General features: G+C 70.3%; 54 protein-coding genes and 1 pseudogene (1 of these 55 only partly in view). 23 read left to right on the top strand and 32 right to left on the bottom strand.

Annotated elements, in window-relative coordinates; genetic code table 11:
- Positions 1–857: the 5' portion of a 5-dehydro-4-deoxyglucarate dehydratase gene (locus ACIREI_RS42465; RefSeq protein WP_403345250.1), read on the bottom strand. 97 nt of this gene lie to the left of the window's left edge; only the first 857 of its 954 coding nucleotides appear in the window; its start codon is at positions 855–857; the stop codon falls past the left edge of the window.
- Between the two features lie 176 nt (positions 858–1033).
- Here ACIREI_RS42465 and ACIREI_RS42460 point away from each other — a divergent pair, with 176 nt between their 5' ends.
- The 9 genes from ACIREI_RS42460 to ACIREI_RS42420 all read left to right on the top strand — a co-directional run bounded on the left by ACIREI_RS42460 (position 1034) and on the right by ACIREI_RS42420 (position 10578).
- Positions 1034–1843, top strand: coding sequence for an NAD-dependent epimerase/dehydratase family protein (locus ACIREI_RS42460; RefSeq protein ID WP_403345248.1), 810 nt, complete (start codon positions 1034–1036; stop codon positions 1841–1843).
- A gap of 479 nt (positions 1844–2322) precedes the next feature.
- On the top strand, positions 2323–3105 hold the full coding sequence (locus ACIREI_RS42455; RefSeq protein WP_403345246.1) for a DeoR/GlpR family DNA-binding transcription regulator: 783 nt from the start codon (positions 2323–2325) through the stop codon (positions 3103–3105).
- Between the two features lie 127 nt (positions 3106–3232).
- A complete protein-coding gene (locus tag ACIREI_RS42450; protein WP_403345245.1) occupies positions 3233–4594 on the top strand; it encodes an ABC transporter substrate-binding protein in 1362 nt (453 codons plus the stop codon).
- Complete coding sequence (locus ACIREI_RS42445; RefSeq protein WP_403345243.1) at positions 4594–5541, top strand: carbohydrate ABC transporter permease; 948 nt, start codon at positions 4594–4596, stop codon at positions 5539–5541. Before ACIREI_RS42450 ends, ACIREI_RS42445 begins: the two co-directional genes overlap by 1 nt.
- Positions 5541–6401, top strand: coding sequence for a carbohydrate ABC transporter permease (locus ACIREI_RS42440; protein WP_403345241.1), 861 nt, complete (start codon positions 5541–5543; stop codon positions 6399–6401). The genes ACIREI_RS42445 and ACIREI_RS42440 overlap by 1 nt, the downstream gene beginning before the upstream one ends.
- Positions 6398–7387 carry a zinc-dependent alcohol dehydrogenase family protein gene (locus ACIREI_RS42435; RefSeq protein ID WP_403345239.1) on the top strand — a complete coding sequence of 330 codons (990 nt, stop codon included), beginning with the start codon at positions 6398–6400 and terminating at the stop codon, positions 7385–7387. Before ACIREI_RS42440 ends, ACIREI_RS42435 begins: the two co-directional genes overlap by 4 nt.
- 1070 nt (positions 7388–8457) lie before the next feature.
- On the top strand, positions 8458–8670 hold the full coding sequence (locus ACIREI_RS42430) for a hypothetical protein (RefSeq protein WP_403345238.1): 213 nt from the start codon (positions 8458–8460) through the stop codon (positions 8668–8670).
- Between the two features lie 63 nt (positions 8671–8733).
- Positions 8734–9951 carry a TerD family protein gene (locus ACIREI_RS42425; protein ID WP_403345336.1) on the top strand — a complete coding sequence of 406 codons (1218 nt, stop codon included), beginning with the start codon at positions 8734–8736 and terminating at the stop codon, positions 9949–9951.
- Positions 9952–10167: 216 nt separating this feature from the next.
- Positions 10168–10578 carry a hypothetical protein gene (locus ACIREI_RS42420; protein ID WP_403345236.1) on the top strand — a complete coding sequence of 137 codons (411 nt, stop codon included), beginning with the start codon at positions 10168–10170 and terminating at the stop codon, positions 10576–10578.
- A gap of 40 nt (positions 10579–10618) precedes the next feature.
- Here the strand turns inward: ACIREI_RS42420 and ACIREI_RS42415 are convergent, their stop codons facing one another.
- The 7 genes from ACIREI_RS42415 to ACIREI_RS42385 all read right to left on the bottom strand — a co-directional run bounded on the left by ACIREI_RS42415 (position 10619) and on the right by ACIREI_RS42385 (position 20536).
- Positions 10619–11491, bottom strand: a complete 873-nt coding sequence (locus ACIREI_RS42415) for a carbohydrate ABC transporter permease (RefSeq protein WP_403345234.1) — start codon at positions 11489–11491, stop codon at positions 10619–10621.
- The gene (locus tag ACIREI_RS42410; RefSeq protein ID WP_403345232.1) at positions 11481–12506 is read right to left on the bottom strand and encodes a carbohydrate ABC transporter permease; all 1026 of its coding nucleotides are present in this window, start codon (positions 12504–12506) and stop codon (positions 11481–11483) included. Before ACIREI_RS42410 ends, ACIREI_RS42415 begins: the two co-directional genes overlap by 11 nt.
- Position 12507: 1 nt before the next feature.
- Entirely contained in the window at positions 12508–13800 is a 1293-nt protein-coding gene (locus tag ACIREI_RS42405) for an ABC transporter substrate-binding protein (RefSeq protein ID WP_403345231.1), read from the bottom strand.
- 290 nt (positions 13801–14090) lie between these two features.
- The gene (locus ACIREI_RS42400; protein ID WP_403345229.1) at positions 14091–15128 is read right to left on the bottom strand and encodes a LacI family DNA-binding transcriptional regulator; all 1038 of its coding nucleotides are present in this window, start codon (positions 15126–15128) and stop codon (positions 14091–14093) included.
- Positions 15129–15330: 202 nt separating this feature from the next.
- A complete protein-coding gene (locus ACIREI_RS42395; protein ID WP_403345227.1) occupies positions 15331–16914 on the bottom strand; it encodes a TROVE domain-containing protein in 1584 nt (527 codons plus the stop codon).
- Positions 16915–17407: 493 nt separating this feature from the next.
- Positions 17408–18868: an alkaline phosphatase PhoX gene (locus ACIREI_RS42390; protein WP_403345225.1), complete on the bottom strand. Its 1461-nt coding sequence runs from the start codon at positions 18866–18868 to the stop codon at positions 17408–17410.
- A 231-nt stretch (positions 18869–19099) separates the two neighbouring features.
- On the bottom strand, positions 19100–20536 hold the full coding sequence (locus ACIREI_RS42385) for a hypothetical protein (RefSeq protein WP_403345223.1): 1437 nt from the start codon (positions 20534–20536) through the stop codon (positions 19100–19102).
- Positions 20537–20854: 318 nt separating this feature from the next.
- Here ACIREI_RS42385 and ACIREI_RS42380 point away from each other — a divergent pair, with 318 nt between their 5' ends.
- On the top strand, positions 20855–22684 hold the full coding sequence (locus tag ACIREI_RS42380; protein ID WP_403345221.1) for an endonuclease/exonuclease/phosphatase family protein: 1830 nt from the start codon (positions 20855–20857) through the stop codon (positions 22682–22684).
- Between the two features lie 13 nt (positions 22685–22697).
- Here the strand turns inward: ACIREI_RS42380 and ACIREI_RS42375 are convergent, their stop codons facing one another.
- The 7 genes from ACIREI_RS42375 to ACIREI_RS42345 form a co-directional block, all read right to left on the bottom strand.
- A complete protein-coding gene (locus tag ACIREI_RS42375) occupies positions 22698–23432 on the bottom strand; it encodes an SRPBCC domain-containing protein (protein WP_403345220.1) in 735 nt (244 codons plus the stop codon).
- Between the two features lie 16 nt (positions 23433–23448).
- Positions 23449–24105: an ArsR/SmtB family transcription factor gene (locus ACIREI_RS42370; RefSeq protein WP_403345218.1), complete on the bottom strand. Its 657-nt coding sequence runs from the start codon at positions 24103–24105 to the stop codon at positions 23449–23451.
- Positions 24106–24237: 132 nt separating this feature from the next.
- A complete protein-coding gene (locus ACIREI_RS42365) occupies positions 24238–24939 on the bottom strand; it encodes an antibiotic biosynthesis monooxygenase (RefSeq protein WP_403345216.1) in 702 nt (233 codons plus the stop codon).
- 248 nt (positions 24940–25187) lie between these two features.
- Positions 25188–25760: a DUF3618 domain-containing protein gene (locus ACIREI_RS42360; protein ID WP_403345214.1), complete on the bottom strand. Its 573-nt coding sequence runs from the start codon at positions 25758–25760 to the stop codon at positions 25188–25190.
- A complete protein-coding gene (locus ACIREI_RS42355; protein ID WP_403345212.1) occupies positions 25757–26176 on the bottom strand; it encodes a phage holin family protein in 420 nt (139 codons plus the stop codon). Before ACIREI_RS42355 ends, ACIREI_RS42360 begins: the two co-directional genes overlap by 4 nt.
- Before the next feature lie 54 nt (positions 26177–26230).
- Positions 26231–26926 carry a hypothetical protein gene (locus ACIREI_RS42350; protein ID WP_403345210.1) on the bottom strand — a complete coding sequence of 232 codons (696 nt, stop codon included), beginning with the start codon at positions 26924–26926 and terminating at the stop codon, positions 26231–26233.
- A complete protein-coding gene (locus ACIREI_RS42345) occupies positions 26923–27057 on the bottom strand; it encodes a hypothetical protein (protein WP_403345208.1) in 135 nt (44 codons plus the stop codon). The genes ACIREI_RS42350 and ACIREI_RS42345 overlap by 4 nt, the downstream gene beginning before the upstream one ends.
- 175 nt (positions 27058–27232) lie before the next feature.
- On the opposite strand from ACIREI_RS42345, the gene dapA reads away from it, so the two are divergent.
- Positions 27233–28147 carry a 4-hydroxy-tetrahydrodipicolinate synthase gene (dapA, locus tag ACIREI_RS42340; RefSeq protein ID WP_403345206.1) on the top strand — a complete coding sequence of 305 codons (915 nt, stop codon included), beginning with the start codon at positions 27233–27235 and terminating at the stop codon, positions 28145–28147.
- A gap of 76 nt (positions 28148–28223) precedes the next feature.
- Here dapA and ACIREI_RS42335 read toward each other — a convergent pair whose 3' ends face one another.
- The 5 genes and pseudogenes from ACIREI_RS42335 to ACIREI_RS42315 all read right to left on the bottom strand — a co-directional run bounded on the left by ACIREI_RS42335 (position 28224) and on the right by ACIREI_RS42315 (position 30780).
- Positions 28224–28463 (bottom strand): hypothetical protein, encoded by a 240-nt coding sequence (locus ACIREI_RS42335; RefSeq protein ID WP_403345204.1) that lies wholly within the window; start codon positions 28461–28463, stop codon positions 28224–28226.
- A gap of 125 nt (positions 28464–28588) precedes the next feature.
- Entirely contained in the window at positions 28589–29578 is a 990-nt protein-coding gene (gene dapD, locus ACIREI_RS42330; RefSeq protein WP_302001580.1) for a 2,3,4,5-tetrahydropyridine-2,6-dicarboxylate N-succinyltransferase, read from the bottom strand.
- 168 nt (positions 29579–29746) lie between these two features.
- A pseudogene (locus ACIREI_RS42325) lies at positions 29747–29919 on the bottom strand (cobyrinic acid a,c-diamide synthase); the annotation flags it as partial.
- A 4-nt stretch (positions 29920–29923) separates the two neighbouring features.
- Positions 29924–30460, bottom strand: coding sequence for a TetR/AcrR family transcriptional regulator (locus tag ACIREI_RS42320; protein ID WP_403345202.1), 537 nt, complete (start codon positions 30458–30460; stop codon positions 29924–29926).
- On the bottom strand, positions 30460–30780 hold the full coding sequence (locus ACIREI_RS42315; protein ID WP_403345200.1) for a DMT family transporter: 321 nt from the start codon (positions 30778–30780) through the stop codon (positions 30460–30462). Before ACIREI_RS42315 ends, ACIREI_RS42320 begins: the two co-directional genes overlap by 1 nt.
- A 213-nt stretch (positions 30781–30993) precedes the next feature.
- On the opposite strand from ACIREI_RS42315, the gene ACIREI_RS42310 reads away from it, so the two are divergent.
- Entirely contained in the window at positions 30994–31827 is an 834-nt protein-coding gene (locus ACIREI_RS42310; protein WP_403345198.1) for an AbfB domain-containing protein, read from the top strand.
- 101 nt (positions 31828–31928) lie between these two features.
- Here the strand turns inward: ACIREI_RS42310 and ACIREI_RS42305 are convergent, their stop codons facing one another.
- The 8 genes from ACIREI_RS42305 to ACIREI_RS42270 form a co-directional block, all read right to left on the bottom strand.
- Positions 31929–32261 carry a metal-sulfur cluster assembly factor gene (locus ACIREI_RS42305; protein ID WP_004989638.1) on the bottom strand — a complete coding sequence of 111 codons (333 nt, stop codon included), beginning with the start codon at positions 32259–32261 and terminating at the stop codon, positions 31929–31931.
- Positions 32258–32725, bottom strand: coding sequence for a Fe-S cluster assembly sulfur transfer protein SufU (gene sufU / locus ACIREI_RS42300; protein WP_302001576.1), 468 nt, complete (start codon positions 32723–32725; stop codon positions 32258–32260). Before sufU ends, ACIREI_RS42305 begins: the two co-directional genes overlap by 4 nt.
- Before the next feature lie 16 nt (positions 32726–32741).
- The gene (locus ACIREI_RS42295; RefSeq protein ID WP_403345195.1) at positions 32742–33998 is read right to left on the bottom strand and encodes a cysteine desulfurase; all 1257 of its coding nucleotides are present in this window, start codon (positions 33996–33998) and stop codon (positions 32742–32744) included.
- Entirely contained in the window at positions 33995–34759 is a 765-nt protein-coding gene (gene sufC, locus ACIREI_RS42290) for a Fe-S cluster assembly ATPase SufC (protein WP_403345193.1), read from the bottom strand. Before sufC ends, ACIREI_RS42295 begins: the two co-directional genes overlap by 4 nt.
- Positions 34760–34766: 7 nt before the next feature.
- Positions 34767–35087: a non-heme iron oxygenase ferredoxin subunit gene (locus ACIREI_RS42285; protein ID WP_403345191.1), complete on the bottom strand. Its 321-nt coding sequence runs from the start codon at positions 35085–35087 to the stop codon at positions 34767–34769.
- On the bottom strand, positions 35087–36268 hold the full coding sequence (gene sufD / locus ACIREI_RS42280) for a Fe-S cluster assembly protein SufD (RefSeq protein ID WP_403345189.1): 1182 nt from the start codon (positions 36266–36268) through the stop codon (positions 35087–35089). Before sufD ends, ACIREI_RS42285 begins: the two co-directional genes overlap by 1 nt.
- Before the next feature lie 62 nt (positions 36269–36330).
- On the bottom strand, positions 36331–37752 hold the full coding sequence (sufB, locus tag ACIREI_RS42275; RefSeq protein WP_403345187.1) for a Fe-S cluster assembly protein SufB: 1422 nt from the start codon (positions 37750–37752) through the stop codon (positions 36331–36333).
- Positions 37749–38501 (bottom strand): helix-turn-helix transcriptional regulator, encoded by a 753-nt coding sequence (locus ACIREI_RS42270; protein WP_403345185.1) that lies wholly within the window; start codon positions 38499–38501, stop codon positions 37749–37751. The genes sufB and ACIREI_RS42270 overlap by 4 nt, the downstream gene beginning before the upstream one ends.
- A gap of 161 nt (positions 38502–38662) precedes the next feature.
- Between ACIREI_RS42270 and ACIREI_RS42265 the strand changes: the two genes are divergently transcribed.
- The 6 genes from ACIREI_RS42265 (at position 38663) to ACIREI_RS42240 (ending at position 46001) form a co-directional block, all read left to right on the top strand.
- A complete protein-coding gene (locus ACIREI_RS42265; protein WP_403345183.1) occupies positions 38663–39460 on the top strand; it encodes an aminoglycoside N(3)-acetyltransferase in 798 nt (265 codons plus the stop codon).
- A gap of 91 nt (positions 39461–39551) precedes the next feature.
- Entirely contained in the window at positions 39552–40475 is a 924-nt protein-coding gene (locus ACIREI_RS42260) for an ABC transporter ATP-binding protein (RefSeq protein WP_403345181.1), read from the top strand.
- Positions 40476–40641: 166 nt separating this feature from the next.
- Complete coding sequence (locus ACIREI_RS42255; RefSeq protein WP_403345334.1) at positions 40642–41358, top strand: ABC transporter permease; 717 nt, start codon at positions 40642–40644, stop codon at positions 41356–41358.
- 65 nt (positions 41359–41423) lie between these two features.
- Positions 41424–41951, top strand: a complete 528-nt coding sequence (locus ACIREI_RS42250) for a hypothetical protein (RefSeq protein WP_403345179.1) — start codon at positions 41424–41426, stop codon at positions 41949–41951.
- A gap of 67 nt (positions 41952–42018) precedes the next feature.
- On the top strand, positions 42019–44907 hold the full coding sequence (gene fxsT, locus ACIREI_RS42245) for an FxSxx-COOH system tetratricopeptide repeat protein (RefSeq protein ID WP_403345177.1): 2889 nt from the start codon (positions 42019–42021) through the stop codon (positions 44905–44907).
- 80 nt (positions 44908–44987) lie between these two features.
- Positions 44988–46001, top strand: coding sequence for a heme A synthase (locus ACIREI_RS42240; RefSeq protein ID WP_403345175.1), 1014 nt, complete (start codon positions 44988–44990; stop codon positions 45999–46001).
- On the opposite strand, the gene ACIREI_RS42235 is transcribed toward ACIREI_RS42240, so the two are convergent.
- From ACIREI_RS42235 to ACIREI_RS42220, 4 genes are all read right to left on the bottom strand, one after another.
- Positions 45956–46696, bottom strand: a complete 741-nt coding sequence (locus tag ACIREI_RS42235; protein WP_403345173.1) for a nucleotidyltransferase — start codon at positions 46694–46696, stop codon at positions 45956–45958. The two genes, ACIREI_RS42240 and ACIREI_RS42235, sit on opposite strands and share 46 nt — an antisense overlap.
- Positions 46697–46736: 40 nt before the next feature.
- On the bottom strand, positions 46737–47843 hold the full coding sequence (locus ACIREI_RS42230; protein ID WP_403345171.1) for an amidohydrolase family protein: 1107 nt from the start codon (positions 47841–47843) through the stop codon (positions 46737–46739).
- Between the two features lie 105 nt (positions 47844–47948).
- Positions 47949–48251, bottom strand: a complete 303-nt coding sequence (locus tag ACIREI_RS42225; protein ID WP_403345169.1) for a hypothetical protein — start codon at positions 48249–48251, stop codon at positions 47949–47951.
- 93 nt (positions 48252–48344) lie between these two features.
- The gene (locus tag ACIREI_RS42220) at positions 48345–49313 is read right to left on the bottom strand and encodes a heme o synthase (protein WP_403345167.1); all 969 of its coding nucleotides are present in this window, start codon (positions 49311–49313) and stop codon (positions 48345–48347) included.
- 339 nt (positions 49314–49652) lie between these two features.
- On the opposite strand from ACIREI_RS42220, the gene tkt reads away from it, so the two are divergent.
- From tkt to pgl, 5 genes are read left to right on the top strand one after another with little or no spacing between them, the layout of a single operon-like run.
- Positions 49653–51740 (top strand): transketolase, encoded by a 2088-nt coding sequence (gene tkt / locus ACIREI_RS42215; protein WP_403345165.1) that lies wholly within the window; start codon positions 49653–49655, stop codon positions 51738–51740.
- 33 nt (positions 51741–51773) lie between these two features.
- On the top strand, positions 51774–52892 hold the full coding sequence (gene tal / locus ACIREI_RS42210; RefSeq protein WP_403345163.1) for a transaldolase: 1119 nt from the start codon (positions 51774–51776) through the stop codon (positions 52890–52892).
- Between the two features lie 4 nt (positions 52893–52896).
- On the top strand, positions 52897–54435 hold the full coding sequence (zwf, locus tag ACIREI_RS42205; RefSeq protein ID WP_403345161.1) for a glucose-6-phosphate dehydrogenase: 1539 nt from the start codon (positions 52897–52899) through the stop codon (positions 54433–54435).
- A complete protein-coding gene (gene opcA, locus ACIREI_RS42200; protein ID WP_403345159.1) occupies positions 54432–55592 on the top strand; it encodes a glucose-6-phosphate dehydrogenase assembly protein OpcA in 1161 nt (386 codons plus the stop codon). Before zwf ends, opcA begins: the two co-directional genes overlap by 4 nt.
- Positions 55589–56371, top strand: a complete 783-nt coding sequence (pgl, locus tag ACIREI_RS42195) for a 6-phosphogluconolactonase (RefSeq protein WP_403345157.1) — start codon at positions 55589–55591, stop codon at positions 56369–56371. Before opcA ends, pgl begins: the two co-directional genes overlap by 4 nt.
- Positions 56372–56400: the final 29 nt, after the last annotated feature.

Below are 56400 nucleotides of genomic sequence, written 5' to 3'. Positions count from 1 at the left end.
GGGGGCCGGACCTCCCCCACGGCCGGCCCGCGCAGCCGTACGCCCGCCTTGACGAGGGCGACGGCGTATCCGCGGCCCTTGGCGCGCAGCTCGACGAACGGGCGGTAGAAGCCGTCCAGGAGGCGGTTCACCGTGGCGTCGTCGCTCGCCTCCAGCGCCCGGTAGAAGGCGAGGGCGATCTCGGGGGCGAAGCAGAACACGGCGGAGGAGTAGAGCGGGACGCCGATGGCCCGGTAGGCGAGCTGGGTCTGTTCGGCGGTGGGCAGGCCGTTGAAGTAGAGGAAGTCTCCGGGGACCTCGGTGCGTACGGCGCTGACGATCCGCTGCATGAGGTCCAGGTCGCCGAGGCCGTCCTTGAGGCCGATGATCCCGTCGGTGCGGGCGAGTTCGACGACGGTCGCCGGGGTGAACACGGCGTTGTCGCGCTGGTAGACGACGACGGGGAGCGCGGTCGCCGCGGCGATCTCCTTGTAGTGCCGCAGCAGGCCCTCCTGCCCGGCGACGACGAGATACGGCGGCATGGCGAGCAGTCCGTCCGCCCCGGCCGCCTCGGCGAGCCGCGCGTACCGCACGGCGAGGGCGGTGCCGTACCCGGCGCCCGCGACGACCGGCACCCGTCCCGCCGCCTCCTCGACGGCCGCCCGCACGCACGCCTCGAACTCCTCGGGCGTGAGCGCGTGGAACTCCCCGGTGCCGCAAGCCGCGAACACGGCGGCGGCTCCCGCCTCGACTCCTCGGCGCACGTGGGTGCGGTAGATGTCGAGGTCGACCGAGCCGTCGGGGCCGTAGGCGGTGACGGGGAAGAACAGCGGCCCGCCGGGGATGCTGAGGCGTGCGGCGAGGGGGGCTGGCGTCACGGGCTCTCCCTAGAACGAGAACGGGTGAGTAAAAGAGGGTGCAGGATTGTGATCAGAGTTTACATTTATGAACACCAGCTGCACCACCCTTGACGAGAAGGGGTGGTGATCCTTAACTAGTCCACGAATGTGAATATCGTGCAGGCATGCGGCCGCCGATCGAAGGAGAACCGAGGATGCCAGCCCCCCGGACCGTTCTGCTCACCGGCGCCGCCGGCGGCCTCGGCACCCTGATGCGGGACCTGCTCCCGGCGTACGGCTACGAGCTGCGGCTGCTCGATCTTCTCCCTGTCGAGGGCGAGCCGGACGCGATCGTCGCCGATCTCGCCGACAAGGAGGCGGTCCGTGCGGCCGTCCGGGGCGTCGACGCGATCATCCATCTCGCGGGCATCTCCCTGGAAGCCCCGTTCGAGAAGATCCTCCGCGCCAACATCGAGGGCACCTACAACCTGTACGAGGCCGCCCGCGAGGAGGGTGTGGGACGGATCGTCTTCGCCTCCTCCAACCACGCGGTGGGCTTCACGCCCCGCCCGCAGGGCGACGACTCCCTCATCCCCATCGACACCCCGCGCCGCCCGGACACCTTCTACGGCCTGTCCAAGTCCTTCGGCGAGGATCTCGCGCAGTTCTACTGGGACAAGTACGGCCTGGAGACGGTGTCCGTCCGCATCGGCTCCTGCTTCCCCGAGCCGACCAGCGTCCGCATGCTCTCGCTGTGGATGAGCCCGGCCGACGGCGCCCGCCTCTTCCACGCGGCCCTGACCGCCGAGAACGTCGAGCACACCGTCGTCTACGGCTCCTCCGCGAACACCCGCCTGTGGTGGGACCTCGGCACCGCACGCGCCCTCGGCTACGAGCCGCAGGACGACTCGGAGCCGTACGCCGAGAAGCTCATCGCCGAGCAGGGCGACCTCGAACCGGACAACATCGCGCACGCCTACCTGGGCGGCCACTTCGTGAGCGACCCGCCGATCTGGCCGTACTGACCCGGCCGGCACGGCGGGAAAACGAGCGTCCGGGGAGCGGGCGGGCACGGAACGGGCCCGCCCGCTTCCGCATTCGGGCATCCGCGCTGCCCGATCTCACGTCGCGATCCAGGGGGTGTTGTGAGGGTCCTGTGCGGTGCCCGCGGTGTCCGGTGCGTGCCCTCGGCGTGCCGGACGAAGGCCCTCGTAGCGGAGCTACTTGGGTCTTTGGCCGGTGCGGCGAGGGTGCGTGCCGGACACCGCGGGTGCTGTGCGGGACCCTCACAACACCCCCTGGGGCCGCCCAGGTCCGGGACGGTCACGCGCCGAGCCAAACGGGCGCAAGCGGGCACCATCAGTCCCGCAACAGAGCTGTTCAGACCCGCAGCACCGCTGTAGAACTTCCCCCATGGGCCCCACCGGGCCCGAACGGGCAAGAAGATCCGACCGCCCCGGGAGGCGATCGAATCCGCAGCACAGCACGGAAGCGGGTGTCGACGATGACGACGGCCAACACGGCGAAGACCGCCGAGGAGCGCCAGCGCGAGATCGTTCGCCTCGCGCGCACCACCGGCTCGGTCGACGTCACCGCGCTCGCCACCGACCTGGGCGTGGCCAAGGAGACCGTACGGCGGGACCTGCGCGTCCTGGAGGACCACGGCCTGCTCCGCCGGACCCACGGCGGCGCCTACCCCGTGGAGAGCGCCGGCTTCGAGACAACGCTCGCCTTCCGCGCCACCAGCCATGTGCCCGAGAAGCGCCGGATCGCGGCCGCGGCGGCCGGGCTGCTCGGGGACGCCGAGACGGTCTTCGTCGACGAGGGCTTCACCCCGCAGCTCGTCGCCGAGGCCCTGCCCAGGGACCGGCAGCTGACCGTGGTCACCGCGTCCCTGCCGGTCGCGGGCTCGCTCGCCGAGGCCGAGAACATCTCGGTCCTGCTGCTCGGCGGCCGGGTGCGCTCCGGCACGCTGGCGACCGTCGACCACTGGACGACGAAGATGCTCGCCGGCTTCGTCATCGACCTGGCGTTCATCGGCGCCAACGGCATCTCCCGCGATCACGGCCTCACCACCCCCGACCCGGCGGTCAGCGAGGTCAAGTCACAGGCGATCCGGTCCGCGCGGCGCACGGTGTTCGCCGGTGTGCACACCAAGTTCGGAGCGGTCAGCTTCTGCCGGTTCGCCGAGGTCGGCGCGCTGGAGGCGATCGTGACGAGCACGTTGCTCCCCGCGTCCGAGGCGCACCGCTACTCGCTCCTCGGGCCGCAGGTCATCCGCGTCTGAGGCTGGCGCCGCCTCCGGCGCCCACGTCCACCCAACCGAAGATCCAGAAATCCAACCGACCCACCCCGCAGGGCACCTCCATACCCACAACCGTCCCCTTTGTTGCCAAATGTCCAGGAGCACCTCCATGCGAACCCAGAGCCGACGCGCGCCACGCCACCTCCTCCTCGTGGCCGCCGTAGGGACGCTGATCACTCCGCTCGCCGCCTGCGCGGGCGCCGGCGGGTCCGGATCCTCCGGCGGCGACTCCATCAACGTCCTGATGGTGAACAACCCGCAGATGGTGGAGCTGCAGAAGCTCACCGCCGACAACTTCACCAAGGACACCGGCATCAAGGTGAACTTCACCGTCCTGCCGGAGAACGACGTCCGGGACAAGATCAGCCAGGACTTCGCCAACCAGGCGGGCCAGTACGACGTCGCCACCCTCAGCAACTACGAGATCCCGATCTACGCCAAGAACGGCTGGCTCCACTCCCTGGACTCGTACGTCAAGAGCGACACCGCCTTCGACCAGGACGACGTCCTCAAGCCGATGACGCAGGCCCTGACCGCGGAGGACGGCAAGCTCTACGGCGAGCCCTTCTACGGCGAGTCCTCCTTCCTGATGTACCGCAAGGACGTCCTCGAGAAGGCCGGCCTGACCATGCCCGCCAAGCCCACCTGGAAGCAGGTCGCCGACCTGGCCGCGAAGGTGGACGCGGCCGAGGCCGACATGAAGGGCATCTGCCTGCGCGGCCTGCCCGGCTGGGGCGAGGTCATGGCCCCGCTGACCACGGTCGTCAACACCTTCGGCGGCACCTGGTTCGACAAGGACTGGAACGCGCGGCTGGACTCCAAGGAGTTCAAGGAGGCCACGCAGTTCTACGTCGACCTGGTCCGCAAGCACGGTGAGGCGGGCGCCGCCCAGTCCGGCTACGCCGAGTGCCTGAACAACATGACCCAGGGCAAGACGGCCATGTGGTACGACGCCACCGCCGGCGCCGGTTCGCTGGAGGCCTCCGGCTCCCCGGTCAAGGGCAAGATCGGCTACGTACCCGCGCCGGTCGAGAAGACCGACAGCTCCGGCTGGCTCTACACCTGGGCCTGGGGGATCCAGAAGGCGTCCAAGAACGCCGAGAACGCCTGGAAGTTCATCTCCTGGGCCTCCGGCAAGGACTACGAGAAGCTCGTCGGCGAGAAGATCGGCTGGGCCAACGTGCCGGGCGGCAAGCGCGCGTCGACGTACGACATCCCGCAGTACCGCAAGGACGCGGCCGCCTTCGCGGACGTCACTCGGGACGCCATCGCGAACGCCGAGCCAGAGGACCCGGGAGTGCAGCCCCGGCCCGCGCCCGGCATCCAGTTCGTCGGCATCCCCGAGTTCACCGACCTGGGCACCAAGGTCTCCCAGGAGATCAGCGCCGCGATCGCCGGGCGGCAGTCCGTGGACAGCGCGCTGAGCAAGTCGCAGAAGCTCGCCGAGGCCGTCGGAAAGAAGTACCAGTGATGACCGTGACGACTCCCCCCACCCGGGTCGCCGCCGCCGCCCCGCGGCCGGCGGCCCGGCGGCCGAACCGTATGCGCGCCTGGGCCACCCGGGCGCCCCTGCTGCCCGCACTGATCTTCATGGTCGTCGTGACGCAGCTGCCCTTCGTGGCCACGCTGGTGATCTCGTTCTTCGACTGGAACGCCCTGTACCCGGACGACCGCCACTTCGCCGGCTTCGCCAACTACTCGGAAGTGCTGAGCACGCCCGATCTGCGCAAGTCGGTGGGGACCACGGTCCTGCTGACCGCCACGGTCGTGCTCGTCAGCCTGGTGCTGGGCCTGCTGCTGGCGCTCCTGCTGGACCGCAGGTTCCGCGGCCGGGCCGCCGTGCGCACGATGCTCATCGCCCCGTTCCTGCTGGTGCCGATCGCGGCCGCCCTGCTCTGGAAGCACGTGCTGTTCAACCCCGAATACGGCCTGTTCAACGGCATCCTGCACTGGATCGGAGGGGACGGGGCGGCCCAGCCGGACTGGATCTCGGAGATGCCGCTGATGGCGGTGGAGGCCTCGCTGATCTGGCAGTGGACCCCGTTCATGACACTGATCCTGCTCGCCGGACTGCAGAGCCGTGACCCGCAGCTGATCGAGGCGGCCCGGGTGGACGGCGCGAGCGACTGGCAGGTGTTCGTCCACATGACGCTGCCGCACATCCGCCGCTACATCGAACTGAGCGTGCTGCTCGGCTCGATCTACATCGTGCAGAACTTCGACGCGGTGTACACCATCACCTCCGGCGGGCTGGGCACCGCGAACCTGCCGTACACCATCTACCAGACCTTCTACCAGGCGCACGAGAACGGCCTCGCCTCGGCGGCCGGCGTCATCGTCGTCATCGGCTCGATCATCCTCGCGACCTTCGCCCTGCGCGTCGTGTCGTCCCTGTTCCGCGCGGAGGTGTCCCGCTGATGACCACCCTCACCACCGCCGCCCCGCAACGGTCCCGGGCCCGGATCCAGGGTGCCGCCCTGGGCGTCGTCGCATGGCTGGCCGGCATCCTGTTCGTCCTGCCCATCCTCTGGATGGTCCTGACGTCCTTCCACTCCGAGGCGGACGCGGCTACCAACCCGCCCTCCGTCGCCGCCTCGCTCACTCTGGACAGCTACCGCGCCTTCTTCGGCGCGGGCGACGGCGCCGGCCCCTGGCCCTCCCTGATCAACTCGGCGACGGCCTCGATCGCCTCCACCCTGCTGACGCTGCTCCTCGCGCTGCCCGCCGCCTACGCGCTGTCGATCCGGCCGGTGAAGAAGTGGACCGACGTCCTGTTCTTCTTCCTGTCGACGAAGATGCTGCCGCTGGTGGCGGGCCTGCTGCCGATCTACCTCTTCGCGAAGAACACCGGTCTGCTCGACAACATCTGGGCGCTGGTCATCCTCTACACGGCCATGAACCTGCCGATCGCGGTGTGGATGATGCAGTCCTTCCTCGCCGAGGTGCCGGTCGCGATCATCGAGGCGGCGCAGATCGACGGCGCGAGACTGCCGACGATCCTGTGGCGCGTGGTCGCCCCCATCGCCCTGCCGGGCATCGCGGCGACATCCCTGATCTGCTTCATCTTCAGCTGGAACGAGCTGCTGTTCGCCCGGGTCCTCACGGGCGTGGTCGCCGGGACCGCCCCCGTCTTCCTGACCGGCTTCATCACCAGCCAGGGCCTGTTCCTGGCGAAGGTGTGCGCCGCGTCGCTCGTCATCTCCCTGCCGGTGCTCGCCGCGGGGTTCGCCGCCCAGGACAAGCTGGTCCAGGGCCTGTCGTTGGGAGCCGTGAAATGAAGGCCGCCGTCATCGAGTCCGTGGGCAAGGCCGTCGTCGCCGAGGTCCCGGACCCGACACCAGGACCGCGCGACGTCGTGGTCGAGGTCGCGGCGTGCGGTCTGTGCGGAACGGACCTGCACATCCTCCAGGGCGAGTTCGCGCCGAAGCTGCCGATCGTGCCCGGTCACGAGTTCGCGGGCGAGGTGGTCGGGGTCGGCACCCGGGTCACGGAGCTGTCGGTGGGCGACCGGGTCGCCGTCGACCCGTCGTTGTACTGCTACGAGTGCCGGTACTGCCGTACCGGCCACAACAACCTCTGCGAACGCTGGGCGGCGATCGGCGTGACGACGGCGGGGGGCGCGGCGCGGTACGCGGTGGCCCCGGTGGCGAACTGCGTGAAGCTGCCGGAACACGTGCGCACACAGGACGCGGCACTCGTGGAGCCGCTGTCGTGCGCGGTACGTGGCTACGACGTCCTCAAGTCCCGCCTGGGCGCGCACGTCCTGATCTACGGCTCCGGCACGATGGGCCTGATGATGCTGGAGCTGGCCAAGCGGACGGGTGCGGCGAGCGTGGACGTGGTCGACGTGAACCCGGCCCGGCTGGAGACGGCACGGCGCCTCGGTGTCTCGGCGTCCGCCGCGAACCCGGACGAGCTGGACCGCCCCCAGGGCTGGGACCTCGTGGTCGACGCCACGGGCAACGCGGCGGCGATCCAGGACGGCCTCGACCGGGTCGCGAAGGCGGGCACGTTCCTGCAGTTCGGGGTGGCGGACTATGCGACGCGGGTGACGATCGACCCGTACCGCATCTACAACCAGGAGATCACTATCACGGGCTCGATGGCGGTCCTGCACAGCTTCGAGCGAGCGGCGGAACTGTTCGCGAACGGCGTCCTGGACCCGGACGTCTTCATCAGCGACCGCATCCCGCTGGAGCGGTACCCGGAGGCGCTGGAGCAGTTCGCGTCCGGGGTGGGCCGCAAGATCGTGGTGGTGCCGTAGGGGGCGGTCCGCCTCCGTTCGAGCACGCCGACCGTCCCGGCGCCATCGGCACCGGAGTCCTGGTCAGGGCTTCCGTGACCGGACCACCCCGAATCGCCGTCCAGGCCGAGGGGGTGGTCCGGTCTTCCGTTGTACCGACGGAGCGACGAACACAGGGTGCGGGCACCGGTATTTGTCGATCAACCTTCGACAAGACACGACACCAATGGACGTCGTGCGGATGCGGCGCCCGCGGACAGGAGGTTTCGCCAGCATTCGCCACCCTGGAATCGCCGATGTGGAGGACAGACCGCCTGTACCGTCCGGAGGGTTCGATGCCGTCTCTCCCTGTGCGCCTGCCTGGATCAGGTGGGCCCCAACTGTGTTGGGAACGTCGAGAGATGGGAGGTCGAATCGGATGGTGCGATCGACTAGGAGCAAGAGGTGCCGCCGACGGAGCCAGTTACCCGACTGGTTGCAGGTGGCAACATTGATCCTCACAGCGATCACTGCCATCGCGGGTTGCGTCGAACACTTCGTGTGACGTGTGAGCGGTGGGTCGGACGGCAGGTCGGGCAATGAATGAGCCCGGCCGACGCGTGCTCGGCCGGACCCATCCGTAGACCCGCGCGCGGGCCTGGCTCAGGGGTGCCTCCCGGGGCCAGGCCCTCTGCGTTCTGCGGGAAGGGCCGAACCTCGATGACTCCTGTCGGCCCACAGGACGAGAGAACCGTAAGTCGCCGCCCGCATCAAGCGTCCGAGTCGGGCGCCCCGATTTGTCCCGTGGCGAAACACCATGGCTAATCGGTGGCGATGAGGGTGGCGGGCGCCCATCTTGTGGCAGGCGAGAAGAGACCTGCAGGTAGGCGAGGTGAAGGGGGTGGCGAATCCTGGCGAATCGCGTGGGCAGACGGTGTCCGGTCTCGTGCCGCGCGTCACGGTGGTCCCGTGGGCTGGAAGACGGCCGCGACCTCGCCCCGGACCAGTCCGAGTGGCCCCCGCGTGGACCACGGACCCCGCGCAACACCTCAGGCCGGTACGCTGCGCCCGCTCCATCCCTGGTGAGCCGGGGCGCGAGGCGGATTGCCCGAGTGGCTCGAGGGACCGGGCTTGAACAGGCGAACGGCACCGTACACATCGCCCACCACGGCCGGCCCGCCACCACCCTCAACGGCCCCCGCACCGCCCAGTTCCTCGCCGAGGTCGAGACGTCCGACCCTCAACTGGTCATGGCCCGCTGGACCGGAAACTACAAGCACGGCAACGAGCGCACGGCCCGCAATCACCCCCGCAACCGCCGCTGACCCGAACGGTCGCGGGTAAGGGAACGGCAAAGCGCCCCCACTCGTTCACCCGGCATGACAGCTATGACCCCCGGCTCGAACATCCCTCTCTCCGCCGCGCGCGTGACGGTGGACGTCGCCGCCCCGGTGCGGCTCGACGTATCGGGCCTGCTGCTCACCGCCGACGGCAAGGTGCGCTCCGACGACGACTTCATCTTCTACAACCAGCCCTCAGGCCCCGGCGTGACGTACCGCTCGGGCGGCGGCACCGCCCCCGACGCGATCGTCGTCGACACCACCGCCGTCCCGCCCGGCATCGAGAAGATCGTCGTCACCGCCAGCCCGGACGCCGCCGGCCAGACCTTCCAGGGCATCGAACCGACGGCCACCATCCGCAACGCGGACGACAACAGCGTCCTGGCCACCTTCACGCCCCCACAGCTCGGCACCGAGACGGCACTGGTGATCGTCGAGGTGTACCTCCGCAACGGCGCCTGGAAGGCCCGCGCGGTCGGCCAGGGCTACGCCAACGGCCTGGCCGGCATCGCCACCGACTTCGGCGTCACGGTCGAGGAACCGGCCCCGGCCCCCGCCCCGGTCGCCCCGCCGCAGCCCACCATGCAGCCCCCGGTCGCCCCGCCGGCCCCGCCGATGTCCACTCCCCCGGCACCCCAGGCCCCCGCCGCTCCCCCGGCACCGCCCGCGCCTCCCGCCCCCGGCGCCGGAAAGATCAACCTCGACAAGGGCCGGGTCAGCCTCCAGAAGAACCAGACCGTCTCCCTGGTCAAGGGCGGCCGCCCCCTGCTCTCCCAGGTCAAGATGGGCCTCGGCTGGGAGCCGGCGTACCGCGGCAAGGACATCGACCTGGACGCCTCGGTCATCGCGTACGGCCCGCAGCGCAACCACATCGACAGCTGCTACTTCGGCAAGCTCCAGATCGTGCAGGGCGCGATCCGCCACTCCGGCGACAACCTCACGGGTGAGGGGGGAGGCGACGACGAGGTCATCACCGTCGACCTCGGCCGCCTCCCGCAGGAGGTCACCGGACTCGTCTTCACGGTCAACTCCTTCTCCGGCCAGAAGTTCACCGAGGTCGCCAAGGCGTACTGCCGGCTGATCGACGCCTCCTCCGGCGAGGAACTCGTCCGCTTCGACCTCACCAGCGCCGAGGCGCAGACGGGCGTGATGATGGCGAAGCTGATCAAGCAGTTCTCCGGCGAGTGGGAGATGACGGCCATGGGCGACTTCGTGAAGTCCCGCACGGTGAGGGGGATGGTGAAGCCGGCGGCGCAGGCGCTGTAGGAGGCCATCGGCCGGTCTCTGCGGGTCTCACCGGGCGGATCCGGGCGTGCCGACGCCTTGGACCCGCCCGGCCGGCCATCGCCGTCCGTGACAACTCCGAAAGCTCCTCGTCGGACGGAAGACGCACAGTAGCCTTGCGCCCAGGCTGTGAACGGGGGGCGGGCACATGGCCGTTGGCGACGGAGGGAACTCGCTCTCGCCCCCGAAGGCGGCATCATGCTGTACGGCATCCCCGACTGGCATTCCAAGCGGGAGATCCTCCTCAAGGCCGTCACCGCCGCCGTTCGCACACCTGCCGCAGCCCACCGGACCGCACCCGCCTACCCGGGGAGCTCCGTCACCAAGTTCGAACGTGCCCTGACCGACAAACTCTCCCTGGCGTCGCCTCTGTTGGACGAAAGCATGCGGCGCGACTGGTTCGAGGCGACCGGACTCGACGCCGCCGCGGAACCCGACTCCCGATATCCCCTGCGCACTTGGCTCATGTCGGTCCTGGCACTCGCCAGGAAGGAGCCCGACGGCTATCGGCGCCTCGCCCTCGCCCTGCAGGCCGTCGCCCCCGAGAGCCCGGAGAGCACCGAGGTACGTAAGCTCGTCGACGGCCACGAGTCCGGTTCGGAGTCGTGAGGGGGGAGGGGAGTGCGCCGGGGCGCCCTGGCCGCCCCGCTCACATCTTCGTAGCCCCCGCCGCCAGATCCCGCAGGAAGTGCCGCGCCCCGATCAGGAACACGATGATCAGCGGGATGACGCTCATCAACGCCCCGGCCATCACCAGCGCATAGTCGGTGTTGTACAGGACGTTGAGGTTCGCCAGGGCGACCTGGAGGGTGACCTTGTCCGGGTTGATCATGACGACCAGCGGCCAGATGTAGTCGTTCCAGATGCCGATGAAGGTGAAGATGCCGAGGAACGCGAGAGCCGGTCGGAACAGCGGCAGCGCCACCTGCCAGTACAGCCGGAAGAAGCCGGCGCCGTCGATCCGTCCCGCGTCCAACAGCTCGTCCGGCAGCGAGTTCTGGGCATACTGGCGCATCCAGAAGATGCCGAAGGCGTTGGCCGCGCCCGGGATGATCAGCGCCTTCAGTGAACCGGCCCAGCCGAACTCGGCCATGGTGACGAACTGCGGCACCAGTGACAGCTGCGCGGGGATCATGTAGGTGACCAGGAGCATGCCGAAGAGGAACCGCTTCCCCGGGAACTCGTACTTGGCGAAGGCGAACGCGGCCAGCGAGTCGAAGAACAGCACCAGCGCGGTCCCGACCACGGCCGCGACGATCGTGTTGTACAGGGAGCCGAAGAAATCGATGGTGTCGAGCACCCTGCCCATGTTGTCCAGGAGATGCGGGCCGGGCACGAGCTTGGGCGGGTAGCTGTAGATGTCCTGGGTGGTGCCGGAGGCCATCACCACCAGCCAGTAGAAGGGAAACAGGGAGATCAGCACCCCGAGCAGCAGCGCCACCCGGACGCCGATACGGGTGAGTCTGCTGCCGGAGCCGATGGCGAGGCCCGCGCTGCCGGTCGTCCTCTCGTCAGCGGCCATCGCGAGCCCCCTTGCGGCGCAGCAGCCCGGTGATGCCGGGTCGGTGGTCGTCGCGGTCGGAACCGGAGACCAGCCGCCAGTTGATGATCGTGAAGACCGCGATGATCGCGAAGAGGAGCCAGCCCATGGCGGCGCCGTAGCCGAACTGGTGCTCCTTGAAGGCCTTCTGCCAGAGGTAGAGCACGATGGTCATCCCTTCCTGGCCCGGTCCGCCCGTGGTGCCGACGTCGGTCGACTGGAAGAGCACCTGGGACTCGGTGAAGATCTGCAGGCCGTTGATGGTGGAGGTGACGGCGGCGAAGAGGACCACCGGCCGCAGCTGCGGCAGTACGACCCGGAAGAGCGTCTGCCGGCTGTTCGCGCCGTCGACTCGGGCGGCCTCGAAGTGCTCGGTGGGGATGGCCTGGAGGCCCGCCAGGAAGATCAGGGCGTTGTAGCCGACCCACCGCCAGATGATCATGAGGGAGACGGACGACTTGATGCCCCACTCGGAGGACAGCCAGCCGATCCCGTCCACGCCGATCGCGCGCAGCACCGAGTTGGCCAGGCCCGCCTGGGCGAAGACCGAGCCGAAGACGACGGTCATGGCGACCATCGACGTCACGTTGGGGATGAAGTACGCCACCCGCAACGCGCCGGTGAAGCGGACCTGCGAGTGCAGCAGGAAGGCCAGCACCAGAGCGAGGAACAGCATCGGCACCGTCGACAGGAACCAGATCTCGAAGGTGTTGAGCACCGAGTGCCAGAACACCGAGTCCTGAAGCAGCCAGCCGTACTGCTGCAGCCCGACGAAGCGCATGTCGCCGATGCCGTCCCAGTCCTGGAAGGACAGATAGAGGGAGTAGAGCACCGGGAAGGTGCCGAAGACGGCGAACAGCACGTAGAACGGGGAGATGGCGAGGAGGGGCGGGAGGTGACGTCTGCGTCCGCCCGGGGGTGAGGGCTTGGTACGGCGGCTGAAGGGCCGCCGTTCGTCGGCCGCCGCCGCTCCCGCCGGGTCGAGAACCGTGGCCATGTCAGCTCACCCCCAGCCGGGACAGCGTGGTCTCGGCGGTGTTCACCGCGTCCCGCCAGGCACGGTCGGGGTTCTTGCCGAGCATTTCCACGTTGGTCAGCTCCTGGAAGAACGGGGTGTTGGCGGTCTCCTCGTAGGGGCTGAAGTAGTTGACCGGGGCCTTCTCGGCGGCCGGGCCGAAGACGTCGATGGGCTGCTGGCCGCCGAAGAAGGGGTCGGGCCGGTGCATCGCGGGGTCGGCGTAGGCGGCCGGAGTGGTGGGGAACAGGGATATCTCCTGGTAGCTCTTGAGCTGGTTCTCCGGACTGAGCAGCCACGTCAGGAAGGCGAAGGCCGCCTCCGGGTCCCGGCAGTAGCGGGTCAGGGTCATGTACGAGCCGCCGTAGTTGGCCGGGCCGTCGGGCATGGTGGTCAGCCGCCAGGTCCCGGAGGTCTTCGGCGCGGAGTCCTTCAGGCCGTTGGCGGCCCACACCGCCGTGGTCATCGTGGCGACCCGGCCCCCGCTCATGGCCGCGTTAAAGTCGGGCGTCCCGTCCACGATCCTGGCGCTGAGCCCCTGGCGGAGGATCTCCACGGAGAGGTCCCAGGCGCGTCGGACGTGCTCCTGGTCGCCGATGAAACGGTTCTCGGGGTCCACGAACTGCTTGGGGCTCTGGAGCAGGACCTGCTGGAAGACGTTGCCGATGTTGCTCACCAGGTAGGGCTTGCCGGGGCCCTCCGCCCGCAGCGTGCGGCCGGCGGCGATGAACTTCTCCCAGGTGGGGAGCGCCTCGGCGACGTCCTCCGGTTCGTGGGCCAGGCCGGCCTTCCGGAAGAGGTCCCTGCGGTAGTAGAGCGCGGTGGGACCCGCGTCGAGGGGGAAGCCGATCATCCGGCCCGACGGGGTGAAGCAGCTCTTCCACTTCCAGTCGAGGTACCGGTCGCGGACGGACTCCGCGCCGAGCGTCCTGAGGTCGAGGAACTCGTTCTCATCGGGGAAGAACGTGGCGAGGTTGTCGGAGTTCGCGACCGTGATGTCCGGTACGTAGGCGCGGGCGGCGAGGCTGGTGCGGACCTTGGAGTCGATGTCGCCGTCGGGGATCTGCGAGCCCTGCACCTTCAGCCCCGGCATGCCGGGGACGCCACGCCTGGCGGTGGCGAGCAGCTTGTCGCTCAGCGCGCCCTTCCAGTACCACAGGCTGAGGTGGTCGGTGCCCACGGAGGCCGATCCGCCGGCGGCTCCACACCCCGACAGCCCCAGCAGGGCGGCGCCCGAGCCGCCCAGCGAGGCCCCCAGAAAACGTCTGCGGGACATCGTTCGGTGTTCCATGGGGGCGCACTCGCTTTCCGGACGCGCGGAAGACAACGATGTCGGCCGCTCGTCCCGCGGCTCGGCATCGCGCTGTGGGGAGATTGCTGTGAGGGGACGCTGTGGGGGGACTCGGGGGTCCGTGAGCGTTCACGTGAACGTTGCCGTCGAGTATCGAGGCGGCCGAAAAGCAGTGTCAAGGGACGTGCAGGGCCCATGTGTTGAGGCATGTGAGGGCGAGAGGGCGTGGAGGTGTCACCACCCACCCACTGAGGAGTTCGCGACGCGGCGGGGCCTCAGACCGAAGCCCGCACCACCAACTCGGGGACCACCCACGCCTCGGCGCCCCGCAGTGGTTCCTCCCCCGCTCGCAACCGGGCCACCTGCTCCACGGCCAGCCGCCCCAGCCGCCGTTTGTCGATGTGCAGGGTGGTCAGGGCGGGCTCGATCAGCTCGCCCAGCGACAGCCCGTCGAAGCCCAGGACGGCCAGATCCTCCGGCACCCGCCGGCCGCGGCGCCGGGCGGCACGCATGGCGCCGACCGCCATCAGGTCGTTGAATCCGAAGACGGCGCTGATGTCCGGCCGGGCGTCCAGCAGTTGCTCCATCCCGATTTCGCCCCCGGCCACGCTGTGCTCGGGACACAGCGCGATCCAGCTGTCGTCGACCGGCAGACCGTGGCGCCGGGCCTGCTCCAGGAAGGCCTGCCGGCGGGGGCCCGGCCCGTGCACACCGTCGAGCATGCCGATCCTGCGGTGACCGGCGCTCACCAGATGTGCCATGCCCTGTTCGAGACCGGCGGCGGCGTCGATGCCCACGGCCGCGAAACGGGTCTGCTGCGGGCCGCGCTCCAGCAGCACCAGGGGTACGCCGCCGAGGTGCCGGGCGAGCACGTCGTCCGGGCTCTTGAAGTAGCCCACGACCGCGTCCGCCTGATGGGACAGCACATCGAGCGCCTCCCGCTCCCGGGCCTCGTCGATACGGGAGTCCCATACGACGACCTGCCAGCCGCGCTGCTCGGCCGCCTCCAGCACGCCGGCGGCCACCTCGGGGAAGAAGGGGTTCATCAGGTCCGGGATCACCAGCCCCGCCGTCACGGTCCCCTTCTGCACCAGGCCGCGCGCGAACCGGCTGGGCCGGTAGTCCAGCAGCCGTGCCGCCTCCAGCACGCGTTCCTTCGTGGCCGGGTCGATCTCGCCCTTGTCGTTGACCGCGCGGGAGACCGTCTGGCGGGACACTCCGGCCAGTCGTGCGACGTCGTGGATCGTGGCCCGGCGGCTGGTGCCGTCAGGCCGCTCGACACTCGGCTCCGGGTGCTGATCGTCCGCCCACACGCGTGCACTGTATCCGGCCAGGTGTGCGCGGCGGCAGGGCCCGGTACCGCGAGGACGGCCCGAGTCCCGCAGGTCGAAGCGGGTCGAAGCGCCGGGCACCCCGGAACAACGCGCTGTGTGCGTTCAGCGCGGGTTGCCTGTCGAGGCGGGCACGGAGCACGCGGGGCCCGCACTGGGAGTGCGGGCCCCGCGTCCCGGACCGTCAGGCAGCCCACGGCCAGTCGGAGTGCCGGGCGGACTCGAGCAACGGCACCATCCGGAAGGCCGCGTCCGACAGGCCTCCGAAGGTGTGCCGGTTGCCCTTCCCGGACGGGCCGTGCCCAGCCCGGTACCCGGCGAGGTTCCAGGTGTACACCGGCACGTCGGCCGGGACCTGCTCGGTCGGGTCGCCGTGGTGGCTGGGTGCGTACTGCTCGTCGGTGACGATCAGTACGCGGTCGTGCCTCCGGTAGTGCCGGCGCACCGCCTCGGTGGTGTTGGTGCCGCCGAGGTCATTGAACCGCTCCAGCACCTTCAGTACCGACTCGCCGCGACGGAAGGAGATCCGACGGCTGTCGGTGCCGAACTGGACCAGGTCCGCGTCCGTCGCGCGCAGGGCGAGCGCCGTGCCGAAGATCGCCGCCGTGTCGGCCCGGTTGAGCTGGGAGCGGTCGGACAGCCGCGACCAGAACATCGAGCCGGAACGGTCGACGAGGACCAGCGTCCGTCCGGGCAGCGCGGGCACGTTGGCCAGCGAGTGGCCGAGCGCCTGCTCCAGCGGGTACGCCCAGCGCAGGGACGGCGCGTGCTGGTACGCGGCGAGGTACCGGAAGGGGAACTGCCGCGAGCGCGCGACCTCCGCCGGGTCGCTGATCCGGGCGGCGACCTGAGCGGCCACCTCGTCCGAGACCCCGGCCTCGTCGAAGTTGCGCAGGTTGCGGACCAGGGCCATGGGGCCCATGGACGGAATGACGGCCTCCCAGGCCCCCTTGTCCATCGGCCCCTGCAGCCAGCCCGCCAGCGCCTCCCAGGTCATCCCGGCCGCCGCGAGCCGCTCGGCACCGCCCTCGGACGTGACCACCGCACGCCGCTCCTCGACGGGCAGCGCCATCAGCTCGCGGTGCGCGGTCAGCGTCCGGTCGGACGCGGGCGGCACCGCGGTGTCCGGGTTGTGCCGGCGGTCGAGGGCGTACCGGAACAGCTCGCCCTGCCACGGCTTGTCCGGGTCCGGGGCCGCGTGCACCAGGTTGAGGATGTCGCCGAAGCGGTAGCCCTTGGACGCGGTGTCGTACTTCAGCAGCGACTTGCCGCTGTACAGACGCCGTACGGCGTCGGCGACGCCGCGCTTGACGGGCTTGGGCACATTACGGCCGTACGTCGCGGTCCAGTACGCGAGCAGCTCGCCGGGCTCGTCCGGGCGCCGCAGCACGGAGGCGACGACCTGCCGGTTGGAGGGACCGTCGGTGGCGTCGGCCTCCAGACGTGCGCTCACGTACTCGGCGGCGCCCACGATGGAGGCCGTGCGGAGGTTGCCCTCGCCTCGCAGCCAGCCGAGCAGGCCGGCCGTCCAGGACGGGTCGGTGACGGCGAGCCGGCGCACGAGCCGCGCGAACCGGGTGTCGCGGTCGGTGCCGGTCTCGTAGAAGGTCTGCTGCGAGACGAAGTTGGCGATCGACAGAAGGAAGAGCTCGGAACGCTCGTCCCGCTCGTGACCGCGGCCGCCCTGGTAGGTACGGAGCACTCGGCCCGTGGACGTCACGCGAGAGGTGGGCTGTGCCTTCGCGGCTCGCTTGTTGAATCGCGCCATGATGAATTCCCCCGAATTCACTGTCGTTTTCGGAGGGAGGCACAGCAAAAGGAGGGTGCCCGAGTTCGAATTCGGCTGCGGTGACTATAAACTGGCGCGTCTGCCGTTCCGCCACACCGACCCGGGGTCGATGACGGGATTCGAACCCGCATGAGGGGCATGCCCCCACCAGTTCCCGAAGTATCCGCTGCCTGCGCACCGGGCACCCACCATGAGCTGCGCCTCCCGAGATCAAGTCGGCGGCGGCATCGGATTCTTTTGGAGAGAAGTAGCCGCAGCCTGCGCACCGGGAGGTGCATGAAGTTGTGGTGTCCAGAGTTCAGGCCGGCGGAACCGACATTAGGTGCTCTGCCTCTGAGCTACACCGGCACGTGGTACCGGTGGCGGGATTCGAACCCGCGGCCTCCCCATTAAGAGTGGAAGTAGGTCCTGCCTTCGCACCTGGACGTTCATCACTCTAAGAGGGAGGCCGTGGGACGAGCGAGCGAATTAATTACCCGCGCTTCTGGCGCTTCCAGGGGCCGGTGATGGCGAGCAGGATGCCCGGCGTCTGGATGTTGGCGTAGAGGGTCCTGCCGTCGGGCGAGAAGGTGACGCCGGCGAACTCGCTGTACTCGGGCTCCTCTTCGGTGCCGACGTTCAGGTCGTTGCGGGCGATGGGGTACGTACGGCCGCTGTCGGTGGCACCGAACAGGTGCGAGACGCCCTCGCCGTCCTCGGCGAGGATGATGCCGCCGTACGGGGAGACGGTGATGTTGTCGGGGCCGTCGAAGGCGCCGTCCTGGGACGGGTCGAGGTTGACGCCGAGGAGGACCTTGAGGGTGAGGGTGCGGCGCTTGGGGTCGTAGAACCAGACCTGGCCGTCGTGCGCGGCGCCGGGGCTCTCCTCACGGGCGTACGAGGACACGATGTAGGCGCCGCCGTCGCCCCACCACATGCCCTCCAGCTTGCGGGCGCGGGTGATCTCGCCGGCCGCGAACTGCTTGCGCACGGCGACGGTCCTGGCGTCGCGGTCGGGGACGTCCACCCAGTCGACGCCGTAGACCGTGCCGGTCTTCGTGGCGCGGGAGAGGTCGTCGACGAACTTGCCGCCGGAGTCGAAGCACTTGGGCGCCTGGAGGACACCGGCGTCGTCGGCGAGGGTGCGGAACTTGCCGCGGCCGTACGCGAAGCCCTTCGGCGGGGTCCAGCGGAAGAACAGGCCGTTGGGCGAGGCGGCGTCCTCGGTGAGGTAGGCGTGGCCGCGCCTGGGGTCGATGACGACGGCCTCGTGGTCGTAACGGCCGAAGAACTTCAGGGGCTTGGGGTTCTTGTTGGCGCGGCGGTCGCTGGGGTCGACCTCGAAGACGTAGCCGTGGTCCTTGGTCATGCCGTTGACGCCGGCCTTGTCGGAGTTCTCCTCGCAGGTGAGCCAGGTGCCCCAAGGGGTGCTGCCACCGGCGCAGTTGGTGGAGGTGCCGGCGATGCCGACCCATTCGGCGACCTGGCCGTCGGGGCGGACCTCGACGACGGTGCAGCCGCCGGATGCGGCGGGGTCGTAGACGAGGCCGTCGGTGAGCGGGACCGGGTACTTCCAGTTGGCGCGCGGGCCCTTCAGCTCGTGGTTGTTGACGAGGAGGGTGGTGCCGCGCGGGCCGTCGAAGGTGGCCGTTCCGTCGTGGTTGGAGGGGGTGAACTCGCCCGACTCCAGCTTGGTCCTGCCGCTGTAGGTGATGACGCGGTACGTGAACCCGGCGGGCAGCGCGAGGATGCCCTCGGGGTCGGGGATCAGCGGTCCGTACCCGACACCGCCACCGTGGGCGTCCGCGGACTCCTCGCTCGCGGTCTCGGCCTCCGTCTCCGTGGACGCGAGGGCGTTCGGTGCGGTGGCCAGCACGCCGGCGCTGCCCGCCAGCGCGACACCGGCACCGGTGATCGCGGAGTTTCTGGCGAAGTCCCTGCGGGTGAGCGACATGGTGTCTCCTGTTGACAGTGGGTGCCGTGGGAGGTGGCGGACTTCGAGACGGCGCAACGGTCCCGCCCATGTCTGAATGCCGGTTGAACGCCGGGAGGATTCAGTGGAGCTACCTGAGTGAATCCGCACCGGCCCGGGGCATCGCCCCGCAGGGGCACGGGCCTGTATCGCTATGCGGCTCCGCCGCGCGGGCGCGGCCGGCCACACTCGACCGGCACTCGCGAACCGGCATCAACCACCCTGCTGCGATCGCGCCTTGAACGCGGCCTTGCGCGCTTCCTTGGCGATCTTCTTGTCGGGATGCAGCCGCCCCATCGCCTCCAGCACATCCGCCGTGGCCGGATGATCGACCCGCCAAGCCGCCGCGAAGAACGAGCTGTGCTGCGCGGCCAGCCCCTCCACCAGCGCCGTCAGCTCCTCGGAGTTCCCCTCGGCCGCCAGCTGGGCGGCAAGGGTGTCGACGGTCAGCCAGAACACCAGCTCCTGGGAGGGCGCGGGTACGTCGGGGAACCCGGCCTCGGTCAGCCAGACCCGGGCCAGCCCGCCCAGCTCGGGATCGTCGAGGACCTCCCGCAGCGCGGGCTCGGCCTCCGGGCCCACCAGGGACAGCGCCTGCTGGCAGCGCAGCCGCCGCAGCGGCGCCCCGGCGTCCAGTCCGCGTGCCGCTGCCAGCAACTCCCGTGCCGCGGCGAGGGATTCGCGCCGGGTCAGCCACTGCTCGGTCTCGGCCTGCGCCGCCCGCGGCGGGAACGTGGCCGTCCCGTCGAGCAGCGCGTCGGCGCCCTTGTCCGCGAGGTCCCCGACCGCGGGAGCCTCGAACCCGGCTTCCAGCAGCCGGGCCCGCAGCCCGTACAGCCCGAGCGGGGTCAGCCGGACCATGCCGTAGCGCGAGACGTCGGTGTCGTCGACGGCGGCCGACGGATCCTCGCCGGCGCCTTCGGCGTCCGCCATCAGGGTCTCGTCCACCGGCTGGTACTCCACCAGGCCGACCGGCTCCAGCAGCCGGAACTGGTCGTCCAGGCGCATCATCGCGTCGGACACCTGCTCCAGCACGTCGTTCGTGGGCTCGCTCATGTCGCTGGGCACGATCATCGAGGCGGCCAGGGCGGGCAGCGGCACGGGCCCGTCGGCCGGCCCGTCCTCGCTGACCGTCAGCAGGTACAGGTTGCCGAGCACCCCGTCGAGGAACTCCGCCTCGGCGTCCGGGTCCCAGTCCAGCGAGGAGAGGTCGACCTCGCCGCCCGCGTCCATGGCGTCGACCAGGTCGTCGAGGTCGGGCACGCTCGCGTCCGCGAGCACCGTCTCCAGCGCCCCGGTCCACACGCCGAGTACGTCCTGCGGCGAGCCGCCGGTCAGCAGGGCCAGTTCCGCGCCGGGCGCGACGGTGCCCTCCTCCTCGTCGACGACCTCGATCAGTCCGGTGTCGACGGCCACCCGCCAGGCCTCGCTCGCGTAGGCGGCGGCGTCGTCCCCGCTCAGCCCGAGCAGCTCGGCGGCGGCCGGGAGTTGCTCGTCGACGAGCCCGCCCCCGGCGTCGACCCGGGTGTCGGGCCCGGCCCAGCGGGCCAGCCGCGCGGCCCGGGAGAGCAACGGCGTGGACAGGGCGTCACGCGCCAGCTCCGCTTCGGGGTGCAGCCGCACCGGCGGCAGGGGGGAGCTGTCTGACATCGGCTGGTTCTCCTAGGGCGTTCCGCAGGGCCGTACGCATCACGGCTCGGCAGCTGTTACATCACGGCTCAACCGCTCAGCCTAGACGGGTTTCCACCCATGCCGCCCGGTTCATCTCCCCGTCAGGCTGCGTACATGGCCGAAACCTTGACAAGTGGCCTGAGCAGGCAGGAGATTGACGCGCGTAGAAATCGGGCGGACATCTGTTCACTGTATTTTCTACGCGCGTCGCCACCGCCCCACCGGTCGCGCCTGCACCGACCGTTCCACGCACCACCCTCGTCCCGGCGCCCAAGTACGTCCCCGGAGGGATTTCCGTTGCCGAGCAAGAAGTCCGCGCGTCTCGCCGCGCTCACCGTCGCCGCCGTCTGTTCCGCGGCCTCCACCGTTGTCCTCACCGCGCCCGCGCACGCGGACTCCGTGCGCATCCGTGACGTCCAGGGCAGCACCCGAATATCGCCGTACGCCGGCAAGCAGGTCACGGACGTGGCCGGAATCGTCACCGGCGTGCGCACCTACGGCTCGTCCAGAGGCTTCTGGATCCAGGACCCGCAGGCCGACGACAACCCCGCCACCAGCGAGGCCATATTCGTCTACACCAACTCCACGCCGAAGGGCGTCGCCGTCGGCGACGCGGTCACGGTGTCGGGCACCATCCAGGAGTACGTCCCGGGCGGCGCCGCCACCGGCAACCAGTCGATCACCGAGATCACCAAGCCGACGTTCACCGTCGTCTCCAGCGGCAACGCCGTCCCGGCAGCCGTGGTCATCTCCGCCAGGTCCGTGCCGGACGCGTACGCCCCCGCCGGCGACACCGCCGCGAACGGCTCGGTCAACGGCCTGACGCTCAGGCCCTCGGCCTACGCCCTGGACTACTACGAGTCCCTGGAGCACATGAACGTCCGGGTCGCCGACGCGCGAGTGGTGACCGGCACCGACGCCTTCAACGAACTGTGGGTCACGGTGAAGCCGCACGAGAACGCCAACCGGCGGGGCGGTACGGTCTACGGCTCCTACGACTCCCAGAACACCGGACGCCTGCAGATCCAGTCCCTCGGCGCGGCCACCGACTTCCCGAAGGCGAACGTCGGCGACACCCTCGCCGGCACCACCACCGGCCCGCTGGACTACACCCAGTTCGGCGGCTACACCCTCGTCGCGAGCGAGCTCGGCACGCTCAAGAGCGGTGGCATCAAGCGGGAGACGACCCAGAAGCAGGGGCGCGGCGAGCTGGCGGTCGCGACCTACAACGTCGAGAACCTGGACCCGTCCGACGCCACCTTCGCCGAGCACGCCTCCGCGATCGTGAACAACCTCCAGTCGCCCGACATCGTGTCCCTGGAGGAGATCCAGGACAACAACGGCAAGACGAACGACGGTACGGTCGCCGCCGACCAGACGATGAAGAAGCTGATCGACGCGATCGCCGCCGCGGGCGGCCCGGCGTACGACTGGCGCTCCATCGACCCGGTCGACAAGGCCGACGGCGGTGAGCCGGGCGGCAACATCCGCCAGGTGTTCCTGTTCAACCCGGAGCGGGTCTCCTTCGTCGACCGTGCGGGCGGCGACGCCGCGACGGCCGTCGGTGTGACCAAGGTGAACGGCAAGGCGGCGCTGACGGCGTCCCCCGGCCGTATCGACCCGGCGGACGCCGCCTGGACGAACAGCCGCAAGCCGCTGGCCGGCGAGTTCGTCTTCCGCGGCAAGACGGTCTTCGTGATCGCCAACCACTTCGCCTCCAAGGGCGGCGACCAGTCGCTGCACGCGCAGTACCAGCCGCCGGCCCGCAGCTCGGAGACCCAGCGCCACCTCCAGGCGACCGCGGTCAACGCGTTCGTGAAGGACATCCTGGCCGTCCAGAAGAACGCGGACGTCGTCACGCTCGGCGACATCAACGACTTCGAGTTCTCCGGCACCACCCAGCGGCTGGAGGACGGCGGCGCACTGTGGTCGGCGATCAAGTCGCTGCCCAAGAGCGAGCGTTACTCGTACGTCTACCAGGGCAACGCCCAGACGCTGGACCAGATCCTGATCAGCCCGTCGATCCGGCGCTCCTGCGACTTCGAGTACGACAGCGTGCACATCAACTCGGAGTTCAACGACCAGATCAGCGACCACGACCCGCAGGTGCTGCGGTTCCGCCCGTAACCGCCGGCGGTGCTCAGGACTGGCTGAACACGCCGTTCAGCCAGTCCTGCCAGGCGGTTTCACACTCCTTGATGTCGGCGCCCGGCGTGAAGTCGTGCAGGGAGATGCCGACGGGGTGGCCCCAGTGGTTGCGTCCGAAGACGCGGGTGAGGCCCCGGTCCGTGCGCAGCCCGATGAAGTACGGGTCGCGGTAGTCGACCACCGCCTCGAACACGTCGGGCCCGTGGACCGTCACCCGCGTCCCGGCGGCCACGTCCTCCCCGACGCCGAGCGCGCGCCCGACGGCGGCGAGGGCGTCGGCGGCCTTCGACGCCTCGGGGCCGTCGAACGTCGCGAAGGCGGCCGGCCGGGGCGCGAAGTGGACCAGGTACTCGCGCAGGGTGTGCAGATAGAAGTCGGTGTGCTTGGCGGCACCGTCGTACTGGTTGTCCCAGTCGTCGACGAAGATCCCGCTGTGCACGTACCGCACCCAGGCGCGCCGGCCCTCGTCGCGCGGTTCGACGGTGTAGTCGAGCTGGTTGGCGCTCTGCTCGGCGATGCCCTCGACGTCCTCGACGCGGTTGCTGTAGCGGTGCGGCGGATCCCAGGCGGTGACGGTGGACCCGAAGGGCCCCTTGCCGCCGACCTTGGGCTCCGGCGGCTCCATCGGCCACAGATAGCCGCCGGTTCCGGTGGTGATCGCCTCCCAGACCTCCTGGGGAGTGGCGTCGACCTCGAACTCGCGGGCGATCTCGAATTCCTTGGACATGGTGGGCTCCTGAGTCCTACTGCTCGATTTCCTGGGCGGACCGGTCCTCGACCGCGGGATCCGCCGTGTGACCGGCCGTGTGACCGGCCGTGGGTTTGACCGTCGGGTGTACGGCGACCACGATCCGGTGATCCCGGCCGCCCTGGGCGTCGGGCGCGTCGTACTTGCGGATCAGCGCGCTCACGCCCGCCGTCAACTCCTCGATGAACGCGGCCCGTTCGGCGGCCGACGCGAACCGGACCTCGCCGTCCAGGGCGTACGTCGCCAGCCGTTTGCGGGCCTTCGCGGCGCCGGTGATCAGCGAACCCACGTCCCGCACGAGCCGGGCGCCGAGGGCGAGCAGCCAGCGGGCGGAGAGCTGGTCCCGGAAGCGGTCCGGGTCCGGCTGCACGGAGGCGAGCGCGAGCGGGGAGATCACATACGACGCGGCGGTCGCCCGCATCAGCCGTTCGGTGACGTTGCCCTTGCGCCGCTCTCCGGCCAGCTCGACCAGACCGTGCCGCTCCAGCGCCTTGAGGTGGTAGTTCACCTTCTGCCGGGGCAGCCCGACCTTCCCGGCCAGCATGGCGGCCGACGCGGGCCCGGCCGCGAGTTCGGCGAGCAGCCGGGCCCTTATGGGGTCCAGGGAGACGGCTGCGGCCTCGGGGTCCTCGATCACGGTGACGTCCAGCATGGGTCCACCGTCTCACCGAAAACTTTTTTTGTCCAGACGGAATCATTCTTCGGTGGAGGGATCAGTGGAGGACGACCGTTCCGTCAGGGACGAGTGCTCAGTCGGGACAAGTGACCAGTCGGGGACGAGGGCTCAGTCGGGGACGAGTCCGAGGGCGTAGTCGTACCGGCTGACCGTGCTGCTCCTGAGCCCCGGCCAGGTCTGTACGCGGTGCCACAGCTCGGTCGACGAGCCGATGCCGTCGCCCGGGGCGGCGAGGGCCTCGATGTGGGCCTGAGTGCTCTCCCACTCGGCGTAGTTGAGGACGCGGGCCCCGTCGGTGCTGAGGTGGAAGTGGCCGGAGATGCCGCCGGGACGGGGGTTCGGCTCGCTCTCCAGGGCCTCGAAGACCGCGTCGACCCAGGCGCGCTGCCGGTCGGGGTCAGGGCCCTCGAACTCGACGTCGACGATCACGATGCAGCCGGGGACGCGCCGGTCGCCCTCGCGGCGGGCGCTGCGGTAGGGCCGGTACCGGCCGAGCCCCAGCCGCTCGATGTCCGGTACGGCGGTGTCGATCTCGTCGTTGCGCTCTTGCCGGTGCGTCTTCACGAAGGCCTCGTACGCCTGCTCGCTCGCCCACTGCGAGTAGTGGAGCAGGGTGGAGCCGTCCTGGCCGGTGTAGACGTAGTAGCCGAGCAGGCCGTCCGCGGGCCAGGGGCGGCGCTCCCAGGTGTCGGCGATCGCCTCGACGCTCTGCTTCTGCCGAAGGGGCGTGCCCACGCGCCAGGTGCTGAAGAAGGGGGCGCCGATCTCGGGGCGGGTGAGGTCGGGGTGGGTGTCGGTGCGGCGGGTCATGGAGACCTCCGGAACGGGTGGCCGATGCGTGCACCGATCACCATTCGCCCTCAACCGAACTTGAGGTCAAGGGCGAAGAGCCGCGGGCGGTCGCGCCGGTGGGCGGCCCGGAGGGGAGGCTGGCCCGGAGGGGCACAGCCCGGTCCGGATGAGCGCGCGGCCCGGCACCCGTAGGCGCCGGGCCGCGTGACCCGTACCCGGTCGGCCGCAGCCGACGGCGCCGCCTGACTCCGCCGTACCGTGGGGCCTCAGCGGTGCCCGTTGCGCCGGTGCCGCATCACCCGTGCCGCGAGCACCGCCCCCACCGCCGCCCCGGCGATCAGCACCGGGCGCGGATGCCGCAGGCCGGCCTGGACGACGGTGCGCACGGGGCGCGGCACGCTGTGCTCGACCACGTGGCCCGCGTGTGTCGCCTTGCCCTGGACGGTGTGCCCGGCCTGGGTCGCCCGGTCCTGCACGGTGTGACCGGCCTGTGCGGCCCGGTCCTGCACCAGATGACCGGCCTGCGCCGCCTTGTCCTGCACCGCGTGGCCCGCCTGGGCCGCGCTGCTGCGCAGTTGCACGGTCATCGCGCCCGCCTTGTCCCTGAGGTCGGCGGCGCGGGCCATGGCGCGCCCCTTGACGTCCGCCTTCCCGGCCAACTCCGACACGGTGTCGCCGAGTTCGCCGCGCGTGTGCTCGATCTGGCGGCGCAGCTCCTCGGGACCCTTGGCCCCGCCGCTCGCCTTCCCGGCCGCGGCCTTCCCCGCGGCGGCGGCCTTCGCGGAGCCCTTCTTCGCGGCCCCCTTGCCGCTTGCCGCCCCCGCCTTCCTGTCCGTCATCGGTGTGCCCTTCCCTTGATCTCCTCGACATCGGCCCTGACGCTGCCGAGTGCTCGCTCCGGTGTGGGAGGCGCGGCGCGCCGCAGCTGGGCGCGGCCGGTCGCGGCGAGCAGACCCGCGACGGCGAACAGCACCGCCGTCACGATCAGCGCCGCCGCCCACAGGGGCAGCGTCAACGAGAGCGCGGCGGTGGCCGTCGCGGCGAGGAACAGCAGGCCGGCGTACGCGACCGCGCCCGCCGCACCCAGCAGCCCACCACCACGTCCGGCGCGCCGGCCCTTCTCGGCCAGCTCCTCCTTGGCGAGGGCGACTTCCTGCCGTACGAGACGGGAGAGCTGTTCGCCGGCCTGTCCGGCGAGTTCGCCCACCGAGTGGTGCTCGTCCCGCACCCGCTCGGGGGCCTTGGTCCCGGTCACCGTGTTCCGCCTCCTCTCGGTTCGGAACACCCCGGGTACCCGGACCGGCCCCCGCTATCCCTTCCGTCCGCCGCCCGGCCCGCGCTCGCCCAGCCGGGCCAGCTGGGTCTGGAACCAGTCGAGGCGGGCCTGCAACAGCGCGGCCTCGGCGGCGAGTTCGGGCACACCGAGGTCCTCGGCGCCCTCGAGCCCGGCCACCGCCCCGGACGCCACACCCTTCCCGGCCACCACCCGCAGCCCCTCCTCGCCCAGCCGGGCGAATTCCGCGAGCGAGACGGAGGTACGGCCGCGCAGGCAGCCCGCGCAGGAAGGGGCGAGGGCCGTCCAGCCGGGGCGGCCCCAGCCGGCGTCGGCCAGGGCGGCGGCGACCGTACCGCAGGCGCACGGGCCGACCGTGGCGGTGCGCACCCGCTGACGGGCGTAACGGAAGCCGCGTTCGAAGCGGATGTACCGGCCCAGCACGGTGACCTCGAGCAGGACGGCCGCCCGGTGCTCGGCCGTGCACAGCAGCGCCTCGGCCGTCGTACGGTCGTGCACACAGTGGAAGCCGCAGTCGCAGCGGCGGTTCGGCGCCCGGTGCCGCAGGCCGTAGACGCAGGACGCGTCGGCCAGGACTCCGTACGGCAGCGCGCCGCCCAGCGACACACCGGTGAACCCGGCCCGCGTGCCGTCCTGGGCCAGCACCGGGTGGGCGATCTTGTATCCGGTCGGCGGCTCCGTCGGGCGTTCCTCCGGAAGCCGCAGCCTCATCGGGCGACCGGGACCTCTTCGGGCGCCTTCAGTTCCTCGATCTCCTCGGGAAGCTGGAGTTCGGGTTCTTCCTCGCGGGTCCGCGGCCGCTCTTCCGCGACTCCGGTGGCGAGTGCCTTGCCGAGCTTCATGACGCCTCCCATGGCCAAGGGACGATGACCGTCCTGGCCATGGTGACCCATGACGCCCGAGTTGGACATAGGGCCTGCGTAGAGCCCGATGCCCCCTCTCCTCACAGCAATCCTTACCAATACCTGGTAGAGGAATTAAGTGGAGCTTCACAGTCGGCACGCCGAGACTACCCCCATGACGACGACGCCCTCCGCCACTCCGCCTTCCGCCACCCCGCCCTTCGGCCGCGCCCTCTGCGCCATGATCACGCCCTTCACCGAGGCGGGATCGCTCGACCTGGACGGCGCTCAGCGGCTCGCCGAGCGGCTGGTGTCCGAGGGGTGCGACGGGCTCGTGCTCTCCGGTACGACGGGCGAGTCGCCGACCACGTCCGACACCGAGAAGTCGGATCTGATCAGAGCCGTCCGGGAGGCGGTGGGCGAACGGGCGTCGGTCGTCGCCGGCGTGGGCACCTTCGACACCCGGCACACCGTCGAGCTGGCCCTGGCGGCCGAAAAGGCGGGCGCCGACGGCCTGTTGGTGGTCGCGCCGTACTACAGCAAGCCCCCGCAGGACGCCGTCGAGGCTCACTTCCACGAGGTCGCCGACGCCGCCGGACTGCCCCTCGCGCTGTACGACATCCCGGGCCGCACCGGCACCCGCATCGAGCCGGAGACGCTGATCCGGCTCGCCGAGCACCCCCGGGTCGTGGCGGTGAAGGACTGCTCCTACGACTTCCTCGGTGCCCAGAAGGTGCTGTCCCGGACCGGGTTGGCGTACTACGCGGGGTGCGACGAGCACAACCTCGCGCTGTACGCGGTGGGTGGGGCGGGCTATGTCAGCACGGTCGCCAATGTGGTTCCCCGCCATCTCCGTTCGGTACTGGACGCGTTCGACGCCGGAGACACGGCGGGCGCGGCCCGGCTCCAGCAACGGGCCACGCCCCTCATCGAGTCGATGATGTCGGCGGGTCTGCCCGGTTCGGTGACCGCCAAGGCCGTACTCAACGAGCTCGGCCTGCCCGCGGGCCCGGTCCGGGCACCGCTGCGGCCCGCCGGCCGGGAGGCGGTCGACGGGCTGCTGGCGGAGTACGAGCGGCTGGTGGCCTAGGCCGGAAAAAGGGCCGGGGCCCGTACCGCATCCTGTGCGGTACGGGCCCCGGCCCCACGCTGTGCCCGGTGCGCGATCAGCCCCACTTGTACCCGTCGCCGAAGAGCAGGAAGTGCTCCAGCACATCCTCCATCGGGTCGTCCACCTGCCCGACGTTGACCAGGCCGATGCGGGGGCCGTTGTGCGAGCCCGTGTTGGTCTCGTCGGCGTACGCGGTCCCGGCCGGCAGCCAGCACACCGCCCCCGCGGCCAGCGCGCCGACCACCAGGCGGAGTACGGTCCTGGCCCACGCGTTCGTCTTCACTCGACCGGTCATCGGCCCTCATTTCGTCGGTTCGGCATGTGATCGGAAACTTCGTCCACCCGTTCATCTGCCTGGACCGCGATGAGGTCACGTGGAGTAACCCGTACGTGATCGCGCCGTGTTGCCGCCGGGCGGCGTCAGTTGTGGCTGTGCAGGATCTCGTTCAGACCGCCCCACACCGCGTTGTTCGGGCGGGCCTCGACGGTGCCGGTGACCGAGTTGCGGCGGAAGAGGATGTTGGAGGCGCCGGACAGCTCGCGGGCCTTGACGATCTGACCGTCGGGCATGGTCACGCGCGTCCCCGCGGTGACGTACAGGCCGGCCTCCACCACGCACTCGTCGCCGAGCGCGATACCGACGCCCGCCTCGGCGCCGATCAGGCAGCGCTCGCCGATGGAGATGATCACGTTGCCGCCGCCGGACAGCGTGCCCATCGTGGAGGCACCGCCACCGATGTCGGAGCCGTCGCCGACGATGACGCCGGCGGAGATACGGCCCTCGACCATCGACGTACCGAGGGTGCCCGCGTTGAAGTTGACGAAGCCCTCGTGCATCACGGTGGTGCCCTCGGCGAGGTGGGCACCGAGCCGCACCCGGTCGGCGTCGGCGATCCGCACGCCCTTCGGGGCCACGTAGTCCGTCATGCGCGGGAACTTGTCGATCGAGGTCACCTGGAGGTGCAGGCCCTCGGCGCGGGCGTTCAGCCGGACCTTCTCGACGTCGTCGACGGCGACCGGACCGAGGGAGGTCCAGGCGACGTTGGCGAGGAAGCCGAACTGGCCCTCCAGGCTCAGGCCGTGCGGCTTGACCAGGCGGTGGGAGAGCAGGTGCAGGCGCAGGTAGACGTCGTGCGCGTCGATCGGCTTCTCGTCGAGCGAGGCGATGACCGTGCGGACCGCGACGACCTCGACGCCCCGGCGCGCATCCGGCCCGATCGCCGCGGTGGCACCGCCACCGAGCAGCTCCGCGGCACGCTCGGCGGACAGCCGCTCACTGCCGGAGGGGCCCGGCTCGGCAACGAGCTCAGGCGCGGGGAACCAAGTGTCGAGAACAGTGCCGTCAGCAGCGATCGTGGCGAGGCCGGCGGCCACGGCGCCGGTGGTGCGAGGAGCAGTCGTGTCGGTCATAAGGGCAACCTAACGTGACGCCCACCGCGGGAGCGAACCGGCGGGGGCACGTCTCACGTGCCGGGCGGTACGGCTCCGTCGGACGAGACGGTGCCGCCATGCGTCTCAGCCCGTCCGGCATCCGAGGGCGAGCCAGGCCGTCCCCTGACATCTCGACGCCGGCCCGCATCTCAGCCCGTCCGGCGTTTGAGGACGAGGCCCGTTCAGGGCCGAAGCGGGGGTCTGGGGGCCGCAGGCCCCCAGGGACGCGGGGTCGAAGGGGCAGCGCCCCTGGAGGATGGGACGGGTAGGGGCGGCGGGGGCGACCAACCGAGGGCCCCTCCGAGGCCGCCGCCCCCACACCGGTCACGGAATGACCCGGACCAGCACCTCGCGCGCGTACCCCTCGTCATACGGCACCTCGGTGAGCAGCACCTGCAGACAGATCCCGTCCATCAGCGCCACCAGCGCCCGCGCGGTGACCGCGTCCGTTCGACGGGACAACCGGTCGGCGAGGTCCTGCGCCCACTCCGCGGCGACCGGACGCAGGGCGGGCCGACGCAGGGCGGCGAGGTAGAGCTCGTACTCCAGCTCGACGCCGGTACGGTCGCCCGCCAGCCACTCCCCCATCAAGGCGGCGAGCTCGGTGGCGAGGTCGCGCTCCGGGTCCTCCAGCCCCCCACGGGAGGCGATCACCTTGGCGAACCCCTCGCTCGCCTGGCGCAGGGCGGCGACCATCAGGTCGTCGAGGGTCTTGAAGTGGTACGTCGTGGAGCCGAGCGGCACATCCGCCTCGGCGGCGACGGCGCGGTGGCTGAGCCCCGCGATGCCCTTCTCCCCGACGACCCGGATCGCCGCGTCGATGATCCGCTGCCGTCGCTCGGGGTCGTAGCGCCGCGGCATCAGTGCGCACCCCCCAGATTCAGCACGACCACACCCACAATGATCAGCGCGATCCCGGCGGCCTTGACGACGGTCATCCCCTCCCCCATGAAGACGATCCCTATCGTGGCGATGGCCGCGGTGCCGACACCGGCCCAGATCGCGTACGCCGTGCCCACGGAGACGGTCTTCAGGGTCTGGGCGAGCAACGTGAAGGACACGACGTATCCGAGCGCGGTCACCAGTGACGGCCCCAGCCTGCTGAAGCCGTCGCTGTACTTCATGGCCGTCGTGGCGGCCACCTCGGCCGCGATGGCCCCGGCGAGCAGCAGGTATCCCATGTGTACGATCGTACACAACGTTGCGTACGGCTGTACACAAAGGCCCCTCTGGCCGGTCGCCGTCGCCGTCGCGGGCGCCGAAGAGATCGATGTGGATACGGCTCGTTCCAAACGGCTGCCCCAACACCCCTGCGGCCACTACTGTTTCACCGTTCACATACCGGGCCTCGCAGCCGCGGCTGTCGTGACGTGACGCCGCTGGAGGATCAGCGCATGCCAGAAAACAAGTCCCGGCCACCTCAGGAGCAACCTTGGGAGAACGGCTGGGCCCCGGACACCTCCCGGGCACCGGGGACACGCCGCCTGTGGTTGGCGGGCGGGATGGCGGTGGCGACGATCGTCGCCTGTTTCACGGCGATCGCCGTGACGGACAGGGCGCCTGACGTGCGGGCACGCTCGGCGCCGGCCGACGACACCGCGTCGGTCCCCGGCCTGATCTCCTTCGCCACCCCGTCGGGAACCCTTCCCCCGGAGGGCAAGAGCGGCCTGTCGACCACCGAGGAGACGACGAGGGCGCCCGGCGGTCAGGACGCCGGCGCGCCCAAGCCCGAACCGGAGCAGAAGCCGAAGCCGTCCAAGTCGCCTTCCCCCACCGGCGGTTCAGCTCCCGCCCCGAAGCCCCCGGCCACCACCTGGCGGTCCGTCCGCTCGGTCAACTACCCCGACCGCTACTGGCACGCGAGCAGCGGCTACGTGAAGCTGGACGCGGTGGGTGGCTCGGAGAGCCGTGAGGACTCCACCTTCAAGCTGGTCAAGGGCCTGGCCAACGCGTCCTGCTACTCCTTCGCCACGGCCGACGGCGGCTACCTCCGCCACCGCAGCTTCGTCCTGCGCTCCGAACGCAACGACGGCTCCGCCGTGTTCGAGCAGGACGCCACCTTCTGCGCCCGCTCAGCGGGGTACTCGGGCGCGGTCATGCTGGAGTCGGTCAACTACCCGGGCCGTTTCCTGCGCCACCAGAACTTCCAGCTGAAGCTGGACCCTTACCAGCACAGCTCCCTCTACCTGGCGGACTCCGCGTTCCGGCTGGTGGCAGGGCTGGCCTGAGCGAACAGAACCTGAACGACAAGAGCGGCGAGGTCCTAGGACCTCGCCGCTCTTGCATGTCGCTTTCGTGCTCGCACGTCGCTTTTCGTGGCTGGTGGGCCTCAGACGTTGAAGCCCAGCGCCCGAAGCTGCTCACGGCCGTCGTCCGTGATCTTGTCCGGGCCCCACGGCGGCATCCACACCCAGTTGATGCGCAGCTCGCTGACGAGACCGTCCGTGGCGGACTTGGCCTGGTCCTCGATGACGTCCGTCAGCGGGCAGGCCGCCGATGTGAGGGTCATGTCGACCGTGGCCACGTTCGAGTCGTCGACGTGGATGCCGTAGATCAGGCCGAGGTTGACGACGTCGATGCCCAGCTCGGGGTCGACCACGTCCATCAGGGCCTCGCGGAGCTCCTCCTCCGAGGCCGGCTTCATCTCCACGGTTTCACTCATGCCGTCTTCCTTTCGGCGTCGGCTCCGCCCAGTACCTGGGCCGTCGCGTCCTTCCACGCCATCCAGCTCAGGAGGGCGCACTTGACCCGGGCCGGGTACTTGGAGACACCGGCGAACGCGACCGCGTCCTCCAGCACCTCCTCCATCGCGTCGTCCGGTTCGATCCTGCCCTTGGACTGCATCAGCTCCAGGAAGGTCTCCTGGATCTTCTGCGCGTCGGACAGCTCCTTGCCGACGAGGAGTTCGTTGAGGACCGACGCCGACGCCTGGCTGATCGAGCAGCCCTGGCCCTCGTACGAGACGTCCTCGATCTTCGTGCCGTCGTACTTCACACGGAGGGTGATCTCGTCACCGCACGTCGGGTTCACATGGTGCACCTCGGCGTCGCCATCCCTCAGACCACGCCCGTGCGGGTTCTTGTAGTGGTCCAGGATGACTTCCTGGTACATCGAATCCAGCTTCACCGTCTCAGCACGCCCCTCAGCCGAAGAAGTTCCGTACGTGCTCCAGGCCGTCCACCAGAGCGTCGATCTCGGCCGGCGTGGAGTACAGATAGAACGACGCTCGCGTGGTCGCAGGAATTCCGTACCGCAGGCAGACCGGCCGCGCGCAGTGGTGGCCGACCCGGACCGCGATGCCCTGCTCGTCGAGGACCTGGCCCACGTCGTGCGGGTGGATGTCACCGAGCGTGAAGGAGATCGCGGCGCCGCGGTCCTCGGCCGTCGTCGGGCCGATGATCCTGAGGTCCGGGACCTCCGCCAGCCGCTTCACCGCGTACTCGGTGAGCGCGTGCTCATGGGCGAGGATCTTGTCCATGCCGATCGCGTTGAGGTAGTCGATCGCCGCGCCCAGGCCGATCGCCTGCGAGACCGGGGGCGTACCCGCCTCGAACTTGTGCGGGGCGGGAGCGTACGTCGACGAGTGCATCGACACCGTCTCGATCATCTCGCCGCCGCCGAGGAACGGAGGCAGGTCCTCCAGCAGCTCCTGGCGGCCCCACAGGACGCCGATGCCGGTCGGGCCGCACATCTTGTGGCCGGTGAAGGCCACGAAGTCGGCCTGGAGCGCCTGCACGTCCAACGGCATGTGAGGAGCCGCCTGAGAGGCGTCGATGCAGACCAGCGCACCGACCTCCTGCGCGCGGCGCACTATCGCCTCGACCGGGTTGACCGTGCCCAGGATGTTGGAGACCAGCACGAAGGAGACGATCTTCGTCTTCTCCGTGATGATCTCGTCGATGTTGGACAGGTCGAGGCGGCCGTCGTCGGTCAGGCCGAACCACTTCAGCTTCGCGCCCGTGCGCTGCGCGAGCAGCTGCCACGGCACGATGTTGGAGTGGTGCTCCATCTCCGTGATGACGATCTCGGTCTCGTGGTCCACCCGGTAGGGCTCGTCGGCCCAGCCGAGCATGTTCGCCACGAGGTTGAGCGACTCGGAGGCGTTCTTGGTGAAGATCACCTCGTCGCGCGAAGGCGCGTTGATGAACTCCGCGACCTTGTCGCGCGCGCCCTCGTACAGCGCCGTGGCCTCCTCGGCGAGGACGTGCACGCCACGGTGGACGTTGGCGTTGTGCTGCTCGTAGTACTCGGAGAGCACGTCGAGCACCTGGCGCGGCGTCTGCGAGGTCGCCGCGTTGTCCAGGTACACGAGCTTCTTGCCGTCGTGGACGACGCGGTCCAGGATCGGGAAGTCCTTGCGGAGCGCCTCGGTGTCGAGGAGGCCCGGCAGCTGTGTCACGCGGATGCGCCACCCTTCACGTACTTGTCGTAGCCCTCGGCCTCGAGCTGGTCCGCGAGTTCCGCGCCGCCGGACTCGGCGATACGGCCGGCCGCGAAGACGTGGACGTGGTCGGGCTTGATGTAGCGCAGGATGCGCGTGTAGTGCGTGATCAGCAGGGTGCCGACCTCGCCGGACTCACGGGCCCGGTTCACGCCCTCGGAGACGACGCGCAGGGCGTCGACGTCCAGGCCGGAGTCGGTCTCGTCGAGGATCGCGATCTTCGGCTTGAGCAGCTCCAGCTGAAGGATCTCGTGGCGCTTCTTCTCACCGCCGGAGAAGCCCTCGTTGACGTTGCGCTCGGCGAAGGACGGGTCCATGTTGAGGCGCTCCATGGCCTCCTTGACCTCCTTCACCCAGGTGCGCAGCTTGGGGGCCTCGCCACGGATGGCGGTGGCGGAGGTGCGCAGGAAGTTGGAGACCGAGACGCCGGGGACCTCGACCGGGTACTGCATCGCCAGGAACAGGCCGGCGCGGGCGCGCTCGTCGACGGACATCTCCAGGACGTCCTCGCCGTCGAGGGTGACGGAGCCGCCGGTGATCGTGTACTTCGGGTGACCCGCGAGGGAGTAGGCGAGGGTCGACTTGCCGGAGCCGTTGGGGCCCATGATGGCGTGCGTCTCGCCCTGCTTCACGGTGAGGTCGACGCCCTTGAGGATCTCCTTCGTGGCGTTGTCGGCCTCGACGGTGACGTGCAGGTCTCGGATTTCAAGCGTTGCCATGGGTGCCTCAGGACTCCTGGGTGAGGGAGACGAGAACGTCGTCCCCTTCGATCTTTACGGGGTATACGGGGACGGGGCGCGTCGCGGGAAGGCCGGACGGCTTGCCGGTTCTGAGGTCGAACGCGGAGCCGTGCAGCCAGCACTCGATCTGGCAGTCCTCCACCTCGCCCTCGGAGAGCGAGACGTTCGCGTGGGAGCAGATGTCGTGGATGGCGAACACCTCCCCCTCGGTCTGCACGACCGAGACCGGCGTGCCGTCGAGTTCCACCCGCTTCGGGGTGTCCTCCTCCAGCTCGCTCAGGCCGCAGGCGCGTACGAAGGCAGTCATCAGACCGACGCCTCCAGCTCCTCGTCGATCTTCACGAGGAGGCGCTCCTCGATGTCGTCGACACCGATCTGCTGGACGAGCTCGGCGAAGAAGCCGCGGACCACCAGGCGACGGGCCTCGCCGGCGGGGATGCCGCGGGCCATCAGGTAGAAGAGCTGCTCGTCGTCGAAGCGGCCGGTCGCCGAGGCGTGGCCGGCGCCGACGATCTCGCCGGTCTCGATCTCGAGGTTCGGCACGGAGTCGACGCGGGCGCCGTCGGTCAGAACCAGGTTGCGGTTCATCTCGTAGGTGTCCGTGCCCTCGGCCTTGGCCTCGATGAGGACGTCGCCGATCCACACCGCGTGGGCGTTGTCGCCCTGCAGCGCGCCCTTGTAGACGACGTTGGACTTGCAGTGCGGGACGTTGTGGTCGACCAGGAGGCGGTGCTCCTGGTGCTGGCCGGCGTCCGTGAAGTACAGACCGAGCAGCTCGGCCTCGCCGCCGGGGCCGGCGTAGGTGACGCGCGGGTGGAGGCGTACGACGTCGCCGCCGAAGGTCACCACGACCGACTTGAAGCTCGCGTCGCGGCCGATGAGGGCGTTGTGCTGGGCCACGTGCACGGCCTTGTCGTCCCAGTCCTGGACGGAGACGACGGTCAGCTTGGCGCCGTCGCCCAGGATGTAGTCGACGTTGGCGGCGAGCACCGCGTCACCGGTGTGGTCGATGACGACGACGGCCTCGGCGAAGGCACCCAGCTCGATGACCTGGTGGCCGAAGGCCACCCCGCCCTCGCCGTGCACGGCGATGCGGATCGGCTCGGAGAGGACCGTCTCCTTGGGGACGGTGACCACGCCGGCCTTCTCGAACGCCGAGTACGCCTGGGCGGCGATGCGGTCCACCGGGGTGCCCGCCTTGCCGATCCGGGCGTCGTCACGGCCGACGGTCTCGACGGTGACGCCCTCGGGGGCCTGCACGTCGACCTTGACGCCGTCACCGGTGGCGACGGCGGTGCCGTCGTGCAGCCCGCGCAGGCGCTCCAGCGGGGTGAACCGCCACTCCTCCTCGCGGCCGTGCGGGACCGGGAAGTCCGTCACGTCGAAGGACGGGGGCGCGCTCATGCGCGTGGCGACGGTCGACTCGGCGGCCACCGCGATCTGGCCCGCGGTGGTGGACCCCACGGGGATGTTCTGAGCCTCAGCCATGGCTGTCGGTCTGCTCTCTTTCCTACGTCAGATTTCGCTAGCTGCTTGCAGAAGGACCGGTCTTAACCGACCGCGCCTTCCATCTGCAGCTCGATCAGCCGGTTGAGCTCGAGGGCGTACTCCATGGGCAGCTCCTTCGCGATGGGCTCGACGAAGCCGCGCACGATCATCGCCATCGCCTCGAACTCGCTCAGACCGCGGCTCATCAGGTAGAAGAGCTGGTCCTCGGAGACCTTGGAGACGGTGGCCTCGTGGCCCATGGACACGTCGTCCTCGCGGACGTCCACGTAGGGGTACGTGTCGGAGCGGGAGATGGTGTCGACGAGCAGCGCGTCGCAGAGCACGTTCGACTTGGAGCCGGCGGCACCCTCACCGATCTCGACGAGACCGCGGTAGGACGTACGGCCGCCACCGCGCGCCACGGACTTCGAGACGATGTTGGAGGAGGTGTTCGGCGCCATGTGGACCATCTTGGAGCCGGCGTCCTGGTGCTGGCCCTCGCCCGCGAACGCGATGGACAGGGTCTCGCCCTTGGCGTGCTCGCCCATCAGGTAGACGGCCGGGTACTTCATCGTCACCTTGGAGCCGATGTTGCCGTCGATCCACTCCATGGTCGCGCCCTCGTAGGCGACGGCGCGCTTGGTGACCAGGTTGTAGACGTTGTTCGACCAGTTCTGGATGGTCGTGTAGCGGCAGCGGGCGTTCTTCTTGACGATGATCTCGACGACCGCGGAGTGCAGCGAGTCCGACTTGTAGATCGGGGCGGTGCAGCCCTCGACGTAGTGCACGTAGGCACCCTCGTCGACGATGATCAGGGTCCGCTCGAACTGGCCCATGTTCTCCGTGTTGATGCGGAAGTAGGCCTGGAGCGGGATCTCCACGTGGACGCCCGGCGGGACGTAGATGAAGGAGCCGCCCGACCACACCGCGGTGTTCAGGGAGGCGAACTTGTTGTCACCGACCGGGATGACGGTCCCGAAGTACTCCTTGAAGAGCTCCGGGTGCTCCTTCAGAGCGGTGTCGGTGTCGAGGAAGATGACGCCCTGCTCCTCCAGGTCCTCGCGGATCTGGTGGTAGACGACCTCGGACTCGTACTGGGCCGCGACACCGGCGACGAGGCGCTGCTTCTCCGCCTCGGGGATGCCGAGCTTGTCGTACGTGTTCTTGATGTCCTCGGGCAGGTCCTCCCAGGACTCCGCCTGCTTCTCCGTGGAACGTACGAAGTACTTGATGTTGTCGAAGTCGATACCGGAAAGGTCCGAGCCCCAGTTCGGCATGGGCTTCTTGTCGAAGAGACGCAGGCCCTTGAGACGGAGCTTGGTCATCCACTCGGGCTCGGACTTCTTCGCGGAGATGTCCTTGACGACATCCTCGCTCAGACCGCGCTTCGCAGAGGCGCCGGCTTCGTCGGAGTCGGCCCAGCCGTATTCGTACTTGCCCAGGCCCTCGAGCTCAGGGTGGGCAGTCTCCGTGGGGAGAGTCATGCGGGGTTCCTCCCGGCCGTGCTTGCAGATGCGTTATCGGTGATGTGGGAAATCTTTGGGATGAACGTCGTGCAGACGCCGTCGCCGTGCGCGATGGTCGCCAGCCGCTGGACGTGTGTCCCGAGCAACTCGGCGAAGATCTCCGTCTCCGCCTCGCACAGCTGCGGGAACTGCTCCGCGACATGGGCGACCGGGCAGTGGTGCTGGCACAGCTGCTCGCCTTTTTGCGGGAGGGGTGCGCTGCGCGCCGTAGCAGCGTACCCGTCGGCGCTCAGGGCCTTGGCCAGGGCTTCGGTGCGCTCGTCCGGGCTGACGGCCTCGATCGCCTTGCGGTAGGCACGCGCCTGGGCGGCGATCCGGGCCCGGGCGAAGGCGGCGACCGCCTCGCTCCCGCCCTCACGCTCGGCGATCCACTTCAGGGCGTCCGCGGCGAGCTTGTCGTACGACTGGTCGAAGGCGTCGCGGCCGCAGTCGGTGAGCGCGAAGACCTTGGCGGGGCGGCCACGCGTGCGCGTGCCGTACACCCGCTGTTCCCGGGCCTCCACGACGTCGTCCGCGACCAGCGCGTCCAGATGCCTGCGTACGGCGGCCTGGGTCAGTCCCAGCCGGCCGGCCAGCTCGGCGACGGTGGACGGCCCGTGGTCCAGGATGGACCGCGCGACCCGGTTGCGCGTCGAGCGCTCACCGGTCGCGAGTTCCTCCTGAGGGGCCCCCGTGGGGGTCTCCCGAGCCTCGCCGACGTTTTTCACAACGCCATTGTTGCGTAATTCCTCAAAGCCAGGCAAGCCGCGTCCGGACTCCTCGACGGTGCCCTGCGTCACTTAGGCATACCTAATCTGACCTGCGGAAACGATCTTTGATCGATCAATTCGGTGGCGCGGCCGGACTCGCTCCGGGACACTGCCGAACCATGTCGACACCCCCTCCGACCGGCCCACTTGTCACCCGCGACACCCTCGCCGCACAACTGCGCGAGCTAGGCGTCCAAAGCGGTGACACGCTTCTCGTGCACTCCTCGCTCAGCTCCCTCGGCTGGGTCTGCGGAGGACCCGTCACGGTCGTCCGGGGACTGCTCGACGCGCTCGGCCCGGACGGCACCCTCGTGGTCCCCACCCAGTCCGGCGACCTCTCCGACCCGGCGGTGTGGAGCAATCCGCCGGTGCCCGAGGAGTGGTGGAACACGATCCGGGCGACGATGCCCGCGTACGACCCCCTGGTGACGCGCGCGCTCGGGGTCGGCGTCGTCCCGGAGACCGTACGGACCTGGCCGGGAGCCCTGCGCAGTGCGCATCCGCAGACGTCCTTCGCCGCCGTCGGACCGCGTGCCGCGGAGATCGTCGAGGGCCATGCCCTCGACTGCCGCCTGGGCGAGCGCAGCCCGCTGGCCCGGCTGGAGGCGCTCCACGCGCGCGTGCTGCTGCTCGGCGCCGGTTACGACGCGTGCACCTGCTTCCATCTGGCCGAGTACCGCATCCCGTCGCCGCTGGTGAAGGTGGGGCGGCCGGGGCCCGCGGGCTGGGAGGTGGTGACCGAGGTGTCGATCACCTCGGACCGCTTCGACGAGCTGGGCCATGACTTCGAGCGGGACCGTCCCGTCGTCCGCGGGAAGGTGGGCGCGGCCGACGTACGGCTGTTTCCGCTGGCGGACGCGGTGGCGTACGCCCAGCGGTGGCTGGAGATACACCGGCCCCGCGCCGAGGAGATCTGAACCGGGCGGCGAGGAGATACGAAGCCGGCCGAGTCGGGAGAGGTGAACCCGGCCGTTCGGGTTACCGCCCACGTACCTAGACTCTGGAGCCATGCGAACTGAGCCCGTGGTCCAGGTCCAGGCCCTGGTGAAGCGGTACGGCGGCAAAACCGCGGTGGACGGTCTCGATCTGGTGGCCCGGGCCGGTGTCACCGCCGTCCTCGGACCCAACGGCGCGGGCAAGACGACCACGGTCGAGACCTGCGAGGGGTACCGGAGGCCGGACTCCGGCACGGTGCGCGTCCTGGGCCTCGACCCGGTGAGACAGTCCGGCGAGCTGCGGCCCCGTATCGGCGTGATGCTGCAGTCCGGCGGCGTCTACTCGGGCGCGCGGGCGGACGAGATGCTGCGCCATGTCGCCAAGCTGCACGCGCACCCCCTGGACGTCGACGCCCTCATCGAGCGGCTCGGGCTGGGCAGCTGCGGACGGACCACGTACCGGCGCCTGTCCGGCGGCCAGCAGCAGCGGCTCGCGCTCGCCATGGCCGTGGTCGGCCGCCCGGAGCTGGTGTTCCTGGACGAACCGACCGCCGGACTCGACCCGCAGGCCCGCCGCGCCACCTGGGACCTGGTCCGGGACCTGCGCGCCGACGGCGTCTCCGTGATCCTCACGACCCACTACATGGACGAGGCCGAGCAGCTCGCCGACGACGTCGCGATCATCGACGCCGGCCGGGTCATCGCCCAGGGCTCCCCGGAGGAGCTGTGCCGCGGCGGCGCCGAGAACACCCTCCGCTTCACCGGCCGCCCCGGCCTGGACGTGGGCTCCCTGCTGAAGGCCCTGCCCGCCGACTGCACGGCCGCGGAGCTGACCCCGGGCTCGTACAGGGTCGTCGGCAAGGTCGATCCGCAACTGCTCGCGACGGTGACGTCGTGGTGTGCGCAGCACGGGGTGATGCCGGAGAAGATCTCGGTGGAGCGGCACACCCTGGAAGACGTTTTCTTGGAGCTCACCGGCAAGGAGTTGCGCTCATGATTCCGGCCCGGACAGAGATCGGCCGGGGGTCCGGCCCGCGGCGCAGCCGCAATCAGGCGCAACGTCCCCCGGGAAAACACAGCCTGGAACTCACTGGCAAGGAGCCGCGCTCGTGACCGCCGCCGGGACCTACACCCCCAAGCCGGGGGCCGCGCCCCTCCCCCGCATGATCGCGACGCAGGCGGCGCTCGAGACGAAGATGCTGCTGCGCAACGGCGAGCAGCTGCTCCTGACCGTCGTGATCCCCACCCTCCTGCTGGTCCTGTTCAGCTCGGTGGACATCGTCGACACCGGCGCGGGCGAGGCCGTCGACTTCCTGACCCCCGGCATCCTCGCGCTCGCCGTGATGTCGACGGCTTTCACGGGGCAGGCGATCGCCACGGGCTTCGAGCGCCGGTACGGCGTGCTGAAGCGGCTGGCCTCCTCGCCGCTGCCCCGCTGGGCGCTGATGACGGCGAAGACGGCGTCGGTGCTGGTCACGGAGGTCCTGCAGATCCTCCTGCTGACGATGATCGCCTTCGCCCTCGGCTGGTCGCCGCACGGCAACCCGGCAGCCGTCGTCCTCCTGCTGGTCCTCGGGACGGCCGCCTTCTCGGGGCTGGGCCTGCTGATGGCCGGCACCCTCAAGGCCGAGGCCACCCTGGCCGCCGCCAACCTGGTCTTCCTGCTGCTGCTCGTCGGCGGCGGGGTCATCGTGCCGCTGGACAAGTTCCCGTCCGGTGCGCAGGACGTCCTCGGCCTGCTGCCGATCTCGGCCCTGTCGGACGGGCTGCGCGATGTGCTCCGGCACGGGGCCGGGATGCCCTGGGGCGACCTGGGGATTCTGGCCGTCTGGGCAGTCGTGGGGCTGGGGGCCGCGGGGAAGTTCTTCCGCTGGGAGTGAAGGGGAGGACGTGGGAGCGGCGCGGAGTGACGCGCGGCTCCCACCGTGACGGGCTGGGGTGAGGGATGCCGGGGACTTCGCAGACGTCGTGGGGAGCCTTCCTGCGGCTGTTCGCCCGGGGCGCCGACGGGATACGCGTGGCGCTGGACTGGGAGGGGCTGGGGACGCTGCACCGCGCCGGGCACGCCCGGATCGTGCGTGCGGACAGTGTCCTGACCGGCCGGAGGCCGCCGTGCGACTACTACGCCCCCTGGTACGCCGACCCCTCGGGCCGCCCCACCGACTACCGCGCCGCCGACGCGCGGCCACTGTGCCACGCGGATCTGTCGGCCCACGGCCAGGGACTCACTGCCGACCAGCGCGAACGCGTCGGCTACTTCGAACGAGCCCTGGCCACGCAGACCACACGGCTCTGCCTGCCCACCCTCGACCTCGGCGGCGGCCGGTGCCTGGTCCTCGACGGCAACCACCGGCTGATCGCCGCGCTGCGCCTCGCCGCCGCGGGGACGCCCCGCCGCATCTCGGAGTTCCGGGTGACCCTCCCGCTGGACCGTTCGCTTCTTCCTGATCTTCGGCACTGGGTGGCAGACTGACCCGGCACAGCACAACTCCCCTGTGGACGGGGAGCGTTGAAGGGCTGGCCACGGGGGAGGGCAGGCCGTGGGACACGGAGACCGCGCGCAGGGCACGCTACGCAGGCGGCCCGGGCGCAGACCGCCCCTGCGCATCCGGGAGCGCGTCGGCCCGTGGCTGATCGGGCTCATGGCGGCCATCGGCAGCTACGCCTCGGCGGTCGCCACGATTCCGGGCGACGGCTGGTGGCGCCACGCGGCCGCGGCGGCCGGAGCCGTCGCCGCCGCCAGCGCCGTCGTGGCCGCGTTGCCGCGCGGCGGCGCCGGGCCCCGACGGGCCGATTCCCCGCCTCCCCGGGTCGCCCTGCGCTGCGCCCAGGGCGACACCACCTGGGGGGCATGGCTGGCGGACCTGCTGGAGTCGGCAGGGCTGCGGCCCGTCTGGGAGCCCTGGGACCAGCAGGTGCGCGGCCCGCGGGACGTCGATCTCACGGTGGTGATCGTCTCCGCGGGCTCGGCGCTGTGGCCTGCAACGCCGGCGCCCGAGCGGCGATGCCTGTATCTGCGGGTGGAGGACTGCCCCGTGCCGGAGGTGGCGCGGGACGCGCTGGTGGATCTGGCAGGACTGCCCAAGGAGGTCGCCGCCGCCCAGGTCATGGACCGCGTCACGGCGGCGACGGGCATCCGGGCCGAGCCCGTGGCAGGACGTCCCGACCCGGTCCCCTACCCCGGGCTGGACTCCGCCGTGTCCAACCTGCCGCCGCGCAACACCCTGTTCACCGACCGCGACGACATCCTGCGCCGGCTCAGCTCGCTGTTCCTCGGGCCCGATCACGCCCTGGAGCTGTGCTCCTGCGCGGTGGTCGGCGTCGGCGGGGTGGGCAAGTCACAGCTCGCCGCCGAGTACGCCCACCGCTTCGCCTCGCACTACGACCTGCTCTGGTGGATCAAGGCCGAGTCGCCGGTGTCGGTCCTCGACGACCTCACCCTGCTCGCCCGTCGGCTCGACGTGTCGTACGACGAGGACGGCGGGGTGACCCTCGGCGCGCTGTGGCGGGCGCTGCGCGAACGCCGGCGCTGGCTGCTGGTCTTCGACAACGCCCTCGACCCGGCGGACCTGGAGGCCTACTGGCCGCCGCTGAACAACGGGGACGTGCTCGTCACGTCGTACGTGCGCACCTGGCGCGGCCGGATCACGACGGTGCTCCCCCTGGAGGTGTTCCGGGAGGAGGACGCCGTGGAGTTCCTGCGGCGGCGCAGCCGGGACCGGGTGACGCCGGCGGACACCGCGGTCACCGTGGCCCGGGCGCTCGGCCACCTCCCGTTGGTGCTGGAACACGCCGCCGCGTACGCGGAGGAGACGGGCACCACACTCGCCCAGTTCGAACGGGTCCTGGAACTCCAGCCGGACACGGCACCGGTGCTGTCCCAGGAGACCTGGTACCAGCCCCGGATGACCGCCACCTGGCAGATGTCGCTGAGCCGCGCCTGCGACGAGCAGCCCCGTGCCCGCGAAGTCGCCCTGCTGCTGGCCTTCCTCGACGCCGACCGCATTCCGCGTGGCCTGCTGGCAGCCCATGCCGCCGTCCTCCCGGAGCCGTTGTGCGGCCTGCTGGACAGTGAACTCGGCGTCAACCGGCTGCTGCGCCCCCTGATCTCGTTCTCGCTGATCCGGGCCAACGATCACACCGACATCTCCGTCTCCCGGCAGATCCAGGACTTTCTGCGTTCCACCCTGGACGCCACCGAGCACCGCCGCTGGGCGGACGCGGCGGTGCTGCTGGTCGCCTCGGCCTTCCCCGCGGATCCCAGGGATCCGGCGCACTGGCCGGAGTGCGGCCGGCTGCTGCCCCATGTGCTGTCCGTGGTGCGGCACGGAGGGGCGAACGGCACCACGCAGTCGGCGGCACTGGGCCGGCTGCTGCACCGGGCCGGCACCTATCTGCACTGCCGGGGCGACTTCACGCGCGCCCGCGACCTGCTCCAGGAGGCCCTGGCGGTGCGGGAGTCCGAGGCGGAGCCGGATCGTGCCGCGTCGGCCGAGACCCTGGCCACGCTGGGCCGGGTCCACTACCACCTCGCGTCCCTGGACGAGGCCCTGCGCTGCACCGAGCGCGCCGTCCGCCTGTACACCGAGCTCCACGGGGCGGACGACCCGGCGGTGGCGCGGCAGCTGCTGCATCTGAGCCGGGTCCAGCGCGAGCAGTGGCAGCTGACGGCCGCCGAGAACACCGCCCGGCGGGCGCTGACCGTTTTCACGGTGACCTACGGCACACAGGACCCGAACACGGCGGACTGCCTCATGGTCCTGGGCGACGTCCACTGGCGACGGGACGACCTCGACGGAGCGCTGGACTGCTACACGCGGGCGCTGACCCTGCGCGAGCGCGCGCCGCGCCCCCGTCCGGCCGACCTGGCCACGGCGCACAAGCACCTGGCGATCATCGCCCTCGAACAGGACGATCCGGCGAGCGCCCGGGAGCATCTGGAGCGCGCCCGTGCCCTGCTCCTGCCTGCGTACGACGAGGACCACCCCGACATCGGCGACGTCGACAACCACCTCGGCGAGGCGCTGCGCCGGCTCGGACTCACCGACGAAGCGCGTACGGCCCTGCTGCACGCCCTGCGGATCCGCGGCCGGCACGGCGACCACCCCGACGCGGTCGGCACGCTGATCCGGCTGGGCCGACTGCACCGCGACACGGGCGAGCTGGAGCAGTCGTACGAGCGTTTGACCCAGGCCCGGCGGATGGCTGCCGCCGTCATGGGTCCCGACCATCCCTACGTGGCCGACGCGGAGCGGGATCTGGCCGAGACACTGTTCGTCGACGGCCGCACGGCGGAGGCGATCGACACGCTGACAGAGGCACTGCGCCGGTACGAGGGCGCGTACGGCGCCGACCACTCCCTCAGTGCCGGGGTCCGGGCCCGGCTGGGGCGGATGGACCCCGGTTCCCGCGACCCCTCGTCGGCCTGACAGGTGTACGCGAGGCTGCCCGGGACCTTCCCGGGGACCCTCGTGAAAGCGTGCACAAGCGGCCGCCTACGATAGGGCGCGTGCCAAACGTGACCCGCGCCGACGCCGTAGCGGCCGTGCGCAACCCGCTCGCCTTCATCGCCGCACGCTGGACCCCGACCCCGAGAACGGTCCAGCGGGCGGCTCTCGCCGCGCTCGTGATGTCGGTGCTCATCGTGGTCACCGGCGGTGCGGTACGGCTCACCGGGTCCGGGCTCGGCTGCCCGACCTGGCCCAAGTGCACCGACGACTCCCTCACCGCCACCAGCGAGATGGGCTTGCACGGCGCCATCGAGTTCGGCAACCGCATGCTGACGTACGTGCTGTGCGCGGCCGTCGGCTGGGCGATCATCGCCGCGCGCTCCGAGAAGCCGTACCGGCGCGGCCTGACCCGGCTGGGCTGGGCGCAGTTCTGGATCGTGATGAGCAACGCGGTGCTCGGCGGCATCGTCGTCCTGGTCGGCCTCAATCCGTACACGGTCGCGGCCCACTTCGTGGCGACGTCCGCCCTCATCGCGGTCGCCACGGTGATGTGGCAGCGCACCCGGGAGGGCGACGCGGCGCCACGCCCCCTGGTCGGCAAGGCGGTGCAGCAACTGGTGTGGGTCCTGGTCGGGGCCTCGGTGCTGCTGATCCTGGTCGGCACGGTGGTCACCGGCGCGGGTCCGCACGCGGGCGACTCCAGCGAGGTCGAGCGGATGCCGGTCGACTGGGAGACCGTCAGCAAGCTGCACGCGGTGCTGGCCTGGATCGTGGTCACGCTGACGTTCGCCCTGTGGTTCGTCCTCAAGGCGGTCGACGCCCCGAAGGGCCCCCTGAACCGCACCCGCGACCTCTTCCTGGTCCTCCTCGCCCAGGGCGTCATCGGCTACGTCCAGTACTTCACGGACCTCCCGGAGGTGCTGGTCGGCCTGCACATGTTCGGCTCGGCCGTGACGTGGATCGCCGTCCTGCGCGTGCTGCTGGCCCTGCGGGAACGGCCCGAGGCGGAACTGCCCGACCTGCCCGTTCAGTCGTACGAGGCCACGAGCGCGTCGATCGCCGGTCCCAGGTAGTCCCGGGTCAGCCCGGCCCTGCGCGCCGCCCACCCCTCGGTCGGCGGCGCGGCGTCTTCGCCGTAGCGGCGGCTGCGGATGTCCTCGACCACCTCTACGGACGCCCCGAGCCCGGGCAGCAGATCCAGCGCCTCCCTCTTGGTGATCAGGCGGCCGTCGCGCAGGGTGACGCTTGCCCGGGCGAAGGTGACCAGCCCCAGGTCGACCCAGACGTCCCGCGTCCACAGCTCGGCGTTGTCGACGGCCGGTCGCCAGAACTCCCGCTGGTCGCGTACGACGAAGGCGCCGAGCTCCCGGTCCGAGACCGGCGGCAGCAGTCCGGCCGGCGCCCGCCCGTGCAGCACCCGTCCGAAGGCGTGCAGCTCACGCCGGGTCACCGGGGTCACCGGCCGTCTGAACAGTTCCTCGTGCGCCCAGGTGAGATGGCGGCGGCCGGGGTCGTCGGCCGTGTCGGGCGTCAGATACGTGCAGTGCAGCAGCGCGGCGAGCGGCTCGGCCCGCAGCCGGGCGTGGAGCTTCGCCAGCCGCCAGACGGTGCGGGGCGTGAGCGGGCCGTCCAGTACGGCGATCAGGTCCAGGTCGCTGCGGCCCTCCTGGTAGTCGCCGCCGGCGAGCGAGCCGTGCGCCCAGACGGCGAGCGGGGCGAACGGTTGCAGGGCGGTGACGAAGCGGTCGAGTAACACGTCGGTCTGCATCGGCCCAGTCTGGGCAGGGCGCGACAAGCCGTAAACCCCGTCACTCCAGCCCGTACACGCGCCGAGCGTTCCCCGCCGCCACCATCCCCGCCACCCGTTGCGCGTCCGTCAGCGACCACGCCCCCTCGGCCACCCAGCCGCCGAGGACCCGGCCGAGGGCCTCGCGGAAGAGACGGGCGCCGACCACATGCAGTTCGGGCAGGGCCTGCGCCCCGCTGGAGAAGAGGATCTTGCCGAAGGGGGCCAGTTCCAGGATCTCGGCGAGGATCGTGGCCGCGCGGGCGCCCGTGCGGATGAGGGCGGCGCCCGAGTCGGCGTAGACGTGCGGGAAGACGCCGGCCAGGTGGGCGGCGTGGCGGTGGTACGGGTAGCCGTGCAGCAGGATCAGGTCGGTGCCGAGGCCGGCCGTCGCGCGGACGAAGTCCGTCAGCAGTACCGGGTCCGTGCGGTCGATGCGCAGGCCCGGCTCCCCGAGCCCCGCGTGCAGCTGGAGCGGCAGTCCGGACGCCACGGCGATCCACAGCAGGTGCCGTAGCAGCACCGGGTCGCTCAGCTCACCGCCGACGGTGCGCGCCGCCAGCCAGCGCCCCGCCGCGCCCCGCACCTCCCCCGGCCCCGGCGGCTCGGGTGCGAGGGCGAGGCCGTGCCGTACGCCCGCCACGGAGGTGAAGGCGACCGCGTTCACCGCCGCGCCGTGCACCGACTCGGCGAGGTTGGCGAGGAACGACTCGACGGTGCCCGAGGTGTCGGCGACCTGTTCGGCGAGGAGTTCGAGGCGCACGATCTCATGGGCCTCGGCGGACGCGGCCGTCGCCATCTCCGGGGGGCCGGTGAGGTCGCCGGGCAGGCCCGTGTCGATCAGGTACGTCGTGATGCCGCTGCCGCGCAGCAGGCGCCGGCCAGCCTCCAGTACGCCGAGTTCACGGCGCCTGGCCAGATAGCGGGCGGGCTGGCAGTGCGGTTCCAGGCCCAGCAGTGGGGGGCACCAGCGGCGTACGGCGAAACCGGTCTGTGTGTCGAACAGCGTGGTGCCGGGAGCCGGTGGGCCTTCGGTGCGGGCCAGCTGGGCCTCGAAGGTGCCGAGGCCCAGTTCCGTTCGCAGTACGCCGTGGCAGTACTGGTCCACGAGGGACGGCGTTTCGATCATCCGGGCTCCCCGTTGCGCTGGACCGTGTGCTCCTCACAGGTCCTAACGGGTGAACCGGGCAACAGGTGTTGGTGTCACACACCCCATGCGAAACGCCGACGGGTCTCAGCCGTTGCTGGGCCCACCGACCTGGATACCCGCCATACGGCTCCACTCGTACGGGCCGGTCTTCACCTTGGCCGCGAACTCGCCGTCGAAGGACTCGTGGGCCGTGACGCCGGACTTCTCCACCGCCTTCTCGGCGATCTCGTACGACGGTGCCACCAGGTCGCCCCAGCCGCCGTCCTCACCGACGAGCACGATGCGGGCGCCGCGCTGTCCGATGTACGCGACCTGGGCCTCGGCGCCGCCGTGGGACTTCGCGAAGGTGTTGATCTGCTTGGCCAGCTTGGCCACCTTGTCTGCCATGGCCAGGATGCTACCGATGGGTAGGTCGAATGGCGACGGGCAGGGTGAGTGACCCATGCCTCAGGGCCCCCACTTCAGGGCCTCAAGAGGCCCCTACCTCAGGAAGGGGTCCACCGCCACCGCCACGAACAGCAGCGACACATAGGTGATCGACCAGTGGAACAGGCGCATCTCCTTCAGCTTCGCGCCCGTCACCTCCGCCTTCGCGCGGTTCTGCAGCGCGTGCGCCTCCCACAGCCACCAGCCGCCCGCGGCCAGCGCGACCGCGGTGTAGAACCAGCCCGTGTAGCCGAGCGGCGTGAGCAGCAGCGACACCGCGACCATCACCCAGCTGTAGATGACGATCTGCTTGGCGACGACCTTGTTGGAGGCCATGACGGGGAGCATGGGCACGCCCACGCGCGCGTAGTCCTCTTTCACCTTCATGGACAGCGGCCAGTAGTGCGGCGGCGTCCAGAAGAAGATCACCAGGAAGAGGATGAGCGGCGCCCAGGTGAGGGAGTTCGTGACGGCCGTCCAGCCGATCAGCACCGGCATGCAGCCGGCGATGCCGCCCCACACGATGTTCTGCGAGGTACGGCGCTTGAGGATCATCGTGTAGACGACGACGTAGAAGAGGAGCGCTCCGAGGGAGAGCCAGGCGCTCAGCCAGTTGACGGTGAGGCCGAACATCAGCGTCGAGACGACCGCCAGCGTGATGCCGAAGGCCAGACACTCGCGCGGACTGACCATCCCGGTGACCAGCGGGCGCTGCGAGGTGCGGTCCATGAGCGCGTCGATGTCACGGTCGATGTACATGTTCAGCGCGTTGGCGCCGCCGGCCGACAGGTACCCGCCGACGCAGGTGAGCAGCACCAGACCGAGGTCGGGCACGCCCTGCTCGGCGAGGAACATCACCGGAACGGTGGTGATCAGCAGCAGCTCGATGATCCGCGGCTTGGTAAGCGCCACGAACGCCTTGACCCGGGCCCCGATCGGCCGCCGGCTCGGGCTCTGGCTCGTCCCGATAATCCCCGCTGGACGGGATTCAACGGCCGTCACGCACACCCCTGACAGAGACATCCCAGCAAGCCTCCCCGTGTGAAGTCCCGGTAAAGGCTCGCGCGTACCACGCCACTGTAGACGTTGCCCAGACCCGGACATTCGCGGGGGTCGGGTCGTGTTGAGCAGGGCCGCCGGAAGAGCTCGCCACCTCTCTGTTGAGCACTCGGACGAGCGGCTGCGTATTCAGTTGCCGAATGCGATCCAGCCCAGTGGGGAGGCGGATCCCCGTCAGTCCCGGCAGTCTGGAATGACTCGAAAAGACGCACGTACTCACGGGGGTAGGCTCGACCACGGCCGGGGCGCCCCGTGCACCGGCATTCGACATGCGTGACATGTGGAGAGGAGCCCTGACCCAGGGTGAGCACCAAGCCGACCACCACAGACCTCGAGTGGACCGAGTTGGACCAGCGGGCCGTCGACACCGCCCGCGTCCTGGCCGCCGATGCCGTACAGAAGGTCGGCAACGGCCATCCGGGTACGGCGATGAGCCTGGCGCCTGCCGCCTACACCCTCTTCCAGAAGGTGATGCGGCACGACCCGGCGGACCCGGAGTGGGTCGCCCGCGACCGCTTCGTACTGTCCGCGGGCCACTCGTCCCTGACCCTGTACACCCAGCTGTACCTGGCCGGCTTCGGCCTGGAGCTGGACGACCTGAAGGCGTTCAGGACGTGGGGTTCGAAGACCCCCGGTCACCCGGAGTACGGCCACACCAAGGGCGTCGAGACGACGACCGGCCCGCTCGGCCAGGGTGTCGCCAACGCCGTCGGCATGGCCATGGCCGCCCGCTACGAGCGCGGTCTGTTCGACCCGGAGGCCCCCGAGGGCACCTCCCCCTTCGACCACTACGTCTACTGCATCGCCGGTGACGGCTGCCTCCAGGAGGGCATCTCCGCCGAGGCGTCCTCGCTGGCCGGCCACCAGAAGCTCGGCAACCTGGTCCTGCTGTGGGACGACAACCACATCTCGATCGAGGGCGACACCGAGACGGCCGTCTCCGAGGACACCGTCAAGCGGTACGAGTCGTACGGCTGGCACGTGCAGCGCATCGCCCCGAAGCCGGACGGCGACCTCGACCCGCACGCCATCTACAACGCGATCGAGGAAGCGAAGAAGGTGACGGACAAGCCGTCCTTCATCGCGATGCGCTCGATCATCGCCTGGCCCGCCCCGAACGCGCAGAACACCGAGGCCGCCCACGGCTCGGCGCTCGGCGACGACGAGGTGGCGGCCACCAAGCGCGTCCTCGGCTTCGACCCGGAGCAGAGCTTCGAGGTGGCCGACGAGGTCATCGCCCACACCCGCCAGGCCCTCGACCGCGGTCGCCAGGCCAAGGCCGAGTGGGAGAAGCAGCTCCAGGAGTGGCGCAACAGCAACCCGGAGCGCGCCGCCGAGTTCGACCGCGTCAGCAAGGGCGAGCTGCCCACCGGCTGGGAGGAGAAGCTCCCGGTCTTCGAGCCCGGCAAGGGCGTCGCGACGCGTGCCGCGTCCGGCAAGGTCCTGCAGGCGCTGGGTGCCGTCATCCCCGAGCTGTGGGGTGGCTCGGCCGACCTGGCCGGCTCCAACAACACGACGATCGACAAGAACAGTTCGTTCCTGCCGGCGGACAACCCGCTGCCCGAGGCGAACCCCTACGGCCGCACGATCCACTTCGGTATCCGCGAGCACTCCATGGCCGCAGAGATGAACGGCATCGCGCTGCACGGCAACACCCGCATCTACGGCGGCACCTTCCTCGTCTTCTCCGACTACATGCGCAACGCCGTGCGTCTGTCGGCGCTGATGCACCTGCCGGTGACGTACGTGTGGACGCACGACTCCATCGGTCTGGGCGAGGACGGCCCGACCCACCAGCCCATCGAGCACCTCGCCTCGCTGCGCGCCATCCCGGGTCTGAACATCGTCCGCCCGGCGGACGCCAACGAGACCGCGATCGCCTGGCGCGAGATCCTCAAGCGCTACACGAAGGTCTTCGGCAAGGGCGCCCCGCACGGGCTCGCGCTGACCCGTCAGGGCGTGCCGACGTACGAGCCCAACGAGGATGCGGCGAAGGGTGGTTACGTCCTCTTCGAGGCGTCGAACGGCACCCCCGAGGTCGTTCTCATCGCCACCGGTTCCGAGGTGCACGTGGCCGTCGAGGCGCGTGAGCGGCTGGAGGCCGACGGTGTGCCGACGCGGGTCGTGTCCATGCCGTCCGTGGAGTGGTTCGAGGAGCAGGACCAGGGGTACCGGGACAGCGTTCTGCCGCCGTCGGTGAAGGCGCGTGTCGCGGTCGAGGCCGGGATCGGTCTGACCTGGCAGAAGTACGTCGGGGACGCCGGCCGCATCGTTTCCCTGGAGCACTTCGGTGCTTCCGCCGACGGCAAGGTCCTCTTCCGCGAGTTCGGCTTCACTGCCGAGAACGTGGCCGCGAAGGCGCGGGAATCCCTCGCCGCCGCCCAGCGCTGACGCTCATATACGACACGTAGGAGATGTAATTCCATGACAGACGCACTCAAGCGCCTCTCCGAGGAAGGCGTCGCGATCTGGCTGGACGACCTGTCGCGCAAGCGGATCACGTCCGGCAACCTCGCCGAGCTGATCGACCAGCAGCACGTCGTGGGCGTCACCACCAACCCGACGATCTTCCAGAAGGCGATCTCTTCCGGGGACGGTTACGAGCAGCAGCTCTCGGACCTCGCCGCCCGCAAGGTCACCGTCGAGGAAGCCGTTCGCATGATCACGACGGCGGACGTCCGGGACGCCGCCGACATCCTGCGCCCGGTCTTCGACGCCACCGGCGGCCAGGACGGCCGGGTGTCGATCGAGGTCGACCCGCGTCTGGCGCACCACACCAAGGCGACGGTCGCCGAGGCCAAGCAGCTGGCCTGGCTGGTGGACCGCCCCAACACCCTCATCAAGATCCCGGCGACCAAGGCGGGCCTGCCGGCCATCACCGAGGTGATCGGCAACGGCATCAGCGTCAACGTCACGCTGATCTTCTCCCTCGAGCGCTACCGCGAGGTCATGGACGCGTACCTCGCGGGCCTGGAGAAGGCCAAGGCCAAGGGCCTGGACCTGTCGCTGATCCACTCCGTGGCGTCCTTCTTCGTGTCCCGCGTGGACACCGAGATCGACAAGCGGCTCGACGCGCTGGGCACCGATGAGGCCAAGGCCGCGCGCGGCAAGGCCGCCGTCGCCAACGCACGCCTGGCCTACCAGGCGTACGAGGAGGTCTTCTCGACGGACCGCTGGAGCGCGCTGGAGAACGCGGGCGCCAACAAGCAGCGTCCGCTGTGGGCCTCCACCGGCGTCAAGGACCCGGCCTACAAGCCGACCCTGTACGTCGACGACCTGGTCGCGCCGAACACGGTCAACACCATGCCGGAAGCCACCCTCCAGGCCACCGAGGAGAGCGGCTCGATCACCGGCGACACCATCACCGGCACCTACGCGCAGGCCCGCGCGGACCTGGACGCCGTCGAGAAGCTCGGGATCTCGTACGACGACGTGGTCCAGGTGCTGGAGGACGAGGGCGTCGAGAAGTTCGAGGCGTCCTGGAACGACCTGCTGAAGTCGACCGAGGCGGAGCTCGAGCGCCTCGCCCCCTCGGAGGGCTGATCCCTTGCCACCCTTCACCGTCACGGAAGCGAACCCGCTTCGTGACGCCGCCGACCGACGGCTCCCGCGTATCGCGGGGCCGTCGGGCCTGGTGATCTTCGGCGTTACGGGCGATTTGTCACGTAAAAAGCTGATGCCCGCCGTGTACGACCTCGCCAACCGGGGCCTGCTGCCGCCGGGCTTCTCGCTGGTCGGCTTCGCCCGCCGCGAGTGGGCCCACGAGGACTTCGCACAGGAGGTCCACGACGCGGTCAAGGAGCACGCCCGCACCCCCTTCCGCGAGGAGGTCTGGCAGCAGCTCATCCAGGGCATGCGCTTCGTCCAGGGCACCTTCGACGACGACGACGCCTTCGAGCGGCTGCGCGGCACCATCGAGGAACTGGACAAGGCCCAGGGCACGGGCGGCAACTTCGCCTTCTACCTGTCGGTGCCCCCGCGCTCCTTCCCGGTGGTCATCCAGCAGCTGAAGAAGCACGGCCTGGCCGACCAGACGGGCGGCTCCTGGCGCCGCGCGGTCATCGAGAAGCCCTTCGGCCACGACCTGAACTCCGCCGAGCAGCTCAACAAGGTCGTCCACGAGGTCTTCGCCCCGGACCAGGTCTTCCGTATCGACCACTACCTGGGCAAGGAGACCGTCCAGAACATCCTGGCGCTGCGGTTCGCCAACACGATGTTCGAGCCGATCTGGAACCGGTCCTTCGTGGACCACGTGCAGATCACCATGGCCGAGGACATCGGCATCGGCGGCCGGGCCGGCTACTACGACGGCATCGGCGCCGCCCGTGACGTCATCCAGAACCACCTCCTCCAGCTCATGGCCCTGACGGCCATGGAGGAGCCCGCCTCCTTCGACGCGGACGCGCTGGCGGCGGAGAAGACCAAGGTGCTGGGTGCCGTACGCCTGCCGAAGGACCTGGGCCGGGACACCGTGTTCGGGCAGTACGCGGCAGGCTGGCAGGGCGGCGAGAAGGCGGTCGGGTACCTCCAGGAGGAGGGCATCGACGCCAAGTCGAAGACCGACACGTACGCCGCGATCAAGCTGGGCATCGACAACCGCCGCTGGGCGGGCGTCCCCTTCTATCTGCGCACCGGCAAGCGGCTCGGGCGCCGGGTGACGGAGATCGCGGTCGTGTTCCAGCGGGCGCCGCACTCCCCCTTCGACACGACGGCCACCGAGGAACTGGGCCAGAACGCGATCGTCATCCGCGTCCAGCCCGACGAGGGCGTCACGGTCCGCTTCGGTTCGAAGGTCCCCGGCACCTCGATGGAGATCCGGGACGTGTCGATGGACTTCGCCTACGGCGAGTCCTTCACGGAGTCCTCGCCCGAGGCGTACGAGCGGCTCATCCTCGACGTTCTCCTCGGCGACGCGAACCTCTTCCCGCGTACCGAGGAGGTCGAACTGTCCTGGAAGATCCTCGACCCGATCGAGGAGTACTGGGACAAGCACGGCAGGCCCGCCCAGTACCCGGCCGGTACCTGGGGCCCCGTCGAGGCGGACGAAATGCTCGAGCGAGACGGACGGAGCTGGCGCCGCCCATGAAGATAGACCTGACCGACACCACGGCCAGCAAGATCAACAAGGCGCTGGTGCAGGGCCGCCGGGCCATCGGCACGCCGGCCGTCGGCATGGTGCTCACGCTGGTCATCGTCACGGACGAGGAGAACGCGTACGACGCCCTGAAGGCCGCCAACGACGCCTCGCACGAGCACCCCTCGCGCACGCTGGTGGTCATCAAGCGCGTCTCGCGTTCGCCCCGCGACCGTACGCAGTCCCGGCTGGACGCCGAGGTGCGGGTGGGCGCGGACGCGGGCAGCGGCGAGACGGTGGTGCTGCGGCTGTACGGCGAGGTGTCCGACCACGCGCAGTCCGTCGTCCTTCCGCTGCTGCTGCCGGACGCCCCGGTGGTGGTCTGGTGGCCGGTGAACGCGCCGCTCGACCCGGCGAACGACCCGCTGGGCTCGCTGGCCCAGCGCCGGGTGACCGACACGTACGCCTCGGAGCAGCCGGTACGGGAGCTGTCGTCCCGCGCCGAGACCTACACCCCGGGCGACACGGATCTCTCCTGGACCCGCATCACTCCGTGGCGGTCGATGCTGGCGGCGGCTCTGGATCAGGTGGTCTGCGAGGTGAAGGCCGTCGAGGTGGAGGGCGAGGAGTTCAACCCGAGCTGTGAGCTGCTGGCGATGTGGCTCGCGGACCGGCTGGACGTGCCCGTGAAGCGGTCGCTGTCGTCGGGCCCCGGTCTGACGGCGGTCCGTATGACCACCGACTGCGGCCCGATAGTGCTCGACCGGGCGGACGGCTCCCTGGCGACCCTCTCCATCCAGGGCCAGCCGGACCGCGCGGTGGCGTTGAAGCGGCGGGAGACGGCCGAGCTGATCGCGGAGGAGCTGCGGCGGCTGGACCCGGACGACACGTACGCGTCGGCGCTGCGGTTCGGGGTGGAGCGGCTGAACTCCGCGCCGGCTTCGGCGGTGCCGGACTCGGCGGTTCGGGGCGCGGAGGCCGCCGAGGCCGCGGTGGCCAAGGCTGTGCAGGCCGTGGCGCTCGCGGATGCCGCTGTGGCCAGGGCGGAGGTGTCGCCGGCCAAAGGGGAGTCTCCGGCCAAAGGAGGAGCGGCCGAGTCTCCCGGCGAAGCCGATGCGCAGGAAGCGGCGGCGCAGGAACCGATGAAGAAGGCGGCGGCGAACTCGTGAGCACTCCGCAGCTGGTCGTGCACCACGACAAGGAGCTGATGGCGCAGGCCGCCGCGGCCCGGCTGATCACGAAGATCGTGGACGCCCAGGCCTCCCGGGGCTCGGCGTCCGTGGTCCTCACCGGCGGCCGCAACGGCAACGGCCTCTTGGCCGCCCTCGCGGCCGCCCCGGCCCGGGACGCCATCGACTGGGCCCGGCTGGACCTCTGGTGGGGCGACGAACGTTTCCTCCCCGAGGGGGACCCGGAGCGCAACGTCACGCAGGCGCGCGAGGCCCTGCTGGACGCGGTGCCGCTGGACCCGAAGCGGGTGCACGCGATGCCCGCCTCGGACGGGCCGTTCGGCACGGACGTGGAGGCGGCGGCCGCCTCGTACGCGGAGGAGCTGGCCCGGGCCGCGGGTCCCGAGAACCACGGCGCGGTGCCGACGTTCGACGTCCTGATGCTGGGCGTGGGTCCCGACACGCACGTGGCGTCCCTCTTCCCGGAACTGCCCGCGGTACGGGAAACAGAACGCACCGTCGTCGGCGTCCACGGCGCCCCGAAGCCGCCGCCGACCCGGGTGACCCTCACGCTGCCGGCGATCCGGGCGGCTCGGGAGGTGTGGCTGCTGGCGGCCGGCGAGGACAAGGCGCAGGCGGCGGCGATCGCCCTCTCCGGCGCGGGCGAGATCCAGGCGCCGGCGGCCGGTGCGTACGGTCGTTCGAGGACCCTGTGGTTGCTGGACTCGGCGGCGGCATCGCAGCTGCCGCGGTCGCTGTATCCGCCTGCGTCTGCGTGACGGGGAGGGATGCGGCGGGGGGATGAATT

This window comes from Streptomyces sp. NPDC093591, from assembly GCF_044764885.1.
Classification (GTDB): Bacteria; Actinomycetota; Actinomycetes; order Streptomycetales; family Streptomycetaceae; genus Streptomyces.
Note: the sequence above shows the minus strand (reverse complement) of the source record. Positions and strands in the feature narration are given on the sequence as shown.

Coding starts and splice junctions, on each gene's coding strand:
- ACIREI_RS42360 (WP_403345214.1), bottom strand. CDS start 25,760: ATGACGGACAGGAAGGCGGGGGCGGCAAGCGGCAAGGGGGCCGCGAAG.
- ACIREI_RS42260 (WP_403345181.1), top strand. CDS start 39,552: ATGCGAACTGAGCCCGTGGTCCAGGTCCAGGCCCTGGTGAAGCGGTAC.
- ACIREI_RS42285 (WP_403345191.1), bottom strand. CDS start 35,087: ATGACTGCCTTCGTACGCGCCTGCGGCCTGAGCGAGCTGGAGGAGGAC.
- ACIREI_RS42225 (WP_403345169.1), bottom strand. CDS start 48,251: ATGGCAGACAAGGTGGCCAAGCTGGCCAAGCAGATCAACACCTTCGCG.
- ACIREI_RS42370 (WP_403345218.1), bottom strand. CDS start 24,105: ATGCTGGACGTCACCGTGATCGAGGACCCCGAGGCCGCAGCCGTCTCC.
- ACIREI_RS42310 (WP_403345198.1), top strand. CDS start 30,994: ATGCCAGAAAACAAGTCCCGGCCACCTCAGGAGCAACCTTGGGAGAAC.
- ACIREI_RS42255 (WP_403345334.1), top strand. CDS start 40,642: ATGATCGCGACGCAGGCGGCGCTCGAGACGAAGATGCTGCTGCGCAAC.
- ACIREI_RS42220 (WP_403345167.1), bottom strand. CDS start 49,313: ATGTCTCTGTCAGGGGTGTGCGTGACGGCCGTTGAATCCCGTCCAGCG.
- ACIREI_RS42305 (WP_004989638.1), bottom strand. CDS start 32,261: ATGAGTGAAACCGTGGAGATGAAGCCGGCCTCGGAGGAGGAGCTCCGC.
- sufD (WP_403345189.1), bottom strand. CDS start 36,268: ATGGCTGAGGCTCAGAACATCCCCGTGGGGTCCACCACCGCGGGCCAG.
- ACIREI_RS42350 (WP_403345210.1), bottom strand. CDS start 26,926: ATGAGGCTGCGGCTTCCGGAGGAACGCCCGACGGAGCCGCCGACCGGA.
- ACIREI_RS42335 (WP_403345204.1), bottom strand. CDS start 28,463: ATGACCGGTCGAGTGAAGACGAACGCGTGGGCCAGGACCGTACTCCGC.
- sufB (WP_403345187.1), bottom strand. CDS start 37,752: ATGACTCTCCCCACGGAGACTGCCCACCCTGAGCTCGAGGGCCTGGGC.
- ACIREI_RS42405 (WP_403345231.1), bottom strand. CDS start 13,800: ATGTCCCGCAGACGTTTTCTGGGGGCCTCGCTGGGCGGCTCGGGCGCC.
- ACIREI_RS42420 (WP_403345236.1), top strand. CDS start 10,168: ATGCTGTACGGCATCCCCGACTGGCATTCCAAGCGGGAGATCCTCCTC.
- ACIREI_RS42415 (WP_403345234.1), bottom strand. CDS start 11,491: ATGGCCGCTGACGAGAGGACGACCGGCAGCGCGGGCCTCGCCATCGGC.
- ACIREI_RS42385 (WP_403345223.1), bottom strand. CDS start 20,536: ATGTCAGACAGCTCCCCCCTGCCGCCGGTGCGGCTGCACCCCGAAGCG.
- ACIREI_RS42365 (WP_403345216.1), bottom strand. CDS start 24,939: ATGACCCGCCGCACCGACACCCACCCCGACCTCACCCGCCCCGAGATC.
- ACIREI_RS42440 (WP_403345241.1), top strand. CDS start 5,541: ATGACCACCCTCACCACCGCCGCCCCGCAACGGTCCCGGGCCCGGATC.
- ACIREI_RS42265 (WP_403345183.1), top strand. CDS start 38,663: ATGTCGACACCCCCTCCGACCGGCCCACTTGTCACCCGCGACACCCTC.
- ACIREI_RS42450 (WP_403345245.1), top strand. CDS start 3,233: ATGCGAACCCAGAGCCGACGCGCGCCACGCCACCTCCTCCTCGTGGCC.
- dapA (WP_403345206.1), top strand. CDS start 27,233: ATGACGACGACGCCCTCCGCCACTCCGCCTTCCGCCACCCCGCCCTTC.
- sufC (WP_403345193.1), bottom strand. CDS start 34,759: ATGGCAACGCTTGAAATCCGAGACCTGCACGTCACCGTCGAGGCCGAC.
- ACIREI_RS42320 (WP_403345202.1), bottom strand. CDS start 30,460: ATGCCGCGGCGCTACGACCCCGAGCGACGGCAGCGGATCATCGACGCG.
- opcA (WP_403345159.1), top strand. CDS start 54,432: ATGAAGATAGACCTGACCGACACCACGGCCAGCAAGATCAACAAGGCG.
- ACIREI_RS42435 (WP_403345239.1), top strand. CDS start 6,398: ATGAAGGCCGCCGTCATCGAGTCCGTGGGCAAGGCCGTCGTCGCCGAG.
- ACIREI_RS42410 (WP_403345232.1), bottom strand. CDS start 12,506: ATGGCCACGGTTCTCGACCCGGCGGGAGCGGCGGCGGCCGACGAACGG.
- ACIREI_RS42250 (WP_403345179.1), top strand. CDS start 41,424: ATGCCGGGGACTTCGCAGACGTCGTGGGGAGCCTTCCTGCGGCTGTTC.
- ACIREI_RS42455 (WP_403345246.1), top strand. CDS start 2,323: ATGACGACGGCCAACACGGCGAAGACCGCCGAGGAGCGCCAGCGCGAG.
- dapD (WP_302001580.1), bottom strand. CDS start 29,578: ATGACCGACACGACTGCTCCTCGCACCACCGGCGCCGTGGCCGCCGGC.
- ACIREI_RS42425 (WP_403345336.1), top strand. CDS start 8,734: ATGACCCCCGGCTCGAACATCCCTCTCTCCGCCGCGCGCGTGACGGTG.
- ACIREI_RS42345 (WP_403345208.1), bottom strand. CDS start 27,057: ATGAAGCTCGGCAAGGCACTCGCCACCGGAGTCGCGGAAGAGCGGCCG.
- ACIREI_RS42395 (WP_403345227.1), bottom strand. CDS start 16,914: ATGGCGCGATTCAACAAGCGAGCCGCGAAGGCACAGCCCACCTCTCGC.
- ACIREI_RS42390 (WP_403345225.1), bottom strand. CDS start 18,868: ATGTCGCTCACCCGCAGGGACTTCGCCAGAAACTCCGCGATCACCGGT.
- ACIREI_RS42235 (WP_403345173.1), bottom strand. CDS start 46,696: ATGCAGACCGACGTGTTACTCGACCGCTTCGTCACCGCCCTGCAACCG.
- ACIREI_RS42460 (WP_403345248.1), top strand. CDS start 1,034: ATGCCAGCCCCCCGGACCGTTCTGCTCACCGGCGCCGCCGGCGGCCTC.
- tal (WP_403345163.1), top strand. CDS start 51,774: ATGACAGACGCACTCAAGCGCCTCTCCGAGGAAGGCGTCGCGATCTGG.
- ACIREI_RS42375 (WP_403345220.1), bottom strand. CDS start 23,432: ATGTCCAAGGAATTCGAGATCGCCCGCGAGTTCGAGGTCGACGCCACT.
- ACIREI_RS42445 (WP_403345243.1), top strand. CDS start 4,594: ATGACCGTGACGACTCCCCCCACCCGGGTCGCCGCCGCCGCCCCGCGG.
- ACIREI_RS42315 (WP_403345200.1), bottom strand. CDS start 30,780: ATGGGATACCTGCTGCTCGCCGGGGCCATCGCGGCCGAGGTGGCCGCC.
- ACIREI_RS42230 (WP_403345171.1), bottom strand. CDS start 47,843: ATGATCGAAACGCCGTCCCTCGTGGACCAGTACTGCCACGGCGTACTG.